Consider the following 56,318-nt stretch of genomic DNA (forward strand, 5'->3'; position numbering starts at 1 on the left):
ATAGCATTGTTGATCCTATCTTCGCTGCTGTGGGGGCGATTACATTCGCATATCTGAGAAATCGCATCTGCGCGCCTCGCGATATGAGTGCCAGCGCAGCAACAGCGTTTCGAGATGCGATTGATAAGTTGTTAACATCTATTTATTAAACTGATCAATTCCAGCACGGAATCATACCAAAATATGCAATATAATCAATTAGGCAACAGTGACCTAAATGTTTCCGAAATTTGCCTTGGCACAATGACTTATGGGCGGCAAAATACTATAGAAGAAGCCCATCAACAGCTAGATTATGCGATTAATCAAGGAGTTAATTTCATAGATGCGGCTGAAATGTATCCCGTACCACCTAGTGGAGAAACCTACGGCTTAACCGAAAAATATATTGGAGAATGGTTAAAACATCAACAGCGAGATAAATTAATAATTGCTACTAAAATTGCGGGGCCTGGTCGTGGCTTTAAATGGTTGCGTGATGGCGCAGAAGGACTTGACCGCAACAATATCAAACAAGCAATAGATGATAGTCTTGCAAGGTTACAAACAGACTATATTGATTTATATCAAATCCATTGGCCAGACCGCTATGTTCCTCGTTTTGGTCAAACCGTCTTTGACCCAGCGCAGGTAAAAACAACAGTCCCCATTACTGAACAACTGGAAGTTTTTGCGGATGTCATTAAAGCAGGTAAAATTCGCTATCTCGGCCTAAGTAATGAAACCCCTTGGGGAGTTGTACAATTTAGTCAAGCAGCAAAAAAATTAGGATTACCTAAAGTTGTTTCCATCCAAAATGCTTACAACTTACTCAACCGAGTTTTTGATGGCGCACTAGCAGAGGCAGTTTATTACGAAAACATTCCTTTACTCGCTTATAGCCCTTTAGGATTTGGTTATTTAACTGGTAAATACCTCAACGGTAAACCAGAGAAAACGAGAGTGACTTTGTTTGAAAACTTTGGTCAGCGTTATTTAAAACCCAATGTACAGGAAGCTGTAGCAGCTTATGTAGAAATAGCTAAACTTCATCAATTAAGCCCAGCACAATTAGCCATAGCATTTGTGCGGAGTCGCTGGTTTGTTGCTAGTACAATTATTGGTGCTACCACACTAGAACAACTCAAAGAAAATATAGACAGCATTAATGTCGTTCTTGATAAAAATATCTTGGCAGAAATAGACGCAGTGCATACTCGATATCCAAATCCTGCACCATAGAAGTGCTGAGTTGTCAGTGAAGAGTTAGTTGAAAAGAAAAGTCGGTTGGGTTAAGTGTAGCTTAATCCAACAAAACAATACCAATTTTAGGTTTAAAAACAGTTTTTAGTTCCTATATCAACTTATAAACTATGACGATCGCAACAGCATCAGTTGACCAAAATACTATTCGTCGCCGTGGTACTGGTTTAAGAGCATATAATCCAGACAAAGTATTTAAAGGATTTACACTTTTTACCCCACTTACAAGTAATGGAGAAGTCTATCTCCTGAATCTGGAAGGAGATGTTGTACATCAATGGAATCTACCCTATCCACCAGGTTTGTATGGCTATCTCTTACCCAACGGCAACCTTTTTTATAATGGTAAAACACCAGAAATTCCGCCACGTTTTCCTTTGTGGGGTGCATTTAAAGGTGGCGTTGTTTTAGAAGTAGATTCCCAGGGAAAGATTATTTGGGAGTATCAGCATCCAGATCATCATCACGACGGTCGCAGACTACGCAACGGTAACACTATTTTATTAGCTATTGAGAAGATACCTCAATCTTTGATTCCTCGCATCAAAGGTGGCGTACCTGGAACAGAAGCAGACGGTGATATCTATGCTGATGTGCTTTACGAAGTGACACCTGGAGGTGAAATTGTCTGGACTTGGCACGCTTACGAACATTTAGATCCAGATACTTTTACTATTACACCCCAAGATCAAAGACACGAATGGACGCACGGTAATACTGTCGGTGAACTCGCTGACGGCAATATTATAGTCAGCTTCCGCAACATTTCTACTGTCGCAATTATCGATCGCAATACAGGAGAAATTATCTGGACGTTGGGAGATGATGTTTTAGCACAGCAGCACTTTCCTAACGAGTTAACTAACGGTAATATCCTGATTTTTGACAATGGCGCACATCGTCGTCACACTGCACTCAATTATTCTCGTGTGATAGAAGTTAACCGTCAAACTAAAGAGATAGTTTGGGAGTATGCTGATAACCCACCCCACAACTTCTTCAGTTCCTATATATCCGGCGCACAACGTCTAGCGAATGGTAATACTTTAATCACAGAAGGTGCTTTCGGTCGGATATTTGAGGTGACAGTTAATGGTGAGATTGTCTGGGAATATGTCAATCCCCATTTTGCCGTGCGGAATATCCCTGGTGATAACTCAGCCGTAGCTCGTGGGGAACAAAATTCCGTCTTCCGTGCTTTTCGTTATGCACCTGAAGAAGTCCCTTGGCTTTAGTTGGGGATTGGGGACTGGGGATTGGGGACAATGTAGACAAGGCAAAATTGATTTCTCAACTCAGCACTCATTACTCAGCACTCAGCACTATTAATTAAGAGGAATAATCAATATGTCCGACATTCAGATATACAGCGCAGTCGTTTGTCCTTATGCTCACCGTTCGCGCTTGGTGTTGCAAGAAAAAGGTATCGACTTTGATTTAATTGAAATTAACTTGCAAAACAAACCAGAGGGATTTATAGAAATTTCTCCCTATGGAAAAGTGCCGGCAATTGTACATGGTGAGCATAGAGTCTGGGAATCGGCGGTAATTAACGAATATCTTGATGAAGTATTTCCAAATCCGCCGCTTTTACCTAGTAGTGCTATTGCTAAAGCTCAGGCTCGTATCTGGATTGATTTTGCTAATACTCGATTTGTTCCGGCTTTTTCTACTCTCTTGCGTAGTCCAGAAGTTGCACAACAAGAAGCTGCTAAACAAGAACTATACAAACATCTGGAATTTATCGAACATGAAGGTTTAAGAAAGTTATCAGGAAATGGCCCTTATTGGTTTGGTGAATCTATTAGTCTGGTAGATTTCACTTTTTACCCCTGGTTTGAGCGTTGGCCTGCACTGAAGCATTATCGAGGTTTTGGTATACCAGAAGAATTTACTCGTTTGCGTCAGTGGAAGAAGGCTCTGAAACAACGTGATTCAGTCTTAGCGATCGCTAACAGTAAAGAGTTCTACATAGAACGATATGCTAGATTTGCTACTCCTGTAGCTGTGTAATACAAGTTTTTCTGTTCAACAATAACAGGAATTAAATCTTGGGAATTGGGTAAACTATACCTCGTATCGCAGATGCTCATAACTTTCACCATTTTTCCTCAATTCCCATTTCCTCATCCCTATTCGCCACAAAGGGAAAAATAATTACAAATTGCTTAATCTTGGCAATTTCTTACTACCTCAATAACGCCCATATGCTTCAGCCATAAGTTTTGCCACAGTAAACCTCTAATCGGTCATATAAGGTGGTTTACCCACCTTATTTTTTCTAATTAAACCTGATCCTCTTCAACAGCTTGGTAATGGCAAATGAATCAATTGATGAAAACTTTCAAAATTCAAATTAAATCATGGCAACGTCAACCTATTACTCGTCGTCATGCCTTATTTGCTTTTGGTTATAGCTTAGTATTATCTACCACAATATTTAGTTGCAGTAGTCCACAAAATAATACTCAGCAGCAAGCAGATGTACCAAAATCAAATGTTGCGAATCAAACTACCACTAATAATACTAATAAAGTAGTCAGAATCGTCCGTTCTAAGCAACTGACAGCATTAGCAGTTCTAGAACAAAAACGCATCTTAGAACAACGATTAGAGCCTTTAGGCTACAAGGTGGAGTGGCCTGAATTTGCTGCTGGCCCTCAGCAATTAGAAGCCTTAAATACAAACGCGCTGGATATTGCTTCAACAGCAGAATCACCTCCTATTTTTGCCCAAGCCGCCGGGACACCTCTGGTTTATTTAGCGGCGAATTCTTCCGATGGGAGAGCAGTTTCACTTTTAGTTCCTGCTAACTCGACTGCTAAAAGTGTAAAAGATTTAAAAGGAAAAAAAATTGCCTTCCAAAAAGCATCTATTGGTCATTATCTCTTAGTGAGAGCCGTAGAAAGAGAAGGGTTAAAACTCAGTGATATACAGTCCATTTTCTTACCACCTCCAGATGCGAATGTAGCATTTAGCCAGGGGAAAGTCGATGCTTGGTTTATTTGGGAACCATTTGTGACTAGAAATGTTCAGCAGAAGGTAGGGAAAGTATTGACGGATGGCGGTAATGGTTTGCGAGATACTAATAACTTTTTCTCTACAACCCGTAAGTTTTATCAAGAAAATCCTGAAGTCATTAAGATTTTTCTAGAAGAACTGCAAAAAGCTCAGAATTGGTCTAAAAATAATCCTAAAGAACTAGCAACATTACTGGCTCCAATTACTCAACTTGATGCACCTACACTAGAGATTATGCACAGTAAGTATGACTTCACACTCATACCAATTACTGAGCAGATTATTACTAAACAGCAAGAAGTAGCTGATAAGTGGTTCGCCTTGGGACTGATACCCAAAAAAGTCAATGTTAGAGATGGTTTTTTAACACCAGAACAATATGCTGCAATTACTCCTCAAGAAGTTTTAGCTAAAAAATAATATTGGGAGAATTTGCTGTTCACTTGATTCTGAATTGAGATTTTAACCAAAAATATTTGATAAAAAACCCTGCTTTATTCAACAAGCTAGGGTTTTGAATTTATTTCTTGCTAAAATTAGATAATGTATAATTATATCCAGCTTATACATATAATCTTATGCAAAAAAATAACATTCCTAAAAATTTGCAAATCACGTCTTATTTATCTCCCAATTGGTTTACATTTTATCAAGCGATCGCTACTTATTTAAGTCGTTGTTTACAAATAGATTTACACTTACAACAAAGTGAATATGACCCTTTAGTAGATCCCCTATTGTTACAAGACAAAATAGACCTAGCTTTTATTTGTGGATTACCGCTAATTCGCTACAGTCAAACAGTTCCCAATCAATGGCAAACTCTGGTTGCACCTGTGATGCAATCATCAAGATATCATAATCAGCCCATTTATTATGCGGATGTAATTGTCAATGCCCAGAGTGATATTCATAAGTTTACAGATTTAGCAGACAAAATATTTTGCTATAACGACCCTGGTTCTAATAGCGGTTACAATTTACTTTGTCAGAGATTAACTCAAGAAAAAAATCCTCAAAATTTCTTTAGCAAAACTCTCCAATCAGGCTCACATCAGCATTCAATTCGCTGGGTAATTGAGGGATTAGCAGATTGTGCTGCAATTGATAGCGTGGTACTCGAACAGGAGTTAAATAATTTTCCCGAAATATCACAGCATTTGCGTGTGGTGGAAGTGCTAGGGCCTTCACCGATGCCACCATTAGCAGCAGCACAACATCTGGGTATATCTTTAACTCAACAAATACAGTTGGCATTACTCCAACCAGATGAGCAACTGCAAAGAGTAATGCAACAATTTGGAGTCAGACGTTTTGCACCAGTGCAATTAGAGGACTATGAAATATTAAATCAAATTTATCGCGATCGCTCTTTTCTCACCTTGTCCTAAAGAATAACGACAACCGTTAGAAACTATGTAAGTAGAATGGTGTAGATAATTCAAGGTTTGTAGTGTACCCCTGCGGGGAAGCAAGCTACGCGCAAGCGTCTCGTAGAGAGGACTTTAGTCTTCTAATAAGGACTGTTCGCGAAGCGTTCCCGAAGGGTAGTCCTTACTACGAACTAGACTCCAATTTTTTCACATTACTTCACATAGTTTGTTTTTTTCAAGTCGTTCTACTTAGCCAGTTGATTTTCAAGAAACTGCATAAACCCAACTCTGCTTTTGTACTGATAATACAGCATCTTGATAAATCTGCCGAAATAAAACTCGCTGTGCGTGACTCCCGCCAATTTCATGCAACCTTGATAAAACTGGCTGGAGTTCTGCAATAGTTGTGCGAAAATCGCCCTTGGCGTGAGCAAACATTCCTCTAGCGGCAGGAATTGCTACTTCCAACCAACTCCGACGTAAGAAAGGATTAATACTGAAAGTGTGATGCTGCATACTCACAAGCATTTGATGCACCCAATCATCATGTCCGGCTCTGGTAAGAGCATAGACATAATGCAAATCTTGAAATGGTAAAGCGTGTTCATCAATGCGGCTGTAAAGATAAGGACTGATACCTTGCCAGCGATCGCCCACATTCACACCACGCAACTCTAGCCGCAATAATAATGAAATTGCCCCCACTTGGTCTTTAGGAGATTGTTTATTAGCACGCTGCCAAATGTGCTGATCGTAAAGTTGCAGAACTTTTTGGTAATTTTTTAAATCTAAATAATACAGTGCGATGTGCCACCAGTTGTGGGTGTAAAGCATGGAGTTGCAATTTTCCCAGGTATCTGCAAAATTCTCCATCCAAGCTATCCCCTCATCGACTCTTCCTTGAGTTTCCATCACATGAGCGATCGCATGATGCGCCCAAGCATCATATCGATTTAACGCGATCGCCTGACGTGCTATCTTTTCTGCGGCATTGAGTTGATGACATTGTTCTAAACCAAACGCCACCATACCGTATAAATAATGATTCTCAGGATTGCTTGGTAAAACTTTCTGAGCAATCTTGCATAATTTATCTTTGTCGCCAGTGTAAAAATAGTGATACTGTCCCTGCTGTACGGAAATTAAATCACGCGGAAACTGATCAGTAATTTGCTCATGTAAAGCGATCGCGACATCAATTTCTTGATTTGCCCAAGCTGAAATAGCTTGCACATATAAATATTCTCTTTTAGTAATTTTGGCGCAATTTTGTTGTGCTGTTTGCAGATATGGTAGAGCTTGCTGCCAAGCTTTGCGGTTTTCTTGGGTGAGATAATAAGCCGCCGCATAAGCATGGGCTAATGCACAAGTGGGATCTGCCGCAATTGCTTCTAAAATTGCTGTTTCTGCATCTTTACCATAGGCCAACATCTGATCGCTAAAACTGTTAATGGCGGCGATCGCTTGGGTTGAATCTGTCGTAACTATTAATCCCTGTGCATCTTTAAGCATAATAAACCCCTTGCACCACAATTTGCGAGAAGTGGTAATCACATCTCTTAAACAAAACTCCGGTAAGTTGGTCGGAATAATGTACTTATGGACATGAGTATGTCACACTCACCACAAAACCGCAACCAGTAAAATACTAAAACTCGATAGAGAAACTGTATTTACTTTTGTAAAAGTATTGATTTACCGACGTATCTGTGGCATATTCTAAAAGTGAAATAATACGGTAAATCGATAAACTCACCGTAATTAAAATCAGGAAATGTTGTTCTGGCAAAGATATCATGCAGCTACTTTGGTTTATTCCGACTCACGGTGAAGGACGCTATTTAGGTACTGCTATAGGTGGGCGAGTAGTCAACTTTGATTACTGGCGACAGATTGCTCAAGCAGTGGATCACTTAGGTTTTGCTGGAGCATTATTGCCTACAGGACGTTCTTGTGAAGATGCTTGGATTTTGGCATCAACTCTAGTGACGCACACCAAACAGATGAAATTTTTGGTAGCCATACGTCCGGGCTTGATGTCACCAGGAGTAGCAGCCAGGATGGCGGCAACATTTGACCGCATTTCCGGTGGGAGGTTATTAATTAACGTGGTGACAGGGGGCGATCCAGTAGAATTGGCTGGAGATGGATTGCATCTGTCCCATGACGATCGCTACAAACTCACAGATGAATTTTTAGGAGTGTGGCGAGAAATTGCCGCCGGAGAAACAGCCAATATCCAAGGAGATTATCTACATATTCAAGATGGCAAGCTGTTATTTCCCACAGTCCAGAAACCTTATCCGCCTCTGTGGTTCGGTGGTTCTTCTCCCATAGCTCAAGAAATTGCTGCCAAACACGTAGATGTATATTTAACTTGGGGTGAACCACCAGCGCAAGTTGCCCAAAAGATAGCTAATGTACGCCGATTAGCCGCAGATCAAGGGAGAACCTTACGCTTTGGGATTCGTCTCCACGTGATTGTGCGGGAGACGGAAAGCCAAGCTTGGGATGCAGCTAACGACTTAATTCGCTATGTGGATGATGCGGCGATCGCCAAAGCTCAAAAAGCTTACGCACGGATGGATTCCGAAGGACAACGCCGGATGACCACACTACACAACGGCTCTCGCGAAACCCTAGAAATCAGCCCCAACTTATGGGCGGGAGTGGGTTTAGTGCGTGGTGGTGCGGGAACTGCCTTAGTAGGTGATCCTGACACTGTGGCGCAGAGAATGTTGGAATATCAAGAATTAGGTATCGATACCTTCATTTTCTCCGGTTATCCCCACCTAGAAGAAGCTTACCGAGTAGCAGAATTACTCTTCCCACGTTTGCCCTTACAGCATCAACCAACCTTAGAACCGCAACTATTAAGCCCCTTTGGTGAAGTTGTAGCCAACCAAGAATTCCCCGATCAACCAACCAAAACTCGCACAATTGCCACTGTAGATTAATCCCAGGACATCTTTCACATGACACATATATTAGCGATCGCCGGCAGTCCCTCTCATCCTTCCAGAACTTACGCCATTCTAGAACACGCTGCCAAAACTTTATCACAGCCAGGTATAGATATAGATATCATCTCAGTTCGAGATATACCAGCCGAAGACTTAGCCTATGGACGCTATGATAGTGCTGCCTTACAAAAACCCAAAGCTTTAATAGAAAAAGCCAGTGGTATCATTATTGCCACTCCGATCTACAAAGCAGCTTACACAGGTGTCCTGAAAGCATTTTTAGATTTATTACCGCAGAAAGCCTTCATAGGCAAAGTCATACTACCAATAGCAACAGGTGGGACAATTGCCCATTTATTATCAGTTGAGTATGCCCTAAAACCTGTGTTATCTGAATTAGGCGCACGACATATATTAAGCACAGTATACGCAGTTGATAAGCAAATTCAAATTCTCACTGATGGTAGTGTACAAATTGATGAAGAAATCAACCAAAGATTGCAAGATGTCCTGAAGGAGTTTACTCTTGCAGTGGATTATTCCCAGAATCAGACTAAACAATTAGCCCACAGTAACTAAATTTCTTATTTACTCTTTTTTTCTAGCAGATGGGCGATTTCCATCCATCTGCTATTTTTTGCTACAGTTCTCTAGGATATAGTTATGAGAATGAGTTAAAAACTATGAGAAAAGATTATGAGACTCGCTTTCAACCAAAAGGGGTAGGAGTAAAGCACGATACAAAGCCTATCACCGTGATGCTTCCAGATGATTTGGATCAGTATGTGAGAGCAAAGAAGAATCGGTCTGAATGGTTGCGGCAAGTTATAGCTGAGGCTGTGGCGAAAGAACAAGCTTTAGCTTACTAGGAAGATTGATTGTGAATTTTTTCCTGGCGATCGCTTAGTTATATCGTCATCTAAGGGTAATGTATTTCAATAAGTAAAAGCACAACTTGACAAAAGCTTTATTTTAGGTTACAAATCGCTTTATTTGATATACATAAATTTTAACTACACTGAATTACGAAATGTTTGCTTAATATAATCGCTAAATTTATGTTAGAATTTTAATTTACCAATCTATTTTGCTTATTGTATTTAATCCAAAGTTTAAAAGTTAAAATGGTACAATTGGAGTTATTTAAACATATTGATGAAAACCAAATGTCCAATAAAGAATTAGAAGTTTGTGGTGACGATTATTCTTTTTTAAGACAAACTTCTATTCCTGTTTTGTTAAATGTAAAAAAGACAGTAAAAATTGTAGATTTATTTTGTGGATGCGGAGGAATGAGTTTAGGTATCTTAGAAGCTTGTAGATATCTTGATTTGAACTTTGAGATTGCATTTGCTGTAGATAATGATGTGTTAACCACAGATTGTTTTAAAACAAATTTTAGTCATTTTATTTCAGATAAAAATAATGTCAAAACTGAAGATATAAGAAATTTTTTCAAGTTACCTTTAGGTAGTGATTTCTCAGATGAAGAAAAAGTTTTAGCTAAAAGTATAGGAAAAATAGATATTCTCATAGGTGGCCCACCATGTCAAGGACATTCCGATTTAAATAACTCTACAAGGCGCAATGATCCTAAAAACGAGCTTTACCTGTATATGGCAAGAGCAGCAGAGGTACTTAAACCCAATCATGTAATTATAGAAAATGTTACTGGTGCAATTCATGATAAAAATCAGGTGGTTCAAAAGACTGCTAATTTTTTGTCATATCTTGGCTACCAGTTTAGTTATATAGGAAATATTAATTTAGTTCGTATAGGTGTGCCTCAGTATCGTAAACGGCTTTTACTAATTGCTTCAAAAAAAACTCAATCAAATATAGCAGCATTGGAAAAAAAATATGTTACAGAAGAACGTGATTTAAAGTGGGCTATTGGAGACTTAATTGACATAGATGTAAAAACATTTATAGATATGCCATCGAATCCATCCGCAGATAATAAAAAACGTATCAGTTTTTTATTTGAGAAAAATATTTTTGACTTGCCGGATGAGCAACGTCCCCCTTGTCACCGTTACAAAAAACATACTTACAAAAGTATTTATGGCAGACTGAGATGGGAATTTCCAGCACCTACTATCACAAGCGGTTTCTATAGTATGTGTATGGGTCGCTATGTTCATCCTGAAAGACAAAGGACACTGACAGGTCATGAAGCAGCTCGGATTCAGTTTTTTCCTGATTATTTTGATTTTACTCCAGCTAAAAGAAGAACTTCATTAGCAACAATTATAGGAAATGCTGTACCTCCTAAAATGTCTTATGTTATAGCAAGAGAAATATTGCAGTATGATATTTAATTTGGAAATACATTATTAGATATAGTCAATCCATGATTAAAGAATTTTTTAATAAAAAGTAACTTTATTGACATCAAAGATTGAAATATTAAAAAGACAAATTATTTACTTTAGCTTACTTTAAAAATCAACTCTGAGGGTTAAAACTAATGCTAGAAACTGTAATTTCTAAAAAGGAGAATAGCTCATTATCATGTTCCACCACTCTTAATGTAGTAGGTTTGTTTTCTGGTATAGGTGGTTTTGAACTTGGTTTTGAACGCTCTGGACATAAAACATTGCTTATGTGTGAAATAGATTCAGCAGCACAGGCAGTCTTAAGTTTTCAGTTTCCAGATAGAGAAATATTTAAAGATATAAGGGAACTTAAATTTCTTCCTAATGAAGCATCTCTAATTTGTGCTGGCTTTCCTTGTCAAAATCTTAGTTCAGTTGGAGCAAAGGCAGGCATTAGCGGGTCAGATTCCTCGTTAGTTAATGAAGTCTTCAGAATATTGCAAAATCATCGTGTTGAGTGGTTAATTCTTGAGAATGTAACCTTTATGCTTCATTTGAAAGAGGGATCTGCAATCAGTAAAATTGTTTCCTCACTAGAAGAGCTTGGTTATAACTGGGCTTACCGTATTGTTGACTCGGCAGCCTTTGGAATACCTCATCGGCGCAGACGCGTTTACTTAGTTGCTTCTCTTAGACACGACCCACGTACCGTTCTTTTATCAGATGACTGCGTAAGTCTTAAACTTCAGGAACCTTCTTTAAAAGTTCCCCTCGGTTTTTACTGGACAGAAGGCACACGCGCTTTGGGACTTGCTGTGGATAGTATACCACCATTGAAAGGTGGTTCTACCATAGGGATTCCCTCTCCGCCAGCAATTTTATGTCCAAATGGTAAAGTTGTAACTCCTAATATCCAAGATGCAGAAAGATTACAAGGCTTCGCAGCTAATTGGACTCAACCAGCTGAATCAGTAGCTAAAGCTTCTAGCAGATGGAAGTTAGTAGGTAATGCAGTTACTGTGAATGTTGCTGAATGGTTAGGTTATAAGCTAAATAATCCTACACCATATGATTCTTCTAAAGATTATCCTTTAAATGCCAAAAAAGGATGGCCAGATGCAGCATGGTCTTTGGGTAATGGTCGTTTCCAATCAAATGTATCACAATGGCCAGTCATGATTACTCCCATTGGTATCGAAAAATTTTTGGAATTTGAGCCAAAACCACTTTCTGCTAAAGCTACTGCTGGATTTTTAAATCGTGCAGAAGCAAGCAGCCTCAAATTTCCTCCGGGGTTTTTAAAAGCATTAAAATTACATCAAGTTAGAATGCAACATTTTCATAAAATTTAAAGTGTATTTATGACAACAAACTTATCTGATGAACTAGAAGAAGCTTTGATTTATTTAGTAAAGGCTCCTTCCCAAGATTCAAAAAAAGGCAAAAAAGTTATTGAATGGTTTTTAAATCAATTCAATCAAGAAGGTAGAGCAAGTGTAGTAACAGATAAAAAACAAGTATATAATCGAGTGCCTGAGCAGTTCAAGCATAATTCTCCACACATTATTTTTGTTTATACAGATGATGAAATATTAACAAAATTATCAGAACAAGTTAAACTGCGTATATATTCTGAATTACAAACAATTTTGTTTGTTAAAACAAATGATGAAAAATTTAACTTTGAATTGTTATATTTTACAAGAAATTCAAAGGTTAAAGATTATTACGAACAACTATGTTCTGATTTGAATCAGGAAGAGATATTATTCAATGGCTTAAATGATAGACCAGAGGAGACAGTATTTTCAATTAACTTAAATCTTACAAATTTAGAAGATAATAATCCATGTAACCTTGTTGCGCTCGGCAAACAGTTTCGTCAGGCAGTAAGCGCATTGCAAGCAGGGAAACAAATAATATTTTTAGGTCCACCTGGAACTGGAAAAACAGAACTTGCTATTTGCCTTTGTAAAAGTTTTGGTTTTTCCTACGATATTGTAACAGCTACATCTGATTGGACTACATTTGAAACCATTGGTGGTTATTTACCAGATCCAAGTTTGGCTACTGATGGTAAATCTGAGCCACTTAATTTTTTTCCGTCTATCGTACTTCATTCTCTGTTAAATAGACGCTGGTTGATCATTGATGAGATTAACCGTGCTGACATTGACAAAGCATTTGGTGAAATGTTCACTTTATTAACTGGTAAAAATATCAAATTACCTTTTAAAAAACGTGAAGGTGAAAAATTACTTGATATAGTTATTGGAAATGCTGATGAAATTGCTAAATACAATGAACTTGAGCAAGACACATATAGAATTCCGGTTCCAGAAGACTGGCGTATGATAGGAACGATGAATACGTTTGATAAAGCAAGCCTATTTCAACTTTCATATGCTTTTATGAGACGCTTTGCTTTTATAGATGTTTCTATTCCTACACAGGATGATTATAAAAATCTTTTAACTGAAAAAGCTAGTATTCTTAAAAATGAAGATAATAATATTTTTTATACAGAATGTATGAAGTATTTAGAAGGAATATTTGCTCCTAGAGACGATGAAGGACTTGCTAAAATTGATTTACTTGTAGGACCTGCAATACCTATTGATATAATTAAATACTTGTATCAACGAAAAAATTTTATCAATACAATGACGGATAAACATGAGATAAAATTAATATTTCTTGAAGCTATAGAGATGTATTTGTATCCACAATTTGAAGGTAAGGATAGAAAGCATGAAGATATTCTTAATTTAATTACAGAAGTCTTGGAGTTACAAACGGTTAATAAGACAAAAACAGGTAAACTACTTGGGAACTGGACAGGTTATGAGTTAGGTCTATGAATTATCTACGCGATGAGTGGGTATCATTTATACGTTCGTCCGCACAAGCTGGAAGATTTCTCTATACAGGAAGTAAAGTAGACTACACTGTATCTAAATCCATCGAAGAAAACAGTCTTAAGCACTTTCTTATCCAATTATCTGAAAAGCCTTTTGACTATATTTTTTTTTGTCGCATTTATTATCTTATACAACCGCGTGTACAAGTATTTTTCCAAAATCACCTACGCAGTCTTATCCGTTCAATTAGCCATGTAATCAATGGAAAACTTGAAGTTTCACATCGTGGAGTGCGGGGAAAAATCCTTTGGACGCAAACTCTATGTATGCAGAAGTCTGGTAGAGCAAATGCAGGTACATATACAGTTAAACAAAGCGAAAAATCTTCAGATATTCCTGAAAATAGACTCTTAAAATTTTTTCTATTGCAGATATGTGACACAATTAGATTATTAAAAGAATCTATAGGAAGTAGTGCAATACCAAAAGAGATTTTAGAAATGGAGTTATCTGCACAATTAGCTCTTAAAGAACCGCATATAAAAGAAGTTCCACAAGAATACAAAGCTACAGGTCTAATGTATCAACGTGCAAAACGTCATCGTGACTGGCGCTATCGGGAACTGGCGGATTTACAAATACAGATGGATGCTGTAATAACTCAAAGCAAGTGGGAAAGCATTTTACAGATACTACAACAAGGATGGTTAGCACCAATTAATGACGATGATTTATTTGAGCTTTATGTCCTAATAGTCTTACTTGATGTACTTGCAATTGATTTAGCTTTCGGAAAGCCAGTTGAATTTGGTCTAATTAGACGTAATCGTAAACAGGTTGCTCGTTTCCTGCGTCCAAAAGATGGACTTAGAGCAGATGTGTATTTTGATCAGAGTCTCATGCAAGCTTTTTCATTTAAGTCAGAATACAAAAAAGTTATTAACCAATATACTGGTATTAGCGGTTCTGAACACCGCCCAGATATCATTTTGTCGTTTTATCTAGCAGACGGTAGTGAATGTCCATTACTAATAGAGATAAAAAATACTCAAGATATAGTTTACAAACGAGATAGTGTATATAAAGCTCTTGCATACCTTTATGATTTTCGTAATTTGTGGAACAAACGATCTACTCAATCACCCAAAATAATCTTAGTTTTTCCAGAGGGCGTTGTTCCTAAAGTAGGAGTAACTGAAGAACAGCAAGATTTAAGCCTCCTTTCTGCTAATGATCGAGCTAGGTTTGCTAATCTACTTTTACAAGTTATCCAATAGACATCTCCAGAAATGAGGTTTTCATCTAGACAGCATAAGGGTTTGAGATTCTTTTTCGGAGATGTCTAATAATGATTGTTTCAGTTTATGTGTTTGTTCACCTAAGTGAGTCAGCGTGAATATTTAGTGTTGGGATCAGGCAGATGGCAAGAAGGAAAACGGTTTTAGTCTACTTTACTTTCATTAAGATAGTTGGGTTTTTCCTCCAACCGTTCTGACTTGAAAATATCCGGTTTAAACGAAAGTAGAAAAAGTGACTGTACAGACTATGTTTAACAATCTGAACTGAAGAATAGGTGGAAACAATGTTATCTCCAGCTTGAGCGATCGTGCTGATAGCTAAGAACTGCGCCGCTTGACTGCTAGAGGTAGCTAATGCTGCCACACCCCCTTCTAAGGCTGCAATAAGTTTTTCAAATACGTCTGTTGTCGGATTCATCATCCGCGTGTAAATGTTGCCGAACTCTTGCAGAGCAAACAACCGCGCTCCATGCTCGGCATCATCAAACACGTATGAAGTTGTTTGATAAATCGGTACAGCACGGGCATTAGTTCCTAAAGCTGGTTCTTGTCCAGCATGAACTTGCAAAGTTTCAAAACGATATTTTTCAGACATAGAAAATTACAAACAGGCAAGATACTTGATTAAACTACTATAAAGCTATCGATTTTTAGTATTTTAGCATCCAAATTGAAAATCCAAAATTGTTAGACTGTTGACTACTGAGAGCCAACAGTCAACAAACCAAATAGATGATTGTCTAAATTAGTCTTCTTGATCCTCTTTTTAGCGCAGGTATTAACTTTGATATGGGCGCGGGAGTTGGCGCAGTTTATGGGCAGTATCTAATTCACTATTGTTTTTTCTGCCATATCCCCAACCCAAGATGCGGCGATATTCACCCATAATGCCGCTAGCGATTAAGTCATCTTCATTAACCGTGATCTCAGTATGAGATTCGGGTGCGACATAGAGCGCATCGGCAGGACAATATGCTTCACACATGAAACAAGTTTGACAATCTTCTTTACGGGCGATCGCAGGTGGTTGGTCAGGAACTGCATCAAAGACATTGGTTGGACAAACTTTGACGCATACATTGCAATTAATACAAAGCTGATGGCTGACAAGTTCAATCATAAAGTTATACTGAGGCTGGAGTGGGATTGTTAACTACTGGGGATGTGGTAATTGGTTCTGTAATCCAATCTCGTCTCACCCATAACTTGTCTAAGCCACCTGTGGCTTGATAATAACGCTGATTAACATCAGTTTCAGGATAATCCACGCGGATATGTTCACTGCGACTCTCTGTGCGATGTAAAGCACTAAAATATGCCCATCGAGCTACAGCCGTCAGAGCGACAGCACGACGCGAAACTTCTATATCGCGTACACTATCTTGTTTCGGTGTCATTTGTACTTGCTGCCAAAGCATTTCTAATTTGGCGAGAGAATCCAGCAAACCCTTCTCTGAGCGTAAATAATTCTTCTCTAGTGGAAACATCTCAGCTTGGACACCGCGCACGATCGCTTCACTATCAAATGTTTCGGAATTTGATGAAGGTGATGACGTTCCGCCCACCATCGGCGATCGCAATCCCACTTGACCAGCAGGACGCACCACTCGTTGATGAGCATGAACACCTAGACTTTTGGCAAATTCTGCTGCTCCCACTCCCGCCCATTGTCCTGTAGAGATTGCCCAAGCCGCATTCGGCCCGCCACCTCCAGAAGCTAAACCCGCTAGAAACTCCCGCGATGCTGCATCCCCAGCAGCATAAAGACCAGGAACTGTTGTGCCGCAACTATCATTAATAATCCTAATTCCACCTGTACCGCGCACTGTACCTTCTAAAACCAGAGTGACTGGTACACGTTCTGTATAGGGATCAATCCCAGCTTTTTTATAGGGTAGAAAAGCGATGAAATGGGACTTTTCAATCACAGCTTTCACTTCTGGTGTAGCTCGATCCAAACGAGCATAAACAGAGCCTTTTAAAAGAGCATTAGGAAGAAAAGCAGGGTCACGACGACCATTGATATAACCACCTAAATCATTACCTGCTTCATCACTGTAACTAGCCCAACCAAAAGGAACGCCCCTTGTGACTGTGGCATTAAAACCAGTGGAGATGGCATAGTGATTTGAAGCTTCCATACTAGAGAGTTCGCCACCAGCTTCCACCGCCATCAGCATTCCATCACCTGTATTAGTATTGCAACCTAATGCTTTACTCAAGAATGCACAACCGCCATTAGCCATGACTACTGCACCAGCCCGAACAGTATAGGTACGATGATTTTGTCTCTGTACTCCTCTGGCTCCTGCCACTGAGCCATCTTCAGCCAACAAAAGTTCTAAAACAGGACTCTGATCAAGAATCTCCACGCCGACACGTAAGAGGTTTTTTCGCATTACCCGCATATATTCCGGGCCGTAATAACTCTGACGCACCGATTCCCCGTTTTCTTTAGGAAAACGATAGCCCCAGTCTTCCACTAAGGGTAAACTGAGCCAAGTTTTTTCGATCACCCTCTCAATCCAACGTAAGTTAGCCAGGTTTTTTCCTATGCGATAACGCTCTGATACAACCTTTTCCCAATTTTCTGGAGAAGGAGCCATAATGCCATTACCACTGGCTGCGGCTGCGCCACTCGTACCGAGAAATCCTTTATCAGCAATGATGACTTTAACACCTTGAGTTGCAGCCGCCCAAGCCGCCCACGCAGCAGCAGGTCCACCACCAATGACCAATACATCAGCAGTCAACTGTAATTCATCTTCACTATAATTTGTAAGCAATTCTTTTTCCTCCTGGTGGATATTGATTTGTCAATTCCTCAGAGTTCGTTCCACAGTCTATAAAACCTTTGACATAGTTAACCTCAAGACGAACCCCCTCAAAGAGCAAGTCTGAGTTTATTGTTTTAGACAGTAGGAACAATCTTTAAAATATTCATTATGATACACTAAATATTAGGTTTTCTAAGTTTTCTTTAGAAAAATAATTCCAGATTGAACTCTGGAACTGAAATCTTGAGTGAATATATTTTTGTTAGTAGTTTCTTAATTTAACAGTCCCACCAGTAGTTCACCAACCTCAAATTGCTAGGCTAGGGCAAGCAGGGGGAGAAAGAGATTTTTTTGCTGCTATTAACCTTGCCAACTTCTCTTGGCAGAACACTAGAAACTCTTGACTTTTGACTCAAAACTCAGCACCGGCTAAACGCCGCGCTACCGCTAACAGCACTCAACACTCAAAACTCAGCACTCAGCACTCAACACTCAGCACTTTCAACTTAGATGAAACAAAGGACGTAGCTTAATACCAATTGCAGTACCTAACAAAGCGCAAATGATCCACACCCAACCATGTAGGCTAGTGGAAGCAATGGCACTGAAAAAGGCACTGACATTACATCCGAAGGCAGTAAAAGCACCATAACCCATGATTAAACCACCAATCACTTGAGCAAAAATTTTTGATGGGCTAACTTGAGTTTGTGGCGTAAGTTTTCCGGCTAAGGCGGCTGCTAATAATGCACCCAAGATAATACCCAAATTCATCACAGATGTTACATCTGCAAATACGCTATCGGACAAGGCTGTATCGCCATCCCAAAATTGACTTGTGGAGGGATTCCAACCTAAAACTGTGGCAATTTTGGCTGTCCACAAAGCAAAGCCCCAGGTAATCCGCCAAGGTTCGCCAGAAATTATCAGGGTGAGCCAGTTAAGTACAGCTAAGGCTATTCCTCCTGTAAATATTGACCAAGAGCCAGATAAAAATCCTAAGCTTAAGGGTGAGGGAGGTTCTGTTGATGCTGGTTTGCTGGTTTGACTCCACAACCATAGCAACCCTGCTAACAACAGTAGAATTCCTAACTGTAGAACTACTGCACCTGTCCAACCCAGAGTTTCGCCTAAGACGATGGGTTCAGTCTTGGGTAAACTAGCCCAGAGGTGTCTAGTTAAACTAGCCCAAAATGCTCCTAGACAAAAGGTGAGCAAGGTGATAAGCATAGTGTAACTACCACCACCGATTGTATAAAGTGTACCGCAACCACAAGCACCACCTAATTGCATTCCTATGCCAAAAACGAATGCACCGATCGCGCCTGATATACCCACAGGAGCGATCGCACCTGTAACTTCTTGACCAAAAACCTTTCCAGCAGCTAACGCTGGTGCAAATAATACAGTCGCGATCGCTAACATCAACAACTGGGCGTATATTCCTCGCGCATCCCTGTTTAACAGTAGTTTACGGTATGCAGAAGCAAAACCAAAACTAGAATGATAAAGGCTCATACCCAATAAACCACCGATGAGAAATAATACACTTTGTCGCCAGCCATATTCACTCAAGAAAACTGCTCCGGCTGTCAAAGTGAATAATGCGATCGCCACAATTAATTTTTGCGGTTTAGGTGGTAATAAGCGGGATTCTGATGGAAGTATATTGTCCACACCACTACTCATAAAACAACTCATACCAATTCGCAATTCGCAATTCGCAATTGATAAATCCTGACTTGACAAGGTTTTCTGGGTTTGGATCTGTATCAGAATTTTAGTGAATTGGTATCACAATTAGTCTGATATCGAATTGGGATAGGTAGTATTGTTGCGAGATTCTGGAATACCCTAAGAATCTAGGCTTTTAATCCAAAATCCAAAACTTGTACTGAGCTTGTCGAAGTATCCAAAATCCAAAATTGGTATGAGCCAGATTTAGCTAAAACCCAACGTGGAAAAAATACATCGTTGGGTTGGTTGTATTGCGATCGCTTGATCAGTTTTTCTCAAAAATCAAATGGAATACCTATCCCTTCTTTTGAGACATTAAACTCTGGAGGTGTTTTTGTCTTGGTCTGTGGTTTGAGTATCTTTACTTCGTCTACAAGCTACCAAACTTTCCTGATCAGAATTATTCATAGATTGATTAGCTTGGAGAGTATCTACGATGCCGAAGCTAGTCAATAACACAGCCAAAGATAACATTGCAAATTTCATCATTTTTATCCTCATCAGTTGCCAAGAATACTAATATTCAACGGTCTTATAAACATCTAACTTACCTGTTCGGGGCCAGTAGCTACGGGTAGGTCTGATTGAGTGCTGTACTCAGTCCAAGAACCTTCATACACTCGTACTTTGGGATAACCCAGCAAATGCTTTAACACCACATATTGCAGAGTTGCTTCCCTTCCTGTACTACAACTAACGATGATGTCATCAGCCGGAGTAATTTTTTTGTCAGCCAGGATTTTTTTGATTTCCTCTAAAGATTTCAGTTTGTGAGGATTTTGAGCATCTGTAAAGGTCGGCCAAGGGATATTGCGCGCCCCAGGAATATGCCCATTCCGTAACCAAATCTTTTCCTTCCCTTGGAATAAATCTGCCGGTCTGGGGTCGATGAAGGTAACGCCTTTTTTCCCAATCAGTTTTCTGACATCGTTTAATGAAACACGCACAGCAGGGTTATCTTTAACTGTGAATTTACCCACTTTATATTGAGGAAATTCTTTAGTTACTGATAGTGATGCGGCTTCGTAACCTGTGTAGCCACCATCCAACACAGCTATGTCTTTGACTCCAGACCGTTCTAGCAAATAAGCCACCATCGTCGCGCCTAGTACGTCTCTAGCGTCGGAGTAAACGAGGACACGACTGTTATTGGTAACTCCTGAATTAGCAAATATTTGACCTAATTTCTGATTTTCCCAATATTGCACCGGTAGACCTTCTCTGGGGCCACGAAAGGCTGTATCAGCAATATTCACTGCTCCAGGTAGGTGTCCATCGATATAGTCTAGAGGTAAATTTCTCACATCTAGAATTCTCAGGTTGGAATCTTTGGCATTCTCTGCTACCCAATTAGGCGAAACGAACTGAATCTTAGCCGCAGATGTAGCTCCCCACACTGGTAAATGCAGTATGGGAGTGATGAATAAACAAGCACAAATTGCTAGGCCTAAAGCAAACAGTTTATTCTGCTTCCACTTTGCCCAGAAAAATTTCCGTATCTTCATGATTGTTGTTAGTGGCTATATATTCCAAGCGAAACTCGCCAGATGTTAAGTCACATCTAGTAGTTAAAATACTCTAAGCCGAGCGATAAACAGGATTTTACATTTATGTATATAAGCATTCCACATATACAAGCGGAATACAAGTGCTATGAATGCCGAAGCTGTAGTTAGAGGTATAAATATCCAATATAGTAACAATAGGTATTTATAATAATTACTGGTGCTAAATATAAGGACAAGCTATAAATTCTCAAGAGATGGTAGTATTTTGCTGAGAAAGTGGAAGGAAGAGGGAAAAAGCGATCGCTAATTTTTTTGGTAGGGAATGAATCATAGAAAACTTCCCCAACCAAAAATGAGCATTCGTTAATGAAGGTGAGTTTTGAACTAAATCAGTAATCTAGCAATCTCATCTGGAGTACGTGCAATCAAATCAGCACCATAAGTTATTAATTCTTCCTCAGTTCCGTAGCCGTAGGTAACACCAATTGCAGTTACGCCGTTATGTTTAGCTCCGATCATATCGTGAGAGCGATCGCCTACCATCACCACATTAGTAGGTTCAAGATTTTCTGCAAGCAAAATGTAATTAATTAAGTCACTTTTTACACTGCGAGTTCCATCCAGTTCACTGCCGTAAACGTAATTAAAAAATGAGGATAATCTAAAATGATCGATGATACGGGTAGCATAAATATGTGGTTTAGAAGTGGCAACAAAGGTTTGATAACCAGCGAGGCGAATAGCTTCTAGGGTTTCTACAATTTGGGGATAAAGAGAATTTTCAAATAATCCAATTGTGGCAAAGCGATGACGATATAGTGAAATTGCTTGTGCTAAAACTGTCTCCTCTGAAGTGTTTAATAACTGGGAAAAACTATCTTTGATTGGAGGCCCGATGCACCAATCTAATTTATCTGCATCGGGTGGACTGTGACCAAGTTCTGATATAGCAAATTGAATACAGCGAGTAATGCCAAGTTTGGGATCTGTTAAAGTCCCATCTAAATCAAACAAAATAACAGAGGCATACATATTTAAATACTACAAGCTAGTTGTTACTTAAACCCAATACCAATTTACTTGATGAGCGATCGCTTCCTGAAATAAACTATTCCCTCAAGTGAGAACCATAAAAATATTTGATTAATCAAAAATGATATTCTATGCTAATAGAAGTAAGATTAATTAGCGACCATATATTGAGTAATAGAAATAACTAGAATTACTTAGAGTAAAAATATTTCTCTAATTCAGGAACATCATTTAGTGATAGATGTCAAGATAAGTTGACATTTGTATTGGAGGGTTTTGATATTGTTAAGCAGTTGCAAATAAGATCATCAGAAAAAATAGTATTTAATTTCGGAATTAAACAAAAATCCTGCATCGAGATGCTTATCTCGTTAGAGTTTTACCAATCAGCAAGAATATACCCCTTTTAGCATCGTCTAACGGGTATTTATATTTGTTTAATTTATCAAGCATAGATATTAGACATTTATCTGCAATAAATTGATTTCATAGACACAAAGTTATTGCAGATAACTTATGTACGAAAATATTTTCAGCCAAACTTATCCTGATGCGATCGCTATCATTGGCGGTGGTGTTAGTGGTTCTTTAGTCGCAGCAAATTTACTCCGAAAAGCAAGTACACCACTGGTAATTAAGTTAATTGAACGTAGACCAGAAATCGGTAAAGGTGTGGCTTATAGTACATTAGTTGATGGTCATTTGTTGAATGTACCAGCAGGTCGGATGAGTGCTTTTGCTGATCAACCAGAACATTTTTTAAACTGGTTGCATACACATGGCTATTCACAAGTCACTGCATCAACATATGTACAGCGTCGAATTTATGGGAAATATATCCAAGCAATTCTTCACACAGCAGAAGCAAATGCAGTCGATGGGGTGCGATTAGAGAGGATTTTTGATGAAGCGATCGCCATTACCACAACTGATGATTTAGCTACCATCTATCTACAAAGCGGACAGTATTTATCTGTGCAGAAAGTCGTACTAGCTTTAGGGAATTTTTCTGCATCTTCACCACAGCCAATAGCCTCTTTAGGACACCATCACCCCCATGTGAGAGATGCTTGGTCTAATGATGCGATTTCTCACCTCAATTCAGATGATACGATTTTGCTAGTTGGAACAGGTCTAACAATGGTTGATCTAGTTGTATCCTTACATCAACAAGGATTTAAAGGCAAGATTCACGCTGTTTCCCGCCACGGATTAAAGCCTCAGTCTCACAAACTCACAACCTCTTATCCAGCATTTATTGATTTAGATACTGCACCAAAAACTGTACGAAGATTACTAAACTTAGTCCGCAAAGAAATACAAACAGCTTCGACTCAAGGACAAGACTGGCGTGCAGTGATCGATGCACTTCGTCCAATTCTACAACCGCTTTGGCAAATATTACCACTGCAAGAACAGCAGCGATTTTTACGCCACATCAAAACTTACTGGGAAGTCCATCGTCACCGGATTGCAGAGGAGATTGACGAGTTACTCAATACCATTGTTCAGACTAGTCAACTTACTTATGATGCTGGCCAAATTCAAACTTGTCGGGAAGTAGAAAACGGTATTGATGTCACGATTAAAGCACGAAGAACAGGCGAAAATATCGTTTTGCGAGTGAATAGAATTATTAACTGTACAGGTGCAAATTGTAACTATCGGAGATTACAACATCCATTAATTGCTAGTTTGCAAGAACAACGTCTGATGCGTCCTCACCCGCTATCAATTGGGATTGATACTGCTAGCAATGGTGCTTTGATTGATGCTGAAGGTAAGGTTTCGCAACAGCTATACACACTAGGAACACCACGTAAAGGAAATCTCTGGGAAAGCACAGCTGTTCCTGAAATTCGCACCCAAGCTGCGAATTTGACACAAGAGTTACTGCAATCCTTCAACCACAAACCCTACACTAACAATCTGGTACACGAGTTATTCAAACCGACTATGCTATTTCGTCAACTCTTTGATAAAGAATCGAGTACCTATACTTACCTAATTGGTGATGCAGCCACTAAAGCCGCTATCTTAGTAGATCCTGTTTTAGAACTAGTCGAACGTGACTTGCAAATACTAAGAGAAATGGGATTAACTCTGCATTACTGCTTAGAAACTCATGTTCATGCTGACCATATAACTGGAGCAGGCCAACTGCGACAATATACAGGATGTGTAAATATCTTTCCTGAGAATGCTGATGTTGTGGGCGCAGATGGCTACATCCGTGATGGGGAAATCTTACAACTAGGTAGCGTCAAAATACAAGCGATCGCTACCCCAGGTCATACAGATAGCCATATGGCTTACTTAATCAATGGGACTCATTTATTAACTGGAGATGCTTTATTAATTCGGGGTTGTGGACGTACAGACTTTCAAAGTGGTGACGCGGGATTGCTATACGATGTCATCACACAAAAGCTGTTTACCCTTCCTGATGAAACCTTCGTCTATCCTGGCCACGACTACCAAGGACGTACTGTCTCTACTATTGGCGGTGAAAAACGTTGCAATCCCCGGTTTGTTGGACGTAGCCGCCACCAGTTCATTGAATTGATGAAAAGTTTAAACTTACCTTATCCTCAAAAGATGTCAGAAGCTTTACCCGCAAATAAGCATGGGGGCAAAATTGTAGTAACCCTAGACTATCAAATCTAGGGTGTAGGCTTTTCCAGCTACACACCCTATCAATAGTTATCTTGGCTAGAACTCAGATTAAGTCTTAAATTTTTCATCCACCGGGATTCGATAACCGTTAGCGAGACGATTAGTCATGTTGGCGGTAGCCACTATGGCCATTAATTCCCCAAACATTGTTTCATTCATACCTTTAGCATATCCCGCAGCCGTATGTGAAGCAATGCAATACTCACAGCTATTAGTGACGCTGACTGCAATATAAATTAATTCCCGCACCAACGGATCGAGTTCTCCAGGACTAGTCATCACTTCTTTGACCGCCTGCCATGTTCGTTGTAAGGTAGGGGGATGATTGGCTAAAGCTTTCCAAAAGTTGTTAATTTCGTCAGTCTTACGTGTAGCCCGAATGTCATCATATACAGCCCGGACTTCATCACTACTATCTTCGTACTCAATTAACTTTGTCATTGCACTAAGAATAAACTATGTTTTGTCCTTAGATAATTTAATACATATCTGCTAGAGATGAATATTCAACTTAAATTTCCATAGCAATCATCAATCAATTCCAAACAAAAAGATACTCAATTTATTAAATAAGTTGGGTATCTTTTTGTGAATATTTGTAATTAATATTTAAACACCAGGAGTAGTACCGCCATCAACCAAAATTTCTGCCCCAGTGATGGAAGCAGCTAGATCAGAAACTAAAAATAAAGCTAGATTGGCAATTTCCTCTGGTTTCACAATTTTACCCAAAGGTATCGCTTTTAATGATTCTGCCTTAATTTCTTCTACACTGACACCACGGGCTTGAGCATTTTGTTCTGCCAAACGTTCGGCGCGTTCAGTACCAGTTAAACCAGGAGAGATAGCATTAATCCGAATATTGTACTGGGCTAACTCTTTAGAAATTCCGCGTGTGAAATTTAATAAAGCCGCATTAGTTGTACCGCCAGGGAGGAAGTTCGGGCGGGGTGTGCGTCCTGCACCACCAATAATGTTGACAATTCGCCCATCACGCTGATTTTTTTGATGTGAGACAACTGCTCTAACTAATCGGATATAGCCCAATAATTTCAGATTCCACGCATCTAAAAAAGCCTCATCACTTAATTCCAAAAAAGACCCGGCACGGGCTGAACCAGCATTATTAATTAAAATATCAATCTGACCAAATTGTGTCAAAGTTGTAGAAACTATTTGTTCAATACTTTCTGCTTGAGTCAGATCAGCACTAATAGAAATTACCTTAGCACCTGAAGTGGGTAATGATTGGATGTCAAGTACAGCTTGCTCCAATCTTTCTGGATTGCGCGCCGCAATTACTACATTTACACCCTCACTATAAAGAGCTTTGGCTGTAGCTAATCCAATTCCTGCACTGCCGCCTGTGACAATTGCGGTTTTCCCTGATAGGTTAAGTTCTAAGCTCATCTAAATTTTCCTCAAAATGTGATTTTGAAAATAGCGATCGCAATCTAGTTAATCTTTGTACTCTTAGCAAAATGTTGATTTTACTGTTCTAACAGTTTCAGTAGTAATCTCATGTCATTAAATACAACAGATGCACCAACTGCTTTTAGTTGTTCTGGTTTAGTCACTTCTGCATAACCAAACACTGTCATAGCTGCATCAACTCCTGCTCTTACACCTACAGGTGTATCTTCAATAACTACACATTCATGTGGATAAAAACCCATTTTTTCTGCCGCATATAAAAATACATCTGGATAGGGTTTGCTACGTGCTACTGCTGTCGCACTAAATATTTTTCCAGAGAAATAAGGCAGTAAATCTGTTGCAATTAAAGCTTGATTTATCCAATTATGGTTACTATTGGAAGCAACACAATAAGGAATATTTAGTTTGCCTAGAACATCATGTATCCCTTGTACGGGTTGCAAATCTGTTGAAAATGCTTGCATTGTACGCTGCTCAAACTCACTAGCAAAGTTCTCTGGTGGAGATTTACCAAGCATATTTTTCACTATTTCTAAGCATATAGACATAGATGCGCCGAGAAAGATATCAAACACCTCTTCCCAAGTCAGAAATAGTCCTAATTCGTTGAGCATTTCCAACAAAATAGTATTGGCAATTCTTTCACTATCTATGAGAACACCATCACAATCGAAAATAACTAACTTTATTTTGTCCATGAATTTACACAAAATTGATAGCTTAAAGATTGCATAGGTATAACCAGCCTGGCTCAGATATTGTTACTCAATAGAGTTAATATAGTTTCGTCAGAAAGGGTAGTGATGATATCTTTCAATTTGCGTTCTCTATCGCTCTGTTCTGGTGTTTCTCTACCTAAAGAAGTATCCTTCACCAAGCGATAAACATCAGCCGCACCGTAAAAAATGCGCTCAGTTAAACCTAAGTCTTTGAAAGTTTCTGCAATCTCTTCCATTTCCCCTACCCAACGATGTGCTTTTGGTGTCATAGATGGAATGGAACGCAATAATATAGCAGCAAGTGCAGGCTGGCTACTAGTTACTTCATTCCATAGTTGTTCATCCAAACCTAAACGATGGGCAGCAATGAGTAATTCTGTAGAGATTGCTGTTAGTCCTTTTGTTAAGGCGGCGTAAACCATCTTTAACCCAGAAGCCTGACCAATTTCATCACTGATAACTCGGATATCCAATCCATAGTTACTCAGTTGTTGGAATTCTCCAGCTTGTTTTCCCGAAGCATAGATGTGAGTGCGTCCAGGAACTCTGGGAGGTGGGCCGATAATGGAAGCATCTACAAAATTTGCACCCGATGATTCGATGATTTGGGCAATATTTTTGACTTTTTGGGGTGCGATCGCATTTGCATCTACATAAAGAATCTGTTTCCCTACATTACCTATGACCTCAGCTACTTGCTGGGCTACCTCTGCGGCGGCGGCTGGGACTAATATTGATAAAATTACATCAGATTCAATGACCAATTGTGTGAGGGAACCTACATCCTGAATGTTGCCTGCGGCGGCTAATGTTCGGGTTCTTTCACTACGACTTTCTAAAGCTGCGATCGTCCTCAACCCATGTTGATTGAGGACAGATGCAACTGCTTGCCCCATATCGCCAGGACTTAAAATACCAACGGTTTTGATTTGCATGGAAAGCCTAATTTAGCTTTGTTCAGCCTTGAATGCGCTGACACAGGGTGATTGAGTTCTGAGATAAACTACTATAAACCGATAAACTTATCGTAGTTAATCTACAGAAAAACTATCACAAATCATTAGCAAAAAGCAAGCTACTCCACGACCTGATTTAAACCGTCACCCTTCTACCATCAAACTTGGTGAAGGTGAAACCGTTAAAGCGTTCGTTATATCCCAATCGTTCATCTCGCAGGATACTGATAGCAACTTCTTCACCCAACGCCAAGCCAGCTGCACCATCAGAACGCCAATGAATACCACCATGACCACGCCCGATGTAATAGTTTGTTGCTAACTTATTCAACTCACCCCCAACTGTCAAAGGTGCGCCGTTATAAGGAATCAATTTAGTGGGGTCATTGGGATCAGGTTCTACAGGATTGGGAATAATAAAATTCTCATCAAAAAAGGCTTTTAACAAAGTAGCTTGCACACCTGCAATAGCAGCAGCCCCACCAGTGTAAGAGGAATGAAATGGTGCGCCTTCTGGATACGCATGGGGTAATAAATAAGTGCCGAAGGTGCTGAAGGTGCGAGCTAAGGCTGTGGAATTGAAGACTTGGGAATTAATCGGATAGTTAGTTCCATTCACAATATTATTGTGGACTAATCCGCCATAGGCTTCTGGTCTTAAACGCCGATGCACATAAAATTTTTGCCAATAGGATGCTCTGATGGCTCGTGATGGAGCTAAGTTGAGTAAGGCTTGAATATGCCCTGGCGCAAAGGTAGCAGCAGAACCAACTTGAGTCTTGGAGTTGATGTAGGGGTTGCCTGGATTTAGAGGTGCGCCAATGCCACTGAGAATTAACAAGGCTCCAAAGAACAAAGCCCCACCAATATGTGATAATTCGCTGAGATCACGAACAGTGAAGACAAAACGGCGTGTGGGGTCGTACTTAATGGCTTTGCCGGAGCTACCGCCATTTTGAACAGTTAGCCATTCGTTGTAATTGGTGAGGAAATCATTTTCTCTACCAGCTAGAGCTGTGCGAATCAAAGGCGAAATAACTTGGGTATTGTAGGGAATTTCCCGCAACAGAAATTGAGAGATATGTGGGCCATCTAGCACTCCTGGAGGAGTAAAGTATTTTGTTGTTCTCCCTGAGCGATCGCGCTCATCAGTATAGATGACACTACCACGAAATAGGGTTTGAGGTGTCACAAAACCATTCTGTTTTGGCCCTCGGAATCCCGGCAGACTATTGAGTTCTGCGATCGCTGCTGCAACATTTGGATCTTGAGCGAACTGATGAAAGGGTACATCCCGCAGTAAAGCTTGCCAATAGAGTTCAATCGCTTCCGCCGCTTGTTCTGCACTATCTAAAGTTGGTGGTGGTGGAACGGCTATCTGAGACGCATTGATTCCTTCTAAACTAATTGCCAACGGGCCTTGAGGGTTAACTAGCTTCTTTGTACCACCCAAAATAATTTTTTCGTAATCATCTGGGTTCTGGGTTGTTAAAGCTTTAATCAAAGAATTGTAAGCTCTTTGATCAACTTCGCCTTTTTGATCATGTGGTAATCCCCTCGTGTCTGTAGCAATTTTGTTAGGATAGCGTTCTTCATCACCGTTTGTCGGATGTGGTGGAATATCAATTTGCCGATTATTTTGCGCTGCTTGGAGACGCACTTGAAAGGCTTGCTGGCGAAACCGAATATAGCTAGAATTGCGATTTCTACCCTGAGCGATTTCTCTAGCTTGTACAACATCTCCCTTCGAGGAAGAGAAAGACGAACCGACTATCCCAGTCACAAAACTAGTAGCAGTAAACAAACTAGCGTGATTCAGAAATGAACGTCTACTCACACCCTTACGCCAAAAACGTCTGCTGCGTTTTTTTTCACTACTACGAGGTTGAAAATTTGTTGCTTCATCCTGGGTTTGTGTATCTTCTTGAGAAGGTTGAGAGGAATTATGGTCAGATTGCATAATAACGAGTCTCCATGATCAGAAAATGAAACTGTCTAGATTAGACTAGAAATAAATACACCTCAATCTATTTGCAGATATGCAAAGTAAGTTCCCAAATTAGGAAACTTGCTAAGTACCTAAATCTTCAGTATGTATAGTCAACAAAATAGCTCAAGATAGGCGTGTAAACGAAGTTTACGAGCGTGATACGTAAAGCCCCTCTGATTCATGTAAGGAGCATCAATATCTATACGAACCACGGTTATCTAGATGCTATTCATAACATCTGCTATGTTAATTTTTGGCTTGATAACTTTCAAAACACAGTTACTCATGAATCAGCTTTGAAAAAGCCTTTTCTAGAGTCTTTTAACTTATTGTGACTACTGACTTATGCAGTTGACTATCAACAAATAAAATACTTAAAGTAGATAGACTTACTGTACTTATCGTTAAAATCAAATTTTGCACAAAAATATAAAAAACGCAATATGTTTGGTTCAAAAAAGTTTCTAGTGTTCTACCAAACAAATTATGAGAGGTCATAGATACCCGAATTTTTGAAAAATTCGGGTATGCTAATCGTCATTCATTTCTCCACACTGATTCGCTTGTAGTAAGGGCTTTAGCCCTGGCTTTATGCAACTTAAATGCTAATTAGCTTATCTGAAAAACAGCGAATCTAGGCTGAAACCCCATGCTGTTTAAACCATGCTTGGAGACGTTTCCAACCGTCTTGAGCTTCTTTTTCCCTGTAGGAAGGACGGTAATCGGCAAAAAAGGCGTGGGGTGCGTCGGGATACACAACAATTTCCGATTTACTACTGCTAGACTTTAACTGATCGCGCATCTGTTCCACTGTCTCCACAGGAATACCTGTATCTTTTCCTCCATACAATCCCAACACTGGCACTTTCAAACTAGAGGCAATATCTACAGGATGTTTCGGCGTTAATTCTGTAGAATTACCCACCAATCGACCGTACCATGCTACACCTGCTTTAACTTTGGGGTTGTGTGCTGAATATAACCACGTAATTCGACCACCCCAACAAAAGCCTGTAATAGCTAATTTATTTGCATTACCTTTGGATGATTTAACAGCCCAATTGACGGTTGCATCCAGGTCAGATAATACCTGGGCATCCGGTACTTTTGCCACCACCTGGCGAATTTCATCGATATTGCTTAACTTCGAGACATCACCTTGACGAGCAAATAGTTCTGGCGCGATCGCTAAATATCCCAACTTGGCAAAGCGACGACAAACATCTTGAATGTGTTCATGTACACCGAAAATTTCTTGAATTACCAACACAATCGGAAAATCCCTCCCAGTTGCAGGTAAAGCTCTGTAAGCTGGAATTTCACCACCTTGAACGGGAATTTTCACAGCACCAGCCACAAGTCCTTGTGTATCAGTAGTAATCACTTGGGCAAAAATCGGTTTGACGGCCAAAGCAAAGCCTGTTGTCAGAGTCGCAGTAGCGATAAATTGGCGACGGGTGATCTGTTGCATCGTCTTGACTCAGAATGATTTGGTTACAGTTTTATTTGTGCGGAAAATGTAAATTTTTGTCAACTTCCTTTAAGTATAGTTCTATTTAAAATAATCTCAAGGTCACTAAATATTAGGTTTACTAAAAATTAATTAAACATATATTTTATCCACTAAAGACTTGAATTTTATCCGGTATCGTGCAATACTGCTAAACAAATCACCTATAAATCGGTCGATAATTAGTATTATACGTAAAATAATCGTACTATCTTACAAAAGGAAAACTGCTATGGTGAGCAGGGAAGCGTTAAGAGACATCTGATCTGAACGAGATTGAATGGAGCAAGAACAAGAAGTTGTCAATAGGGGGTTAGTAGGACTGTGATTGAACTAGTCAGTGAATCTCGCTGTATTAAATGTAATCTTTGCGTTACTGCTTGTCCTACCAACGTCTTCGACGCAGTACCAGGAAGTGCGCCTAGAATTGCCCGTCAGAGTGATTGTCAAACTTGTTACATGTGCGAGCTGTACTGCCCCGTAGATGCACTGTATGTTGACCCCAACGCGGATGAGTCAGTCCCCGTAGATGAACAGACGTTGATAGCAGCAGGCTTTCTTGGCAGTTATCGAAAAAACGTTGGCTGGGGAAAGGGACGCACACCAGCTGTTAAAACCTAGTAGTTCACCAACCCAAAATTGCTAGGCTCAGGCAAGCAGGGGGAGCAGGGGAAGCAGAGGGAGCAGGGGGAGCAGGGGGAGAAAGAGATTTTTTTTGCTGCTATTAACTTTGCAAAGTTCTCTTGGCAGACTACTAGAAATCTGCTTATTGCTAGCTATGCAAAGTAACAGTAATTTGTCCACAGATGCCCAAGTAAAATCCTTCCTTGGGAAACATAACATACTAATTCGTAATGTCTATATAGTTACAACTCAAAAACAGTTTCACTTTTGACTACCCAGTCCCTAGTTTTCAGTACCTAGTTATGAATTCCCAAGTCATCGAGTGCGGTTTTTTTCACCGTCTTTTAGTTTCATTTACAACAGTTGCACTGTTATTTACCCTGACTGGTTGTACTTCTCAACAAAGTCAATCTAGCAACTCAGCAGTAGCTTCATCTAATACGGGAGCCAATTCAGGCGAGTCAAAAACACTAGTTTTAAAAGTTGGTTTTATCAGTTCTGAGAGTAAATTGCCTATTGGCCCGGAGGGTTGGGCGTTGCAAAAAGGAACTTTAACACCAGGACTCAAAAGCTTGGGTGTAACGGAGGTCAAATTTATTCCCTTTGTGGGTGGGCCAGCACTCAATGAAGCTTTAGTTAGTGGTCAATTAGACATGGGTTTGTATGGAGATACCCCAGCTTTAGTTGGTAAAGCAGCAGGTTTACCGACGCGATTGATTAATCAAACCAGGGTGGGTCAAAACGCTTGGTTAATTACTAATAAAAATGGGGCGCGCTCAATTGCTCAACTCAAAGGGACAAAAATTGGTGTAGCTAAAGGTACTTATCCCCATCGATATCTCATGGGTTTGTTAGATAAAGAGGGTTTGACTAAGGATGTGAAAGTAGTACAAATTCCGTCTGCGGATGCTAGAGCTGCATTAGAAAGGGGTGATATATCTGCCTATCCATTTGCGACGGGAGCAGGGCCAACATTAGTGTCTCAAGGCTTTCCAGTCATTGACCAAGCTAAAGATCATCAGGGATTAGTTGGTACGGGAGTAAGTGTCGTCACAGAAAACATTCTGGCTCGTCATCCAGAATTACCGCAAAAGTGGAATCAAATTAGGCTCGAAGCTTTGCAGGATATTAAAGCCAATCCAGAGGCATTTTATCAGTTTGCCGCACAAGCTAGCGGCAATGTGCCATTGGCGATCGCTAAAGAATCCTATCCAGTAGAACTTTATCCCACAGAACCTTTTACCCCAGAAGGATTGCAACTTTTAAATTCCACCAAACAGTTTCTTGCTAGACAGAAATTGTTGAAATCAGATTTTGAGATCAAAGATTGGCAAATTCCCAATCCTTAAAAGTTTTTACAAGTGTTACTCTCGCATCGCCGGGGAAGCTCCGCCCTTCCCCTTTTCTTAATTCTATAAGGAGTAAATTTCATGAATAGTTATACTCATCAAGATACGTCTCATATTGATTTAATCGCTGATGTCTTAATTATTGGAGGTGGGCCGGCTGGAACTTGGGCAGCTTGGAGTGCAGCCAGCAGTGGTGCAAAAGTCGTTTTAGTAGATAAAGGTTATTGCGGTACGAGTGGCGCAGCCGCCGCTTCTGGAAATGGAGTATGGTATGTTCCACCAGACCCAGAGCAACGGGAAGCAGCAATGGCTAGTCGGGAAGCAATGGGAGGCTTTTTAGCAGACCGGCATTGGATGACTAGGGTATTAGATCGCACCTACGACAACATTAATTATTTGGCAGATGAAGGTTATCCTTTCAGTGTGGATGCTAATGGCCAAGTCATCCGTCGTTCCTTGCAAGGCCCTGACTATATGCGCTTTATGCGGAAGAAAATTAAGCAAGCAGGAGTGAAAATATTAGACCATAGCCCAGCTTTAGAGTTGCTCTTAGATGTAGAAGGTGCGGTGGCTGGAGCTAAAGGGGTGAATCGTCAATCTGGCGAACCTTGGACAGTCAAAGCTGGGGCAGTTGTCATTGCTACAGGTGGTTGTGCTTTCTTGAGTAAGGCTCTTGGTTGTAATGTCTTGACTGGAGATGGTTACTTAATGGCGGCTGAGGCGGGTGCTGACTTCTCTGGGATGGAATTTTCTAATGCTTACGCCATTTCTCCAGCTTTTTCTTCTGTCACCAAGACTCGGTATTATGATTGGGCTTCTTTTACCTATGAAGATGGTACGGTAATTGAAGGTGCAGGTTCTAAGCGTGGTCGCTCTGTAATTGCTAAAACACTACTGACTCAGCCAGTTTATGCTCGTCTTGACCAAAATATGGATGAAGCAACAAAAGCCTGGATGCGAGCCTCTCAGCCTAACTTCTTTGTAGCTTTTGATCGTGCTGGTATAGATCCCTTCACACAGAGATTCCCCATCACCTTGCGTTTAGAAGGAACTGTACGCGGTACTGGTGGGATTCGGATTGCAGATTATACCTGTGCTACTTCAGTCCGTGGACTTTATGCGGCGGGAGATGCAGCCACTAGAGAGTTAATTTGTGGTGGCTTTACAGGTGGTGGTAGTCACAATGCCGCCTGGGCAATGTCTTCTGGCTATTGGTCTGGACAATCTGCTGCTGATTACGCCCTCAGTTTGGGAGAACAAGCCAAACAACGCAGTGTCAGGGGAGTTGGGGAAGCGGGATTACGTGGTGAAGGTAACAATAGATTCTCAGCAGATGAAGCGATCGCCGCAACTCAGTCTGAGGTTTTTCCTTATGACCGCAACCTGTTCCGCAGTTCTACAGGGTTAAACGCATCTCTGGAAAAACTGGATAATCTCTGGGAAGAAATCCGCCATAGTCACACACCAGATGATACTCAAATTGTGCGATCGCGGGAAGCTGCGGCAATGGTAGCTACTGCTCGTTGGATGTACAACAGTGGTTTGCAACGTCAAGAAACTAGAGGTATGCACAAACGCATGGATTACCCACAACAAGACCCCAATCAGCAATATCGCCTGCTTAGTGGGGGTTTAGATCAAATTTGGGTGAAACCTGAGTCTGTAGTTGCTCATCGGGAATTAGTTACTGTGTGATTTTGAGAAATTGAGGAATCTTTAGGACTTTTGTAAAAGGAAGGAATCAGGCTTTTGTCTTGTTTCTTCCTTTTTTTTCAACGCAAAGGGGCGCACAGTTGTGAAATTATTATCTCAATTGAGGTTGAATTTGAATTTTGATCTACCTGCTTTTAGATCACGTAATTATCGCCTCTACTTTGCTGGACAAGCCTTCTCAATGACTGGGAATTTCATGACGCAAGTAGCGGTGCTTTGGTTGATTTATCAATTGACTGATTCGGCTTTACTGTTGGGTTTAGCTGGATTTTTTGGTCAATTACCAGTGTTTGCACTAGCTCCAATTTCAGGAATTTTAGCCGATCGCTACAACCGTCATCACCTGTTGCTCATGCTTCAGATTGTGGGTATTTCTTTATCAATAATTCTCACAGTCATCACATTTATGGGTGGTGCAAATTTTTGGACATTGCTGAGTTTTAGCGCATTGTTGGGCGTACTCAAAGGGTTGGATGTTCCTGTACGTCAGGCATTTGTCAGTGATATGGTGAGCCGGGAACTTATGGCAAATGCTATTGCCTTAAATGCCGCTTTTCTTCATACTGCACGCCTCATTGGCCCTGCTCTGGGTGGTATTATGATTGCTCAATTGGGCGCAAGTTATTGCTTTTTGTACGATAGTCTGAGTTATCTTTTGGCTATTTGGGCAATCTCAGCAATGAAAATTACATCTAGAAACGTAGAAATACATAACAGCAATACATGGCATAAATTACAGGAAGGGTTTCAATATGCTTACCGTTTCTTGCCTGTGCGTTCTATTCTCTCATTATTAGCATTAACCAGCTTAGTTGGTATGTCATATACAACACTGCTACCCATCTTTGCAGTAGAAGTTCTAAGCGGCGACTCGGAAACCTTGGGTTTTCTCTCAGCAGCAGCAGCGATGGGTTCAGTGTTGGCGTGTGTCTATCTGAGTTTTCGCCAAAACGTGGCAGGTTTAGAGCGTTTAATTGCTTTTTCTCCAGTTTTTATGGGAATTGGCTTCATTCTTTTCTCGGTATCCCAAGTTTTCTGGATTTCCCAATTAGCTTTAGTTCTAGTTGGTTGGAGTTCTACCCTTCAGGTAGCTGCTAGTAATACGGTGTTGCAATTTATTGTGGAAGACAGCAAACGGGGAAGGGTGATGAGTTTTTATGCTATGTGTTTTATGGGTATGGCTCCTTTCGGTAATTTATTAGCAGGAACCTCAGCTCATTATTTGAAAGCTCCGAATACACTGATTTTGGGCGGTATCGTTTGTATTGTGGGTTCGGTGCTATTTCTACAACAGCTACCCCAGATTGTGAAGTTAATGCACTTGGGGAAAAATCAAGTGGTGACTAATTAGGTTAGTGATGAGAGCGATCGAACAACCGGTGAGGTTCATTTTTTCAAGGTAAATGACACCCCTTTCTGATCTGGCGCAATCTTTGGTATTCATTTAGTTAATCTAACAATTAGGTGTACATATTCCAAAAAGAATGTATAATAACTAAACAACGGTAACTCGACCGATAAAGTGTAATATACCATAAGCCAAACATTGGTACTTGCCAGTCAAATTCTCTAAAGTCGCAGTTATCAGGACAGCTTGCTTTTGTATTATTGGTCTGATTTGGGTTGTGCAAGCTTAAAACCTGCGTTCAAAATCACTACCAGGACAGGATTTTATGAGCAATATCCAACTTTACTTTGCTAAAGCCTCTACTTTCTCGCAACGTACCCGTGTAGTTTTACTAGAAAAAGGTATTGACTTTACCCCGATAGAGATTGATTTACAGAATAAACCAGAGGGTTACGCGCAGATTTCCCGCTATGGTAAAGTTCCAGCGATTCAACATGGGGATGTTGTGATCTATGAATCTGCAATTATTAATGAGTATTTAGAGGAAGTTTTTCCCGAACCGGCATTATTACCCCATGATCCGGCAAAAAAAGCGATCGCTCGCATCTGGATAGACTACGCCAATACTCGCCTTGTCCCAGCTTTTAACAAATTTCTCCGTGGTAAAGATAGTCAAGAACGGGAACAGGGAAAACAAGAGTTCACAGAAGCACTTTTATATCTGGAACAAGAAGGATTAGGTAAAGGTGATTATTTCTTAGGTGATCAGTTTAGTCTCGTTGACATCAGCTTCTATCCCTGGTTTGAACGTTTACCACTCTTGGAACATTTCCGTCAATTCACACTACCAGCAGAAACACCACGTTTGCAGACATGGTGGAATCTGGTACGCGATCGCGACTCAATTCAAGCAGTAGCTAATCCTGTGGACTTTTATCTACAAAGATTTGCCAATATTTTGGGTGAACCTGTTCCCGTTGGAGCAAAGTAAAAGGTAAAAATCTTTATGGTTTTCTGCCTTGTGAGTATTTCATACACAAGATAAATGGGGATGAACTATGAGCTTAAATCAAGTTCTAGACAGACCGATTTCCCAAACACTGCCATATGTGGAGGCTGAACTTACTTACCTCGTCCCGATGGCGGAAAAGCTCGTTAACTATACCTATGAACCGCCAGCAGGCATTCTCCGCAGCAATGGGACTTATCAGGCGCATAAGTTACCTATTTATAATGCTCGTTCCATCGCAAAAGATATCTCTTTAGATAAAGAAGGCTTTGGATTTACTCAACATCAAACTCAGGTGCATAACTTTTATGATGAAGAGGAATTACGCCGCGTTTACTATCTTGAAGCCGAGCAATTATTAAAAGAGGTGACAGGTGCAGAGCAGGTAGTGATATTTGATCACACCTTGCGGAATGCTACTCAATCCAAGGCTAATGAGAATAGCATTAAAGAACCTGTCAAGCGCGTCCATAATGATTTCACAGCCAAATCTGGCTATACTCGCGCTCGTTTAGAATTAGCGACACGGGGAATAGACAATATTGATGAGCTTTTACAGCGACGGTTTGCGATCATTAATGTTTGGCGTGCGATCGCTCACGCTCAACCCATACAAGAATCACCATTAGCCGTGTGTGATGCCCAAAGTATTGCACCTACAGACCTTGTAGCTGGTGATTTAGTATATCGCGGTCGCGTCGGTGAAACCTACGCCGTTACTTATAACCAAGAACACAAATGGTTTTATTTTCCGCAAATGCACAGGGACGAAGCCTTATTTATCAAGTGTTTTGACTCTGCAACAGACGGACGCGCTCGGTTTGCTGCTCACACAGCTTTTGAAGACCCAACCAGTCCTTCAGATGCACCGCCAAGAGAAAGTATAGAGTTGCGGACACTCGTTTTCTATCCCGATTAGTAGTGTTTTTTCTACCTGCTGTTATACAAACTTTGGAGAATAGACATGGGTTACAAACATATAGAGGTTAAACCTACTTCTGGGTTCACTGGTGCTGAAATCAGTGGCGTGAATCTTGCAAAGGATGTGCAAGATGAGGTAATTGCCGAAATTCGCAAAGCATTATTGAAGTGGAAGGTTGTGTTCTTTCGCAATCAAAACATAGATCATGCTGCACAGATTGCCTTTACATCTCGTTTTGGTGAAGTTACCTACGCACATCCCCACGAAGATGAGCCAATAGATGGCTTTTCTCAAATCTTACCCATTGACCGCAGCCGCTTTGAACGACGCAATGGTATACAACGTTCTAGCTACGAAAGCCGTTGGCACACTGATGTGACTGCGGTTGTTAACCCTCCTGCGGGTTCAATTTTGCGTGCGGTTAACGTTCCTAGCTTTGGTGGTGACACACAGTGGACTAATTTGGTTGCAGCTTATGAGGGTTTATCAGAACCTCTACGGAAATTAGCTGATGGATTAAAAGCTGAACATCGGTTTAACGCACGTTTGCGAATACCTAGTAATAGCAAATATGCCCAACGTATAGCAGCTAATCCCCAAGTTTCAATTCACCCAGTGGTGCGCGTTCATCCTGAGACTGGTGAAAAAGCATTGTTTGTAAACCCTGGCTTCACTTCACACATTCTCGATGTATCACCACAAGAAAGCGAACTGCTGCTTGAGTTGTTCTTTAAACAAATCACTAAACCCGCCTACACTACCCGCTTCCGGTGGAATAATGGTGATATTGCCTTCTGGGACAACCGCGCCACCTCGCATTTAGCACCCCAAGATTTAGATCATATAGAAGTTGAGCGCGTACTCTATCGCACTACCATTACGGGTGATATTCCAGTCGGGCCTGACGGGTTTAAATCACAAATAGTTGAAGGTGAACCATTAACTAGTGATTTACCAACAGTCCTGAAGCAAAAATCTGAAAAGGTGTTAGCAGAACCAGCACTCAATTAAGTTGGAAATTATAGCGTTTCTCAATTCAAAGAAGTACACATACAAAAAGTCAGGTATATTTCAATTAGCTGGGAAACGCTATAAATCCGCACCCTCGCAATAGGTAAGCTAATCAGCATTTAAGTTGCATAAAGCTAGGGCTAAAGCCCTTACTACAAGCGAATCAGTCTGAAAAAATGAATGACGATTAGCTTATTCAGAAAAAAAGTGTTTTTAGCAATACAATCGGGTTGTCCTTTCGTAGCTTTTTGATAGTGTTGGGCATCCTTACGGTTCTTTTATCTGCCTTTGTTTTGTCATTCCATAACATTACAGTACGAGTTTTGTTTTCCGAACATCTCGTACTGGGTTTCTTTTTACTTGGTGGATATGTAAAACCGGATCTACCGAATTCTTTCTTACTAATGTTTATGCGAATGTTATTAGTAGTACCACTAATGGCATTAGTAGCATTTAAACTATATCCATCAGCCCTGACAGAATTGCGAGACTTGTTCAGCCGAGAAAGGAGGGATATTTTATTTCAAGCTTTTGGCTGCGGGATACTGATGTTTGTGTATATTGCTTTACTTTATGTTGCTATTGGCTTAATTCCCACTGGAATTGCCCTCACCTTATTTTTTACCTATCCTATATTTACGGCTCTTCTATCTTGGAAATTTTTTGGCGATCGCCCTACATGGTTATGTTGGCTGGTAATGGCTATTATTCTTATAGGTAGTGTGCTGACAGTACCTCAATCTTCTACTACCTACAGTAACCAGTCTATTAACATTGGTATCATCACAAGTGTTAGTTCTGGGATAGTTTACGCTTTTTATAACATCATTGCCCAAAAATGCTTAACTAGATTTCATCCAGTTCCCTTTACCTGGATTAGCTTTGCCTCTACTCTCATACTTTCTGGTGTTTGTTTATTGTTTTGGCCGTCTACCGGCACGCAACTCGATTGGACACCTTTGTGGATTGGCAGTATTTTTTCTGGTTTAGTCAGCTTTATTGGACACACAATGAATAATGCCGGAATTCGGATGATTGGCGCAACTACCGCCTCAATCATTGGTTCTAGCAGTCCAGCATTAACAGCGTTAGTTGCATGGTTAACAATTAGCGAAGCGTTAAATGCGACACAAAATGTGGGAATTGGGATTGTAACTTTCGGAATTGCGCTGTTGAGTGGAGAAAAGTGGATTAAATCATTGAATATGAGGAGTTAATCTCATTTAATTTTTGGGAATTCCCTACAAGTTCAGTGCATAACCATAATCATCTGACTTTTAACGAAAAGTTGTATTCAATGCGATCGCAATTTGTCGAAACACCTCACTAGCTGGGGAAGCTTGTTCACTGATGGCGATGGATTTCCGCTATCCCCACCGCTACAAATGCGCGAATCAATGGGGATTTGTCCCAGTAGAGGCGTTTGTAATTCGGCTGCGAGTTGTTCACCGCCACCACTACCAAAAATATAGGTGCGTGAACCACAATCCCCACAAATTAAATAACTCATATTTTCCACAATCCCCAGCACAGGCACACCGACTTGGCGGAACATATATATATTACGTCGGACATCTGCAACAGCTACTTGTTGCGGAGTCGTCACCAGAATCACACCACAAATTGGACTTTCTTGAATAATCGTAATTTGAGCATCACCTGTACCTGGAGGTAAATCTATCAATAAATAATCCAATTCGCCCCATTCCACATCATTGATAAATTGGGTAATAATTTTGTGCAGTACAGGCCCCCGCCAAGCCAAAGGACGATTTTTTTCTGCTAGTAAACCCACCGACATTAATTTAATTCCCTGCACTTCTAAAGGTAAAAACTTCTCACCTGTAGGAGTCTGAATTACTTCCACATCAGCTTGTCCTAAACCCAACATTTGCGGCACATTCGGCCCATAAACATCCGCATCTAATAGCCCAACTTTTGCCCCTTGTAAACTTAAAGCTGCGGCTATATTTACGGCTGTAGTTGATTTACCAACACCACCTTTACCACTAGAAATTCCCAGAGTTATTTTCACCCCAGGAATTGTACAAATTTGAATATAAGTCTTTTTGCACCAAGATAAAGCTGATAATTTAGCTTCAACTTCTGTTTGTAATTGCTGCTGATGAGAACCAATATATAAACGCAAGTAAACGTAGTTATCAACTATACGGAGATTCCGCACCATTCCCAAACTTACAATGTCATTTTTTAAAGTAGGTTCAATAACTTGTTTAAGGAGTTTGACGACTTCTTGCTGATAAGAATTAACTTCTGCTTTTACCATTATTGCCAAACCTCTTAAAAAGTTTTATAAAACCACAGCAGACTAACTTTAAAAACACTCTGCGTGTCTCCGCCTTTACTTCTCGTTACTCTGCGTTAAAAACAATATCTGTTTGTATCTTGTTAATCGCTCGTTGCGCTTGAATAGCAACTTCCCTATCAGGATCATCTAAAGCTTGTTGCAGAGGGATGATCACATCAGAATGAGCCAAATTACCAAGAGCAATTACAGCTTCTTTACGAACATCTGCATATTCATCTGCTAAAGCTTGAATTAATTGCGGCATAACTTGAATATCTGAAATTTTTTGTAAAGCTTGTGCTGTGGCTTTCCTAACTTGCCAATGTTCATCATTTAAAGCAGTTTCTAAGGCAAAAATTGCTTGATGATTTGCGTGAATAGCTAGAGATTTAGCGGTATTACGCCGCACTTGCCAGTCATTATCATTAGTTAGTGCTTGACTGAGTTTAGTAATTACTTCTACATCTTGTAAATGCCCTAAAGTTAAAGCCGCAGCCCGCCGCACAACTGCTGAATCATCAAAAATTAAATCTAAAGCTTCAGGACAGGTTTCTAGTTGGTTAAGATATCGCAATGTGGTAATCGCTGTTTCTCTTAACTCAGAATTATCTGATTGTAAAAATGGTAATATATAGGGTAAAGATTGAATATCATGAATTTTACGCAACAGCACTAAAATATTGAGTTGTGTATTGATATCATCAATTTGGAGTTTATCTAATAAAAGCAATAAATCATCTGGACTAACTAACTCATTTAAGGCTGATGCAGCTTCACTCCTAATATCTTCATCTTGTGAACTCAAGCATTCTATTAAAGCAGGAATTGCCACAGAATTAGCAATTTCCCAAAGAGCAGATATAGCTATTTTCTGGACAGCTACACTTTCATCTTTGAGGGCGATAATTAAAGCATCAATTGTCTCTTCTTCGCCGAGATGTTGCAAGGTTTTAACAGCTACTAAACGCTCATTTACATCAGGCGATCGCAACATTTCCAACCATTGATTTAATTCAGAATCAGCACTTATAGACACCTAAATCCTCTCCACAACTCTTACTCTCCGCGCCTCTGCGCCTCTGCGTGATATATCTTAATAACGACCTAATTACCGCAACAAAAAAGGAATCTGCACCGTAATAGCATTAGTAGGACATTCCTTTTCACAGGGTAAACAAAACCAACACTCGTCATATTTCATATAAGCTTTCCCCGTCTCTGGATTCTTAGCCAACACATCTAAAGGACAAACTTCAATACAAGCCGTACATTTTTCCAAACATTTTGATTCATCAACAATGACAGGAACATCTACCCTCTGATTTATTAAAGCCATAAAACTCCTATTTGATTTTGTAACTAAACAGTTAATCGATAAAATAGATGAGGTAAATTAGCATGGATAATTTCACGCTCATACTTAAATCCCAACTTTTCCATTACTCTTTGCGAAGCTTGATTTGTCGTGAGCGTAAAGCAAACTATATCTTTTAATTTCAGCAACTCAAAACCAATTTTCAAGATTTGCTCACCCATTTCTGTAGCCAACCCTTGACCCCAAAATTTATCCATGAGTGCATAAGCTAATTCCACTTCATTAATACCTTCTACACTAGTATTGCGAAGTCCAGCACGACCAACAAATTGATGATTATTCTTGTCTCGAAATACCCATAAGCCAAAACCGTAACTTTGCCAATGATGTAAGTTATTGAAAATAAATAGCCGTGTCTCTTCATCAGAACGCACACCGCCTAAAGTAGCCATAACTTTTTGATTTTGGTGCATTCGACAAAGTTCATGCAAATCCTGGAATTGTAGCCGTTCTGCTAGCAGACGAGATGTAGAAAATGTTTCTATTATCTGCATACTTTTGATTATTTTAACTATCACTTTACAGCTACATTGTATAATTCTTTGTCAGTATCCACTTTGACAATGTAAGGTTCTACAGGACGCTTAAATAAGACCATTTGTCCTGATTCATCTTTCTTTAAATTGACATGACAGAACCATTCATCATCATTTTTTTCTGGATAATCTAAGCGGTAATGATATAGTCCCCAGCGAGTTTCTTGGCGATATAATGATGCTCTGGCGGCCATTTCTGCACAGTCTCGAATAAAATGTACTTCCAGAGAACGCATTAATTCATGAGGGTCACGCGCACCCATTAAATCTAATGTTTGTTGATATTGGACAAAATGTTTTAAGCCAATTTCGATTTTGTTACCTGATTTGGGTGGTTGGAGATAATCATTAACTAAGCGTCTGAGTTTATATTCTACCTGGGTATGAGGTATGCCATTTTGTCGAGTTAATGGGGCATAAATTCTGGCTTTTTCTGTTGCTAAAAACTCGGCATCTGGTTCGATAAAATCTAAATCTTGGATATATTCAATGGCATGAGTTCCGGCTATGCGACCGAAGACAAAAGCCCCAATCATATAATTATGAGGAACGCTGGCCATGTCGCCGGCTGCATATAAACCGGGGACTGTAGTTTGGGCATTTTCATTCACCCACACGCCAGAAGCACTATGACCGCTACATAAGCCAATTTCAGAAATGTGCATCTCTACGCCGTGGGTGCGATAATCTTCATTTCTGCCTTGATGAAAACGTTCTCTACTTGGTCTTTCATTCGCCCAAAGTATAGATTCAATTTCGGCAATTGTATCTTCATCAAGATGGGTCATTTTGAGTTGGACTGGCCCTTTTCCTGAGTTTAATTCTTTCCAAATTTCTAACATCATTTGTCCACTCCAATAGTCGCAACTAATGAAGCGATTTCCTTCTGCGTTGGCTGTATGTGCGCCAAAAGGCCCGGCGACATAGGCGCAGGCAGGGCCGTTGTAATCTTTAATTAAGGGATTAATTTGAAAACATTCAATGTTGCTGAGTTCTGCGCCTGCGTGATAAGCCATTGAATAGCCATCGCCAGCGTTGGTAGGATTTTCATACGTGCCGTAGAGATAGCCGGAAGCGGGTAAGCCTAGTCTGCCACAGGCACCTGTACAAAGAATGACGGCTTTGGCTTGAATGATGATATAGTCGCCGTTTCTGACATCAAATCCAACTGCACCAACAGCACGTCCGTCTTTGACTAAGACACGGGTAGCCATGACACGGTTTGTAACTTTGACTTTGTGGCGTTTGACTTGGCGGGTGAGAATAGTTTTCAGGTCTTTACCTTCTGGCATGGGTAAAACATATTTACCCACACGATGCACTTGTTTTAAGTCATAGTTACCTTGGGCATCTTTTTGAAACTTCACGCCCCAACTTTCTAATTCTTGAATGACTTCGTAACCTAATTTACCTGTTTGATAGACGGCTTTTTGGTTAAGAATGCCATCGTTGGCGAGGGTGATTTCCCGGACGTACTGTTCTGGTGTGGAATGGCCGGGGATGATGGCTGTATTGACTCCATCCATCCCCATTGCGATCGCACCACTCCGGCGGATGTTAGCCTTTTCTAATATCAGCACATCTGCATCAGGATTTGCCTGCTTGGCTTTAATACCTGCCATTGTGCCAGCCGTACCGCCGCCAATGACGAGTACATCAGTTTTTATCTTTTGAGTATTGATATCCATAGTTTTTGGGGATTGGGGATTGGGGACTGGGGATTGGGGACACTTCGACAAGCTCAGTGCTTCGCTGGGGACTGGGGATTGGGGATTTCTCCCCCTGCTCCCGTTCGGCTGACGCTCACGGCGGAAGCCTGCCCCCTGCCCTCTGCCTTATTTCTTGCCTTGCCAAACGATGTCTTTTACTTGAATTTGCTTGGGAATGAGTTTGATTTTGTAAAATGTGTCGGCAATATCTTGTTGTTTGCTAATTATTTCATCGGTTAACGGCAGAACCCCGTACTGTCGGCGTTTCTCGGCAACTTCCAAGGCGGCGGCGGGAATGCCTAATTCTGGTTCTAGAAATTTAGCTACCTCTTGGGGGTTGTTGGCTGCCCATTTATCGACTTTGGTGACTTCATCTAAAAGGGTTTTCAACACCTCTGGGTGAGAACTTACAAAGGCTTGACTCGCCAGATAGTAGCCCCGATTGGGTGCTAAATTTGTGGCATCTGTGAGAATTCTTGCACCTGTAGCCTGTTCAACTGCTGCTAAAAAAGGGTCCCAAATTGCCCAGGCATCAACGTTACTACCTTCAAAGGCTGCACGGGCATCTGCGGGGGTGAGATAGGCGGGTTTGATGTCAGTGTAGTTTAGTCCAGCTGCTTCTAGGGCTTTGACTACTAAGTAGTTAGTGTTAGAACCTTTAGCGAAGGCGACTCTTTTACCTTTGAGTTCCGCTACAGTTTTAATCGGTGAATCTTTCGGCACAATTATGGCTTCGGCTTTGGGACTCCAAGGATCGTAAGCTATATACAGCAATGGAACTCCTCCAGCTTGGGCAAATATAGGCGGTGCTTCTCCTGTATAACCAAAGTCGATACTACCTGCATTCATGGCTTCTAGCATCGGTGGCCCGGCGGGAAATTCTGTCCATGTCACCTTTGCCCCAGCAGCAGTTAAAGCTTTTTCTACATCTCCCTTGGTTCTCATCGTGTTGAGAATAGTAGCTGCTTTTTGATAACCAATACGAACTGCAACACCTTGTGTTGTGGGACTGGAGTTTGTTGTGGGTGTGACGGCAGAGTTGTTTGTATTGCCAGGGGAACAAGCTGAGACAACAAAGCTTAAACTTAGTCCCAAGGTAAAACAGCAAATAAGTTGATGAATTCTAGATATCTGATAATTCTGAAGGAAGTTTTTGACTCTCTTCATCCATTGAGGCGATACAAACTGACTCCACATAAGCACAGTGATTACATAACCACAATAAATACTACGATATTTTGAGCGATTTGCCGTACTTTTGTGGTAAAATATTCACATAGATAAATAGCTACAATGATTTGTAATTCCTGACTACCACTAAAAATATGTCTACTGGTAAAAAACTGAGTCTGACAGATGATTTGTACCAATATCTGTTGTCTGTATCCCTGCGCGAACCGGAAATTTTATTACAACTGCGCCAAGAAACTGCCAATCATCCCCGTGCAAATATGCAGGTGGCACCAGAACAAGGGCAATTTTTGGCATTTTTGGTACAGTTAATTAGTGCGAAGAAAACTTTGGAAGTAGGTGTATTTACGGGTTATAGTTCTTTGAGTGTGGCTTTGGCATTACCCGCAGATGGTAAAGTTGTAGCCTGTGATGTCAGTGAGGAGTTTACGTCTGTGGCTCGTCGCTATTGGGAACAAGCGGGAGTAGCAGATAAGATTGACTTGCATCTTGCGCCAGCTACGGAAACTTTAGAACATTTATTAGCTCAAAATCAAGCAGAAAGCTTTGATTTTGCCTTTATTGATGCTGATAAGGAAAATTATTATCGCTATTACGAACTAGCATTACAGTTGGTTAGGCCTGGTGGTTTAATTGCGATTGATAATGTATTGTGGTCTGGAAAAGTAGCTCAACCGGAAATACAAGATACAGCTACCGTCGCCATTCGGGAGTTTAACAGTAAGCTAGCCCAAGACGATCGCATAGATATTAGTTTGATTACGATCGCAGATGGGCTAACTTTAGCACGTAAACGGCATTAAGCTTGGGGATTGGGCATCGGGCATTGGGCATTGGGCATCGGGCATTGGGCATTGGGGAATTGTTTATTCTTCTCAACTCCCTTGTCTCCCCTGCCCCCTGCCTCCTCTGCCCCCTGCGAATATTAATATGCAAATTAAAGCCTAATTCTGCGGTTTTTCGGGAATAACTGGTAACTTTGGTTGTTGCTGTTCTTGCTGTTGTTTTAATTTTTCCTGGGCAATGGTTTGATTAGTTTGTGCTATGGTGTTTTTCGGATCTAGTGCTAATGTGGCTGTAAATGCAGCGATCGCATCTTCTAATTTGCCTAGTTTTAATAAAGCTATCCCTTTCCCTAAGAGGATATTCGCATCTTTGGGTGTGAGAGTGTCGGCGCGATTGTAGGCGGTGAAGGCTTCTTGGTAGCGTCTGAGGTTCAATAGCACTACGCCCCGGTTATACCATCCTAGAGATAATTCTGGATTGATGCCAATGGCGCGATCGGCTGAGGCTAAGGCTTCTTGATGGCGTGATAAATGCCATAGAATTACACTCCGATTCGCCAAGCTATTGGCTAGTAGTGTATTTTCTGTAGATTTACTATTTTCTATAGCTTTATTATATGCCGCTAGTGCTTCTGGATAGCGTTCTAAACTTTTGAGGATTCTTCCTTTATTAAACCAGGCTTGGGCATATTTAGGGTTAATAGTTGTAGCGCGATCGCTATTAGCAATAGCTTGGGAATATCTACCTAAATACCATTGGGTGACGGCGCGATTGTTCCAGGCTTCGGCGTAGTTGGGATTGAGGGCGATGGCGCGATCAATTGAAGCTAATCCTTCTTCATAGTTACCCATTCCCGCTAACGCAATTCCCCTTTGTTCCCAAGCTAGTGCGGGAGTTGTATTACCCCATCTGTTATCACCTTGGATGGCTTGGTCACTGGCTGCTTGAGCTTCTTTATATTTGCCTAATTTATTCAATGTGGCACTTTGATGAGCTAATGCCAAGGAATAGTTAGGGCTTAATTTTACGGCAAATTCAAAGGAAACACTAGCCTGTGCGGGTTTATCGACGCTGGCTAAAGCTTCGCCGTGGGTAAGCCAGATATCTGCATCCTTGGGATTCATGGCTATGGCTTGATCAAATGAGGCGATCGCTTCTTCTATTTGACCATTTTTTTGTTGTGCTAATCCTTTGTGATACCATGCGATCGCCGGTGAACTATCGCCCCAATTTTGATTAGCTTTGATGGCTTGATCACAGGTTTCAATTGCTTCATATAATCTTGCTAAGTTTGTTAAAGCTTGGCATTTACCCACCAAAGCTAAAGAGTTTTGCGAATTCAGATTTAATGCTTGGTTAAATGAGTCTGTAGCTTCCAAGAATTTGCCTAATTTACTTTCGGCAATCCCCTTATTATACCAAGCTAGTTCTGCTGTAGTATCACCCCAATTACCATCAGCACGCAAAGCTAAATCACAGGCTGCATTCGCCTCGGCATATTTATTTAAATTTAACAATGCTTGACAGCGTTGGGCGATGGCTAAGGCATATTTTGGTTGCAGACGCAAGGCGCGTTCTGCTGATACTAAAGCTTCGCTATATTTGGCTTGTTTAATTAAAATATCGGTTCTTAGTACCCAAATATCAGCATTTTCCGGTTTAAGTGCAATGGCTTGATTACAAGCTGCGATCGCTTCTTCGTATTTCTTTTCCTCTCCCAAGAGTTTACAAAAACTTTCCCAATAATCAAAATCTTTTAGTTCTAGTTTTTCTTGGGCTAATAAGGCTGTGGGTATCAGCCCAGTGATCAATAAAAATATGAAGCTGAGTAAATAACCTTTGCGGAAAAATATTTTGGAGAAAGATGAATTAGATTTTATCTGATTGGTGAACTCCACCACCGGAACATAGAGTTTTAATGCAGGCTTGTTATTTGGTGTTGGTAAATAGTAGAGTCTTTCCCTGGTGAGTGTCCGCCGCTTTTGGGTTTTGGCGAAGAATTTTTGCATATAAATTATGAAAAATTAAATTTAGTTAATTTTATTTACAGCTAATATAGCTGAAATGCAACACAGATAAAAATATAGCAAAATTCAGGAATTAATTGATACTATGCAAACATTTGCAAACATCAAATATGACTAGGGCTAGAACATGACAAAATGCAGCCAAATACGATAATCAAGTAGGAAAAATTTTAATCAAAATTTATGAATCCAGTTATTTCAATTGTGATTCCCGTTTATAATCGGGAGCATTATCTTGATGCTGCTATTGCTAGTGTTTTAGCTCAAACTCGGTCAGATTTGGAATTACTGATTTGGGATGATGGTTCTACAGATAATTCTCTAGCCATTGCGCGTGAGTATGAACGGTGTGATCATCGGGTGCGGGTGGTAGCATCTAGAAATCAGGGAATGAACAAGGCTGTAAAAGCAGCGATCGCCCAAACTCGTGGTAAATATATTGGTTGGGTGGATAGTGATGATTTGTTAGCACCCACCGCATTACAAGAAACAGCTGCGGTGTTAGATACAAAATCGGATATTGGTTGGGTGTACACCGATTATTTAGATATTGGTACGCAAAATAATTTTCTGAGTTATGGTTATCGTTGTCTCATTCCCTACAATAGTGAAGAACTGTTAAATAAGTTTATGACATTTCACTTCCGATTAATGCGGCGGGAAGTGTTTGATTTAGCTGGGGGAATAGACACAGATATACCATATGCAGAAGACTATGATTTATGTTTGCGTCTGTCGGAAGTCAGTCAAGTTGAACATATTTTTAAACCACTATATTATTATCGTCATCATTCAGAAAATTTATCTATTAAATATACGGCTTTACAGGCTAAATATGCTCGTAGAGCGGTAGAAAAAGCCAAACAACGACGTAAATCGCAGAAAGCCAAAACCAGTTTAGTTAGTATCTTTTTATTATTGGGGTTATGTCCTAGTATTGCTCAAGCACAGTCCATTACACCAGCTAATGATGGTACTGGGACGATTGTGAATCATCAAGGCAATCAGATTGATATTAGTGGCGGGAGTTTGAGTAGCGATCGCGCCAATCTTTTTCATAGTTTCTCACAGTTTGGTTTGGATAGCAATCAAACGGCAAATTTCCTATCCCAACCATCTATTCAAAATATTTTAGGGCGTGTTACGGGTGGGAATGCTTCCTATATTAACGGTTTAATTAAAGTCACAGGCGGTAATTCTAACTTATTTTTAATTAATCCTAATGGGATTATTTTCGGCAACCATGCTAGCTTAAATGTTCCCGCCTCATTTACCGCCACTACCACCAACCATATTGGTTTTAGTCATAGTAATAGTTACTTTCATACCCAGGGTTGGAATGATTACGTTAATCTGCTAGGAACACCTAATAGTTTTGTATTTGATGCGAACGCCAACGGGACAATTATTAATACAGCTAATCTGGCTGTGACACCAGGTAATAACTTAACTTTATTAGGTTCTACTGTTGTCAGCACAGGGGAACTTTCCGCGCCAGGTGGAAAGATTAATGTTGCTGCTGTCCCTGGTTCTAGTTTAGTCCGTCTGAGTATACCTGGTAATCTTTTAAGTTTAGAAATTCTGCCTCAGTCTACTAATCTCAATAATTACCAAAATTCCCTAGCAAACCTTTTGACTGGAGGCGGTGGAAATCATGCAACACAATTAATAGTTAATCATCTTGGTGAAGTAGAATTAGTTGGTTCTGGTTTACCAGTGAATCGCAATGATGTAGTTGTAAAACACGCCAATGCTCAAACAGTGAGTTTGCTAGCCAATCAGAATTTAATATTACCAGAAACTAAAATTACAACGACAAATAATTTAAATCTACTAGCGAATAATTCTGTTATAGTGCGTGATACTACCACAAATAATGTTTCTATAATTGCAGGAAATAATCTGTTACTACAAGGTAATGCAGGGATTGATATATTAGCTATTAATCATCTCAATCGCACAAGTTTTATTAGCGGCGGAGATTTAACTTTAATCAGCAATGGCAAGATTTCTCTAGATACTCACTTTGCTAGTGGCGGTAAGTTTTCTATTCTTAATAATCAGGGTAATCGGGGTAATTTTATCAGTCTTTATGACCCAATTATTAGTGCTAATGGTGATGTTACCTTTGGTGAATACACTGGCCCCGCTTTAAAAGTAGAATCTACAGGTAGTATTACAGCAGGCAACATTACAATTAATAGTCCAGATTTTACACTTTGTCCATATGGTACTTGTTCCGCCGATGAAGGTATTTTAGCTAATGAACCTGCCTTAATTTTAAGAGCTGGTTTGAGTAGTTTAGAATCTACTGCTAACGTTCCTCCTGATACCACAGAATCGGGAACTGTCTTTAGCAGCACTGGTAGTTCGTCTACACCAGCTAATATTATAGTCGGAGATATTGACACTAGCACAAGTGCATCTAGTTTCATTTATCAGCTTGGTGGTAGTGTAATTTTACAATCTGTGAGTGGAGATATTTCCACAGGTGAAATTAATTCTTCTGCGAGTTTCTCTGATGAAGTACCGGCTGATGTCATAGCTGGTTCAGTTGATATTCAAGCTTTTGGTAATGTGACAACAGGTAATATTAACTCTTCTACTAGTGATTCTAATTCAGAGAATTTGACTAGTGGGGCAATTAATATTGAAGCTGGTGGTAATGTAACAACAGGTGATATTGATTCATCATCCAGCATGATGAATTCTGCTAATCTTACGGCGGGCAATATTAATATTACATCTGGAGGAGATGCTTCCATAGGGAATATTAATACGTCATTAACTAGTCCCAATTCTGGTTTTTCTGATAATAGTATTGCGGGTTCCGTGAGGATTACAACTACAGGTAATCTCACAACCAATATCATTGATGCTTTTGCCAATAGTGGCGGCTACGGTGCGATGACAGCAGGAAACATTAATTTACTATCAAGTAAGAATATCACCTTTACTAGTATTAATACTCAAGCTCAGACGATAGGTTCTGGTGATGCTAACGCCGGAAATGTGAGTGTTTTAGCTAATGGAGTCGTCAAGGGATTAGGAGAAGTGATTGATAGGGACTTTCCAGGAAATACTATCTTGACTGCGGGAGATAGTATTTCCGGTGAGGTGGAAATTCAACATGATGGTGGCGTTGATAATGTACCATTCACAGTTGGTGATGCTAGCGAAAATGGTACATCAGGTGGTATTAGTACAGGCAGTTCTGAAATTACCCCAAGTTCACCAGTAAATACATTTCCGGTTTTAGAAAATGGTGGAATAGCTAGTGATACTCCGAGTGGAATTAGGATTATATCTATTAATAGTCCGCCGACTGTCACCGCCAATAATAATATTCCCAGCACAGAAGTAAATAAGTCGATAACATTTAATTTTGGTGATTTAAATGTTACAAGTGATGATGCCAATCTAGATAACCGCACCATAACTTTTACAGCATTAAAAAGCGGCACATTAACATTAGCAGACGGCACAATCATCACACCAGGAACAACCCTAGATGCAGATACAACGTTAATCTACACACCGCCAACTGATGCTACTGGTGACATTACAGCCTTTAGTATTACAGCTAGCGATCGCGTTTCTGTTTCATCTGAGCAAAATATTAATGTTCAAGTTACACCAACACCTGCGCCAACACCCGCGCCAACACCCGCACCAACACCCGCACCAACGCCCACACCAACGCCCACACCCACACCCATAATTCCAGACAATTCTCCTAACCCTGCAACCTTAGAAAAAATTTCTCCCACCTTTCCTACTGTCGTCACTCCACAGGCGGTGGTGAATCAAATCGTTCCCGAAATTGATGAAAAATTCACGAATCAAATTCAGCAATACTTGGGTAAAACATCTCTCCCTAGAATTGCCAACACCAATACAGCCCAGAACATCTTACAAGATATTGAAACGGAGACGGGTGTAAAACCCGCCTTAATTTACGTGAGTTTTGTACCGCAGATTTCTGCTAATCCCAATCAAGCTGCAAGCAACAAAGCCCTAGAAATTCAATCTCCCGATGATCGCCTAGAATTAATCGTAGTCACATCTAAGGATAAACCAGTCCGCAAAGTTTTACCCATCACGCGATCGCAAATATTAGCTGTGGCGAGAACATTTAAAAGCCGCATCACAGATCCTAGCCTGCGAAAAGACTATATAGAATCAAGCCAGCAATTATATGAATGGCTAATTCAACCCATCGCCAATGAATTACAACAATATGGTGTCCAGAATTTAGTATTTATCATGGATAGCGGCTTGCGATCGCTACCCATCGCCGCCCTTTACGATGGTAAACAATATCTCGTCGAAAAATATAGCGTCGGCTTAATGCCCAGTCTCAGCCTCACCGATACCAAATATGTAGATGTGAGAAAATCCCAAGTTTTAAGTATGGGTGCATCAAAATTCACCAACCAGCAACCTTTACCAGCCGTACCCACAGAATTAAACACCATCACCCCCCGCCTGTGGGCGGGTAAATCCTTCCTCAACGAAGCCTTTACCCTGAAAAATCTCCAAACCCAACGCCAGCAAACACCCTTCGGGATTATCCACTTAGCCACCCACGGTGAATTTAAACCAGGCGCGCCTGGTAACTCGTATATTCAACTGTGGGATACACAATTGCAAATGGATCAAATCCGCCGACTGGGTTGGAATGATCCGCCTGTAGAATTAGTAGTATTAAGTGCCTGTCGTACCGCCCTTGGGGATGAGGAAGCCGAGTTAGGCTTTGCTGGTTTTGCAGTACAAGCCGGTGCTAAGTCAGCCTTAGCTAGTTTGTGGTATGTCTCCGACGAGGGGACATTAGGTTTAATCAGTGAATTTTACAACCGCTTAAAAAACCGCCCCCATCAAAGCCGAAGCCCTCCGCCAAGCCCAGGTTGCAGCCCTCAAAGGGGAGGTACGTTTACAAAACGGTAGATTAGAAACTACCAGGGGAGGTGTAATTTTACCCCCTATTCTAGCCGAACTAGGCGACAAAGATATCAGTCATCCCTATTTTTGGTCTGCCTTTACTATGATTGGGAATCCTTGGTAGTCACGTCGCTTTGCTCCGAATTCAAAATTCAAAATTCAAAATTCAAAATTAAATACCCCACGGATGAATCCGGGGGCTTGAATTAATGATGTTTCACTTTTTTCTTCTCCATAAATTTAGGGGCTTATATCCTTATTTTTCCTTAGTCAAAATAATCGCTCAATGTTAATTCAAGATCCAGGGATTCGAGAATGTGTTAAACAAATTACTCAGGAGTTAATAGGGGGATATGAAGCAGAATTTAAATGAAGAAAAAACCCGATTTCAAAGCGATAACCCATCAAAACGCTTGGGATACATAGCGGAAAACTTATCCAGAGTTAGAACATTTTCTCATACTGTTGACAAAGAAGCAGTTGAAAGTTTAGTGGATGAAACCATATGTTTTATTGAGTGGACAGCCCCAGAAATTAAACCGGAATATGCAGAAGAATTAGTTAACATTCAAGTTGAATTAGCACGGTGGAAATTAAAGTTTGATAATCTTTGGATTGATGATAGCGAACGTCAAAAAATGGAGGAACAATCTAGTGCTTGGTCAGAACAAGTCTTAGATATGTCTGGATTACAATCTCAGTTCATAGCATAATCATCAATCCATTTGTACAGAAATAACTAATCGTATCCATCGATTATTTTCCCAACTGATTGGGAATGCCTTCACAACCGCCAGGAATTGTGCTTCTGGTTTTTTCTCCACCCCAAGCGCAGCAGTAATAACGATTAGCATCAGACATTCTCTGTACGTTGCTAAAATCAGCGTTTTCTACTACTGCACCCGTGTGTTCGCCAGTCTCATAATCTGGGGGTTCGGTGCGGCTGCGGGGTGAAGCGGTTTCTAGTGAGCCGTAGAATAGGCGTACACCATTGAAGTCAGCACCGCTTAAATCCGCATCATATAAAATGGTGCGGGAAAGGTTGGCTTTGACTAAATCGCAACCACTGAGGTTAGCGCGGACAAGATTGGCTTCACTGAGATCAGTCCAGCGTAAATCTGTGTTAGCAAGGTCGGCTGCTGCTAACATGACACCTAAATCTATCACCCGCACGCCTTCTAAACGGTCTTCTGCATAACCGCCAACACCGTTGAGGATGGCTCTACCAAGACGACGATCGCGTTTTAGGGGTGTGAGTAATTTAGAACGGGACAAGAAACGCAGAATTTTCGCTTTCCCACTACCATCAACACTACTAAAAATTGCTGCCGTCCGACCTTCTGCGATCGCTCTTTCTTGTGGCCAGTCTTCTAGTAATCCTTCGTCATCTAACACCAAGTCAGAAACGCCTTGAAAATAAGAATCGATGGTTTGTTGTTGGGTAATAATATTTTGCTGCACCGTTAGCAGATTTTGCTGAATTGTCAAGTCTTTAGAAATAATGTACTGTCGCCAAGCCACAAACACAGCAATAATCGCAATCAAAATTTGTCCCAATGCGCCGAACCATTCCGCCAAAGTTCCCGAAGCATCCCAATTAACCCGTTTACCCCACAGTAGCAAGCGATCGCTCACACCAGTAAATTTCAACGCCCCAATGAACGCGACTACTAACCCCATTAAGGCAATAAATATAGTTCTATTCTGCTCAGATAGCCGTTCCTGAACTATATACTTGATCCAAGGCCAAAGGATTAACAAAGATAGTAGCAACGTTAACACCGTTCCCACCACACCGATAATCCCATTATTCACAGCCACGCCAACACAAGTCATGGCGATCGCCACCACAGTCATTAACAATGCTCTAGGCTTAATTGTTAATTGAGGCTTGCGGCTAATAGAAAAACTAGAACGAGCCTTTTGTAAGGCTGCGGTATTTTGCGGAGATTGCAAAGACGAAATAGCAGCCAAGGCTTGCTGTGTAGCCAGCGTTTCTGAGGTCAGGCGATTTTCCTCACCTGGACTTGCACCATCAAAATCATCTGGTT

General features: G+C 40.5%; 48 protein-coding genes and 1 pseudogene. 27 read left to right on the forward strand and 22 right to left on the reverse strand.

The genetic code is table 11. From position 1 onward, the window contains the following. From CV014_RS10000 to CV014_RS10025, 6 genes and pseudogenes are all read left to right on the forward strand, one after another. Positions 1 to 149: pseudogene (locus CV014_RS10000) on the forward strand (glutathione S-transferase family protein); the annotation flags it as partial. A gap of 34 nt (positions 150 to 183) precedes the next feature. Beyond that, positions 184 to 1,221, forward strand: a complete 1,038-nt coding sequence (locus CV014_RS10005; RefSeq protein ID WP_236141885.1) for an NADP(H)-dependent aldo-keto reductase — start codon at positions 184 to 186, stop codon at positions 1,219 to 1,221. Between the two features lie 131 nt (positions 1,222 to 1,352). After that, complete coding sequence (locus CV014_RS10010) at positions 1,353 to 2,477, forward strand: aryl-sulfate sulfotransferase (RefSeq protein WP_236141886.1); 1,125 nt, start codon at positions 1,353 to 1,355, stop codon at positions 2,475 to 2,477. Positions 2,478 to 2,589: 112 nt separating this feature from the next. Next, the gene (locus CV014_RS10015; RefSeq protein ID WP_236141887.1) at positions 2,590 to 3,255 is read left to right on the forward strand and encodes a glutathione S-transferase family protein; all 666 of its coding nucleotides are present in this window, start codon (positions 2,590 to 2,592) and stop codon (positions 3,253 to 3,255) included. Positions 3,256 to 3,564: 309 nt separating this feature from the next. Continuing rightward, a complete protein-coding gene (locus CV014_RS10020; RefSeq protein ID WP_442946900.1) occupies positions 3,565 to 4,683 on the forward strand; it encodes an aliphatic sulfonate ABC transporter substrate-binding protein in 1,119 nt (372 codons plus the stop codon). A 158-nt stretch (positions 4,684 to 4,841) separates the two neighbouring features. Beyond that, positions 4,842 to 5,654: a PhnD/SsuA/transferrin family substrate-binding protein gene (locus CV014_RS10025; protein WP_236141888.1), complete on the forward strand. Its 813-nt coding sequence runs from the start codon at positions 4,842 to 4,844 to the stop codon at positions 5,652 to 5,654. Positions 5,655 to 5,900: 246 nt separating this feature from the next. Here the strand turns inward: CV014_RS10025 and CV014_RS10030 are convergent, their stop codons facing one another. Then, a complete protein-coding gene (locus CV014_RS10030; protein ID WP_236141889.1) occupies positions 5,901 to 7,148 on the reverse strand; it encodes a tetratricopeptide repeat protein in 1,248 nt (415 codons plus the stop codon). Positions 7,149 to 7,432: 284 nt separating this feature from the next. Here CV014_RS10030 and ssuD point away from each other — a divergent pair, with 284 nt between their 5' ends. From ssuD to CV014_RS10065, 7 genes are all read left to right on the forward strand, one after another. Then, positions 7,433 to 8,593: an FMNH2-dependent alkanesulfonate monooxygenase gene (gene ssuD, locus CV014_RS10035; protein ID WP_236141890.1), complete on the forward strand. Its 1,161-nt coding sequence runs from the start codon at positions 7,433 to 7,435 to the stop codon at positions 8,591 to 8,593. A gap of 18 nt (positions 8,594 to 8,611) precedes the next feature. Beyond that, positions 8,612 to 9,178, forward strand: coding sequence for an NADPH-dependent FMN reductase (ssuE, locus tag CV014_RS10040; RefSeq protein ID WP_236141891.1), 567 nt, complete (start codon positions 8,612 to 8,614; stop codon positions 9,176 to 9,178). A 104-nt stretch (positions 9,179 to 9,282) separates the two neighbouring features. Next, on the forward strand, positions 9,283 to 9,468 hold the full coding sequence (locus CV014_RS10045; RefSeq protein ID WP_236141892.1) for a ribbon-helix-helix domain-containing protein: 186 nt from the start codon (positions 9,283 to 9,285) through the stop codon (positions 9,466 to 9,468). A gap of 297 nt (positions 9,469 to 9,765) precedes the next feature. Then, complete coding sequence (locus CV014_RS10050; protein WP_236141893.1) at positions 9,766 to 10,920, forward strand: DNA cytosine methyltransferase; 1,155 nt, start codon at positions 9,766 to 9,768, stop codon at positions 10,918 to 10,920. A 149-nt stretch (positions 10,921 to 11,069) separates the two neighbouring features. Next, positions 11,070 to 12,269, forward strand: a complete 1,200-nt coding sequence (locus CV014_RS10055) for a DNA cytosine methyltransferase (protein WP_236141894.1) — start codon at positions 11,070 to 11,072, stop codon at positions 12,267 to 12,269. 9 nt (positions 12,270 to 12,278) lie between these two features. Next, the gene (locus CV014_RS10060; protein ID WP_236141895.1) at positions 12,279 to 13,778 is read left to right on the forward strand and encodes an AAA family ATPase; all 1,500 of its coding nucleotides are present in this window, start codon (positions 12,279 to 12,281) and stop codon (positions 13,776 to 13,778) included. Beyond that, the gene (locus tag CV014_RS10065; RefSeq protein WP_236141896.1) at positions 13,775 to 15,055 is read left to right on the forward strand and encodes a DUF2357 domain-containing protein; all 1,281 of its coding nucleotides are present in this window, start codon (positions 13,775 to 13,777) and stop codon (positions 15,053 to 15,055) included. The genes CV014_RS10060 and CV014_RS10065 overlap by 4 nt, the downstream gene beginning before the upstream one ends. A 169-nt stretch (positions 15,056 to 15,224) precedes the next feature. Here the strand turns inward: CV014_RS10065 and CV014_RS10070 are convergent, their stop codons facing one another. From CV014_RS10070 to CV014_RS10080, 3 genes are all read right to left on the reverse strand, one after another. Continuing rightward, the gene (locus CV014_RS10070; protein WP_236141897.1) at positions 15,225 to 15,671 is read right to left on the reverse strand and encodes a PLP-dependent transferase; all 447 of its coding nucleotides are present in this window, start codon (positions 15,669 to 15,671) and stop codon (positions 15,225 to 15,227) included. A 183-nt stretch (positions 15,672 to 15,854) separates the two neighbouring features. Continuing rightward, positions 15,855 to 16,196, reverse strand: coding sequence for a 4Fe-4S dicluster domain-containing protein (locus tag CV014_RS10075; protein ID WP_236141898.1), 342 nt, complete (start codon positions 16,194 to 16,196; stop codon positions 15,855 to 15,857). A 4-nt stretch (positions 16,197 to 16,200) separates the two neighbouring features. Then, the gene (locus tag CV014_RS10080) at positions 16,201 to 17,862 is read right to left on the reverse strand and encodes an FAD-dependent oxidoreductase (RefSeq protein WP_236141899.1); all 1,662 of its coding nucleotides are present in this window, start codon (positions 17,860 to 17,862) and stop codon (positions 16,201 to 16,203) included. 398 nt (positions 17,863 to 18,260) lie between these two features. On the opposite strand from CV014_RS10080, the gene CV014_RS29970 reads away from it, so the two are divergent. Continuing rightward, entirely contained in the window at positions 18,261 to 18,386 is a 126-nt protein-coding gene (locus tag CV014_RS29970; protein ID WP_268964607.1) for a hypothetical protein, read from the forward strand. On the opposite strand, the gene CV014_RS10085 is transcribed toward CV014_RS29970, so the two are convergent. From CV014_RS10085 to CV014_RS10100, 4 genes are all read right to left on the reverse strand, one after another. Continuing rightward, entirely contained in the window at positions 18,355 to 19,530 is a 1,176-nt protein-coding gene (locus tag CV014_RS10085) for a YeeE/YedE family protein (protein ID WP_236141900.1), read from the reverse strand. The genes CV014_RS29970 and CV014_RS10085 overlap by 32 nt on opposite strands. Before the next feature lie 375 nt (positions 19,531 to 19,905). Further along, positions 19,906 to 20,079 carry a hypothetical protein gene (locus CV014_RS10090; protein WP_236141901.1) on the reverse strand — a complete coding sequence of 58 codons (174 nt, stop codon included), beginning with the start codon at positions 20,077 to 20,079 and terminating at the stop codon, positions 19,906 to 19,908. A 53-nt stretch (positions 20,080 to 20,132) separates the two neighbouring features. Beyond that, positions 20,133 to 21,095, reverse strand: a complete 963-nt coding sequence (locus CV014_RS10095; RefSeq protein ID WP_236141902.1) for a sulfurtransferase — start codon at positions 21,093 to 21,095, stop codon at positions 20,133 to 20,135. A 387-nt stretch (positions 21,096 to 21,482) separates the two neighbouring features. Next, positions 21,483 to 22,130 carry an HAD family hydrolase gene (locus tag CV014_RS10100; RefSeq protein ID WP_236141903.1) on the reverse strand — a complete coding sequence of 216 codons (648 nt, stop codon included), beginning with the start codon at positions 22,128 to 22,130 and terminating at the stop codon, positions 21,483 to 21,485. A 516-nt stretch (positions 22,131 to 22,646) separates the two neighbouring features. On the opposite strand from CV014_RS10100, the gene CV014_RS30365 reads away from it, so the two are divergent. After that, the gene (locus CV014_RS30365; RefSeq protein ID WP_329608363.1) at positions 22,647 to 24,797 is read left to right on the forward strand and encodes an FAD/NAD(P)-binding protein; all 2,151 of its coding nucleotides are present in this window, start codon (positions 22,647 to 22,649) and stop codon (positions 24,795 to 24,797) included. Positions 24,798 to 24,854: 57 nt separating this feature from the next. On the opposite strand, the gene CV014_RS10115 is transcribed toward CV014_RS30365, so the two are convergent. The 6 genes from CV014_RS10115 to CV014_RS10140 all read right to left on the reverse strand — a co-directional run bounded on the left by CV014_RS10115 (position 24,855) and on the right by CV014_RS10140 (position 31,379). Continuing rightward, a complete protein-coding gene (locus CV014_RS10115) occupies positions 24,855 to 25,247 on the reverse strand; it encodes a carboxymuconolactone decarboxylase family protein (RefSeq protein WP_236141904.1) in 393 nt (130 codons plus the stop codon). Positions 25,248 to 25,415: 168 nt separating this feature from the next. After that, complete coding sequence (locus CV014_RS10120) at positions 25,416 to 26,216, reverse strand: SDR family oxidoreductase (protein ID WP_236141905.1); 801 nt, start codon at positions 26,214 to 26,216, stop codon at positions 25,416 to 25,418. A gap of 80 nt (positions 26,217 to 26,296) precedes the next feature. Continuing rightward, entirely contained in the window at positions 26,297 to 26,941 is a 645-nt protein-coding gene (locus CV014_RS10125; protein WP_236141906.1) for an HAD family hydrolase, read from the reverse strand. Positions 26,942 to 26,994: 53 nt separating this feature from the next. Then, a complete protein-coding gene (locus tag CV014_RS10130) occupies positions 26,995 to 27,897 on the reverse strand; it encodes a DUF1932 domain-containing protein (protein WP_236141907.1) in 903 nt (300 codons plus the stop codon). Between the two features lie 157 nt (positions 27,898 to 28,054). Beyond that, positions 28,055 to 29,878, reverse strand: coding sequence for a vanadium-dependent haloperoxidase (locus CV014_RS10135; protein ID WP_236141908.1), 1,824 nt, complete (start codon positions 29,876 to 29,878; stop codon positions 28,055 to 28,057). A gap of 664 nt (positions 29,879 to 30,542) precedes the next feature. After that, positions 30,543 to 31,379 (reverse strand): dienelactone hydrolase family protein, encoded by an 837-nt coding sequence (locus CV014_RS10140; protein ID WP_236141909.1) that lies wholly within the window; start codon positions 31,377 to 31,379, stop codon positions 30,543 to 30,545. 363 nt (positions 31,380 to 31,742) lie between these two features. Here CV014_RS10140 and CV014_RS10145 point away from each other — a divergent pair, with 363 nt between their 5' ends. The 8 genes from CV014_RS10145 (at position 31,743) to CV014_RS10180 (ending at position 40,611) form a co-directional block, all read left to right on the forward strand. After that, entirely contained in the window at positions 31,743 to 32,039 is a 297-nt protein-coding gene (locus CV014_RS10145) for a 4Fe-4S binding protein (RefSeq protein ID WP_236141910.1), read from the forward strand. Positions 32,040 to 32,344: 305 nt separating this feature from the next. Next, entirely contained in the window at positions 32,345 to 33,391 is a 1,047-nt protein-coding gene (locus CV014_RS10150; protein WP_236141911.1) for an ABC transporter substrate-binding protein, read from the forward strand. Positions 33,392 to 33,472: 81 nt separating this feature from the next. After that, on the forward strand, positions 33,473 to 35,086 hold the full coding sequence (locus tag CV014_RS10155) for an FAD-dependent oxidoreductase (RefSeq protein WP_236141912.1): 1,614 nt from the start codon (positions 33,473 to 33,475) through the stop codon (positions 35,084 to 35,086). Positions 35,087 to 35,216: 130 nt separating this feature from the next. Beyond that, positions 35,217 to 36,455 carry an MFS transporter gene (locus CV014_RS10160; protein ID WP_236141913.1) on the forward strand — a complete coding sequence of 413 codons (1,239 nt, stop codon included), beginning with the start codon at positions 35,217 to 35,219 and terminating at the stop codon, positions 36,453 to 36,455. A 322-nt stretch (positions 36,456 to 36,777) separates the two neighbouring features. Beyond that, positions 36,778 to 37,443 (forward strand): glutathione S-transferase family protein, encoded by a 666-nt coding sequence (locus CV014_RS10165; RefSeq protein WP_236141914.1) that lies wholly within the window; start codon positions 36,778 to 36,780, stop codon positions 37,441 to 37,443. A 67-nt stretch (positions 37,444 to 37,510) separates the two neighbouring features. Further along, positions 37,511 to 38,380, forward strand: a complete 870-nt coding sequence (locus CV014_RS10170) for a CmcJ/NvfI family oxidoreductase (protein WP_236141915.1) — start codon at positions 37,511 to 37,513, stop codon at positions 38,378 to 38,380. Between the two features lie 45 nt (positions 38,381 to 38,425). Beyond that, positions 38,426 to 39,394 carry a TauD/TfdA dioxygenase family protein gene (locus CV014_RS10175; RefSeq protein ID WP_236141916.1) on the forward strand — a complete coding sequence of 323 codons (969 nt, stop codon included), beginning with the start codon at positions 38,426 to 38,428 and terminating at the stop codon, positions 39,392 to 39,394. 254 nt (positions 39,395 to 39,648) lie between these two features. After that, entirely contained in the window at positions 39,649 to 40,611 is a 963-nt protein-coding gene (locus CV014_RS10180) for a DMT family transporter (protein WP_236141917.1), read from the forward strand. A 77-nt stretch (positions 40,612 to 40,688) separates the two neighbouring features. Here the strand turns inward: CV014_RS10180 and CV014_RS10185 are convergent, their stop codons facing one another. From CV014_RS10185 to CV014_RS10210, 6 genes are all read right to left on the reverse strand, one after another. Continuing rightward, positions 40,689 to 41,681: an Mrp/NBP35 family ATP-binding protein gene (locus CV014_RS10185; RefSeq protein ID WP_236141918.1), complete on the reverse strand. Its 993-nt coding sequence runs from the start codon at positions 41,679 to 41,681 to the stop codon at positions 40,689 to 40,691. A gap of 85 nt (positions 41,682 to 41,766) precedes the next feature. After that, a complete protein-coding gene (locus tag CV014_RS10190) occupies positions 41,767 to 42,738 on the reverse strand; it encodes a HEAT repeat domain-containing protein (protein ID WP_236141919.1) in 972 nt (323 codons plus the stop codon). Positions 42,739 to 42,810: 72 nt separating this feature from the next. Continuing rightward, a complete protein-coding gene (locus tag CV014_RS10195; protein ID WP_053455107.1) occupies positions 42,811 to 43,038 on the reverse strand; it encodes a 4Fe-4S dicluster domain-containing protein in 228 nt (75 codons plus the stop codon). A gap of 23 nt (positions 43,039 to 43,061) precedes the next feature. Continuing rightward, positions 43,062 to 43,571 (reverse strand): GNAT family N-acetyltransferase, encoded by a 510-nt coding sequence (locus tag CV014_RS10200; protein WP_236141920.1) that lies wholly within the window; start codon positions 43,569 to 43,571, stop codon positions 43,062 to 43,064. A gap of 20 nt (positions 43,572 to 43,591) precedes the next feature. Next, complete coding sequence (locus CV014_RS10205; protein ID WP_236141921.1) at positions 43,592 to 45,301, reverse strand: fumarate reductase/succinate dehydrogenase flavoprotein subunit; 1,710 nt, start codon at positions 45,299 to 45,301, stop codon at positions 43,592 to 43,594. Between the two features lie 147 nt (positions 45,302 to 45,448). Further along, positions 45,449 to 46,519 carry a sulfonate ABC transporter substrate-binding protein gene (locus CV014_RS10210; RefSeq protein ID WP_236141922.1) on the reverse strand — a complete coding sequence of 357 codons (1,071 nt, stop codon included), beginning with the start codon at positions 46,517 to 46,519 and terminating at the stop codon, positions 45,449 to 45,451. A 128-nt stretch (positions 46,520 to 46,647) separates the two neighbouring features. On the opposite strand from CV014_RS10210, the gene CV014_RS10215 reads away from it, so the two are divergent. Next, on the forward strand, positions 46,648 to 47,316 hold the full coding sequence (locus tag CV014_RS10215; RefSeq protein WP_236141923.1) for a class I SAM-dependent methyltransferase: 669 nt from the start codon (positions 46,648 to 46,650) through the stop codon (positions 47,314 to 47,316). 141 nt (positions 47,317 to 47,457) lie between these two features. Here the strand turns inward: CV014_RS10215 and CV014_RS10220 are convergent, their stop codons facing one another. Then, complete coding sequence (locus CV014_RS10220; RefSeq protein ID WP_236141924.1) at positions 47,458 to 49,308, reverse strand: tetratricopeptide repeat protein; 1,851 nt, start codon at positions 49,306 to 49,308, stop codon at positions 47,458 to 47,460. 201 nt (positions 49,309 to 49,509) lie between these two features. Here CV014_RS10220 and CV014_RS10225 point away from each other — a divergent pair, with 201 nt between their 5' ends. From CV014_RS10225 to CV014_RS10230, 3 genes are all read left to right on the forward strand, one after another. Continuing rightward, entirely contained in the window at positions 49,510 to 54,273 is a 4,764-nt protein-coding gene (locus tag CV014_RS10225) for a CHAT domain-containing protein (protein ID WP_329608364.1), read from the forward strand. Beyond that, complete coding sequence (locus tag CV014_RS30370) at positions 54,203 to 54,391, forward strand: CHAT domain-containing protein (RefSeq protein ID WP_329608365.1); 189 nt, start codon at positions 54,203 to 54,205, stop codon at positions 54,389 to 54,391. The genes CV014_RS10225 and CV014_RS30370 overlap by 71 nt, the downstream gene beginning before the upstream one ends. Positions 54,392 to 54,620: 229 nt before the next feature. Beyond that, positions 54,621 to 54,980: a hypothetical protein gene (locus CV014_RS10230; protein ID WP_236141925.1), complete on the forward strand. Its 360-nt coding sequence runs from the start codon at positions 54,621 to 54,623 to the stop codon at positions 54,978 to 54,980. Between the two features lie 43 nt (positions 54,981 to 55,023). Here the strand turns inward: CV014_RS10230 and CV014_RS10235 are convergent. Then, positions 55,024 to 56,318, reverse strand: a 1,295-nt coding sequence (locus CV014_RS10235; protein ID WP_236141926.1) for a pentapeptide repeat-containing protein, incomplete at its 5' end; no start/stop codon positions are given.

The organism is Nostoc sp. CMAA1605 (assembly GCF_021596505.1).
Taxonomy (GTDB): Bacteria; Cyanobacteriota; Cyanobacteriia; order Cyanobacteriales; family Nostocaceae; genus Trichormus.

Excerpts from the sequence above, each read along its gene's own strand:
- CV014_RS10075 (WP_236141898.1), bottom strand. The coding sequence starts at position 16,196 with ATGATTGAACTTGTCAGCCATCAGCTTTGTATTAATTGCAATGTATGC.
- ssuE (WP_236141891.1), top strand. The coding sequence starts at position 8,612 with ATGACACATATATTAGCGATCGCCGGCAGTCCCTCTCATCCTTCCAGA.
- CV014_RS10055 (WP_236141894.1), top strand. The coding sequence starts at position 11,070 with ATGCTAGAAACTGTAATTTCTAAAAAGGAGAATAGCTCATTATCATGT.
- CV014_RS10220 (WP_236141924.1), bottom strand. The coding sequence starts at position 49,308 with ATGCAAAAATTCTTCGCCAAAACCCAAAAGCGGCGGACACTCACCAGG.
- CV014_RS10195 (WP_053455107.1), bottom strand. The coding sequence starts at position 43,038 with ATGGCTTTAATAAATCAGAGGGTAGATGTTCCTGTCATTGTTGATGAA.
- CV014_RS10175 (WP_236141916.1), top strand. The coding sequence starts at position 38,426 with ATGGGTTACAAACATATAGAGGTTAAACCTACTTCTGGGTTCACTGGT.
- CV014_RS10165 (WP_236141914.1), top strand. The coding sequence starts at position 36,778 with ATGAGCAATATCCAACTTTACTTTGCTAAAGCCTCTACTTTCTCGCAA.
- CV014_RS10170 (WP_236141915.1), top strand. The coding sequence starts at position 37,511 with ATGAGCTTAAATCAAGTTCTAGACAGACCGATTTCCCAAACACTGCCA.
- CV014_RS10140 (WP_236141909.1), bottom strand. The coding sequence starts at position 31,379 with ATGCAACAGATCACCCGTCGCCAATTTATCGCTACTGCGACTCTGACA.
- CV014_RS10125 (WP_236141906.1), bottom strand. The coding sequence starts at position 26,941 with ATGGACAAAATAAAGTTAGTTATTTTCGATTGTGATGGTGTTCTCATA.
- CV014_RS10030 (WP_236141889.1), bottom strand. The coding sequence starts at position 7,148 with ATGCTTAAAGATGCACAGGGATTAATAGTTACGACAGATTCAACCCAA.
- CV014_RS30365 (WP_329608363.1), top strand. The coding sequence starts at position 22,647 with ATGTACGAAAATATTTTCAGCCAAACTTATCCTGATGCGATCGCTATC.
- CV014_RS10005 (WP_236141885.1), top strand. The coding sequence starts at position 184 with ATGCAATATAATCAATTAGGCAACAGTGACCTAAATGTTTCCGAAATT.
- CV014_RS10060 (WP_236141895.1), top strand. The coding sequence starts at position 12,279 with ATGACAACAAACTTATCTGATGAACTAGAAGAAGCTTTGATTTATTTA.
- CV014_RS10010 (WP_236141886.1), top strand. The coding sequence starts at position 1,353 with ATGACGATCGCAACAGCATCAGTTGACCAAAATACTATTCGTCGCCGT.
- CV014_RS10155 (WP_236141912.1), top strand. The coding sequence starts at position 33,473 with ATGAATAGTTATACTCATCAAGATACGTCTCATATTGATTTAATCGCT.
- CV014_RS10015 (WP_236141887.1), top strand. The coding sequence starts at position 2,590 with ATGTCCGACATTCAGATATACAGCGCAGTCGTTTGTCCTTATGCTCAC.
- CV014_RS10095 (WP_236141902.1), bottom strand. The coding sequence starts at position 21,095 with ATGAAGATACGGAAATTTTTCTGGGCAAAGTGGAAGCAGAATAAACTG.
- CV014_RS10115 (WP_236141904.1), bottom strand. The coding sequence starts at position 25,247 with ATGACAAAGTTAATTGAGTACGAAGATAGTAGTGATGAAGTCCGGGCT.
- CV014_RS10185 (WP_236141918.1), bottom strand. The coding sequence starts at position 41,681 with ATGGTAAAAGCAGAAGTTAATTCTTATCAGCAAGAAGTCGTCAAACTC.
- CV014_RS10210 (WP_236141922.1), bottom strand. The coding sequence starts at position 46,519 with ATGTGGAGTCAGTTTGTATCGCCTCAATGGATGAAGAGAGTCAAAAAC.
- CV014_RS10230 (WP_236141925.1), top strand. The coding sequence starts at position 54,621 with ATGAAGCAGAATTTAAATGAAGAAAAAACCCGATTTCAAAGCGATAAC.
- CV014_RS10090 (WP_236141901.1), bottom strand. The coding sequence starts at position 20,079 with ATGATGAAATTTGCAATGTTATCTTTGGCTGTGTTATTGACTAGCTTC.
- CV014_RS10050 (WP_236141893.1), top strand. The coding sequence starts at position 9,766 with ATGTCCAATAAAGAATTAGAAGTTTGTGGTGACGATTATTCTTTTTTA.
- CV014_RS10135 (WP_236141908.1), bottom strand. The coding sequence starts at position 29,878 with ATGCAATCTGACCATAATTCCTCTCAACCTTCTCAAGAAGATACACAA.
- CV014_RS10200 (WP_236141920.1), bottom strand. The coding sequence starts at position 43,571 with ATGCAGATAATAGAAACATTTTCTACATCTCGTCTGCTAGCAGAACGG.
- CV014_RS10100 (WP_236141903.1), bottom strand. The coding sequence starts at position 22,130 with ATGTATGCCTCTGTTATTTTGTTTGATTTAGATGGGACTTTAACAGAT.
- CV014_RS10045 (WP_236141892.1), top strand. The coding sequence starts at position 9,283 with ATGAGAAAAGATTATGAGACTCGCTTTCAACCAAAAGGGGTAGGAGTA.
- CV014_RS10070 (WP_236141897.1), bottom strand. The coding sequence starts at position 15,671 with ATGTCTGAAAAATATCGTTTTGAAACTTTGCAAGTTCATGCTGGACAA.
- CV014_RS10225 (WP_329608364.1), top strand. The coding sequence starts at position 49,510 with ATGAATCCAGTTATTTCAATTGTGATTCCCGTTTATAATCGGGAGCAT.
- CV014_RS10065 (WP_236141896.1), top strand. The coding sequence starts at position 13,775 with ATGAATTATCTACGCGATGAGTGGGTATCATTTATACGTTCGTCCGCA.
- CV014_RS10020 (WP_442946900.1), top strand. The coding sequence starts at position 3,565 with ATGAATCAATTGATGAAAACTTTCAAAATTCAAATTAAATCATGGCAA.
- CV014_RS10150 (WP_236141911.1), top strand. The coding sequence starts at position 32,345 with ATGAATTCCCAAGTCATCGAGTGCGGTTTTTTTCACCGTCTTTTAGTT.
- CV014_RS10130 (WP_236141907.1), bottom strand. The coding sequence starts at position 27,897 with ATGCAAATCAAAACCGTTGGTATTTTAAGTCCTGGCGATATGGGGCAA.
- CV014_RS10120 (WP_236141905.1), bottom strand. The coding sequence starts at position 26,216 with ATGAGCTTAGAACTTAACCTATCAGGGAAAACCGCAATTGTCACAGGC.
- CV014_RS10025 (WP_236141888.1), top strand. The coding sequence starts at position 4,842 with ATGCAAAAAAATAACATTCCTAAAAATTTGCAAATCACGTCTTATTTA.
- CV014_RS10205 (WP_236141921.1), bottom strand. The coding sequence starts at position 45,301 with ATGGATATCAATACTCAAAAGATAAAAACTGATGTACTCGTCATTGGC.
- ssuD (WP_236141890.1), top strand. The coding sequence starts at position 7,433 with ATGCAGCTACTTTGGTTTATTCCGACTCACGGTGAAGGACGCTATTTA.
- CV014_RS10215 (WP_236141923.1), top strand. The coding sequence starts at position 46,648 with ATGTCTACTGGTAAAAAACTGAGTCTGACAGATGATTTGTACCAATAT.